Origin of the sequence: Streptomyces sp. GbtcB7 (assembly GCF_019091445.1) — a bacterium.
In the GTDB taxonomy this organism is placed as follows: Bacteria; Actinomycetota; Actinomycetes; order Streptomycetales; family Streptomycetaceae; genus Streptomyces; species Streptomyces mirabilis.
The window spans coordinates 56,080-113,750 of record NZ_JAGXJM010000019.1 but is presented as its reverse complement, the minus strand read 5'-3'; the positions used below and the strand labels follow the sequence as shown (position 1 = coordinate 113,750).

The window sequence follows — 57,671 nt, the reverse complement described above, 5'->3', positions numbered from 1 at the left end:
AGTGCGGACGCATATGCACGCGTTGACAGGCACGTTTCTGCATGATCAACGCGGCTCTACTCCCTTTGAAACCAAGTCAGTTAAACGATCCAATGGCAGTACGTGACGCGTCGGCGCGCATGGGCCTGCCAAGTGGGTCATGTTTCGAAGAGGTCTCAACTCACCTGCACGGGTGATGCGCGCTACGGCGTGAGCCACCAGCGCACAGCCTTGAAGGCAACGCGCCCCCCGATTCGTACGCCTTCGTACGAGGATGACCGCGGAGTCCGCACGGAGAGGGTCGCCGGGGAGTATGACGATGATCACCAGGGTGTACGCGGCGGGTCGTCGGCCCGGGCCAGGGGCGTCGCATGGTTGTCCCCGGCCCATTCGCAGCGGCGCCGAATCCTCATAAGGTGAGAAGCATTGGTAGCCGGTGGTGGTCATGAGCCAGCGGTGGTCGCGAGGAGGACTGCGGTGAGCGAGACGAGCCCCAAGCTGCGTGCCGAGCTGGAGGGTATCCCCACCTACAAGCCGGGCAAGCCCGCCGCGGCCGGCGCGGTGGCGTACAAGCTGTCCTCCAACGAGAACCCCTACCCGCCGCTGCCCGGGGTGATGGAGAGCGTGACCGCCGCGGCCGGTACGTTCAACCGCTACCCGGACATGGCGTGCACCGGACTGATGAGCGAGCTGTCCGACCGCTTCGGGGTCCCCCTCTCGCACCTGGCGACCGGCACCGGTTCGGTCGGGGTGGCCCAGCAGCTGCTGCAGGCGACCAGCGGACCGGGCGACGAGGTGATCTACGCCTGGCGGTCCTTCGAGGCGTACCCGATCATCACGCAGATCAGCGGGGCGACCTCGGTACGGGTGCCGCTGACCTCGGACGAGGTGCACGACCTGGACGCCATGGCCGACGCCATCACCGACAAAACGCGGCTGATTTTCGTCTGCAACCCGAACAACCCGACCGGCACCGTGGTGCGCCGGGCCGAGCTGGAGCGATTCCTCGACCGGGTGCCTGACGATGTCCTGGTGGTCCTGGACGAGGCGTACCGCGAGTTCATCCGCGACATCGAGGTGCCGGACGGCGTTTCGATCTACCGTGACCGTCCCAACGTCTGTGTGCTGCGCACCTTCTCCAAGGCCTACGGGCTCGCGGGCCTGAGGGTCGGTTTCGCGATCGCGCACGAGCCGGTGGCCGCGGCGCTGCGCAAGACGGCGGTGCCCTTCGGGGTGAGCCAGCTCGCGCAGGACGCGGCGGTCGCCTCGCTGCGCGCCGAGGACGAGCTGCTCGGCCGGGTCGGCGCTCTGGTGTGCGAGCGCAACCGCGTGGTCGAGGCGTTGCGCGGTCAGGGCTGGACGGTGCCCGAGACGCAGGCCAACTTCGTGTGGCTCAGGCTGGGGGAGCGCACGCTCGAATTCGCCGCCCACTGCGAGCAGGCCGGGGTCGTCGTGCGGCCCTTCGCCGGGGAAGGGGTGCGCGTGACGATCGGCGAGACCGAGGCGAACGACATCTTCCTCAAGGCGACCGAGGGGTTCCGCAAGGAGCTCTGACGTCACACCTCCGCTGACAACCCCGCTGCTCCGGTGCCTCGCGGCGCCGGAGCAGCGGGGTTGTCGTCGTCGGTCCGGAGGACACCGTGGTGTGGTCCGGAGGGCACCTTGGTGTGTTCGAGACCTTCCGAGGGGTTGACGCAAAGGGGGACCCCCCTTCGAGGGTCGAAAGCCGGTGCGTCATAATTGCTTGTGAATGTGAACGCGTTCACAAGCGTGTCCCGCTTGTCCCGTGATGTATGTAACAAAAGGGGCAAACTGCCGCTGTTAACCACGGCGGCGTAAGGAGACTGACGACGTGGAACTGGCTTTGGCACCGGAGACTCTGGCTCGGTGGCAGTTCGGCATCACCACCGTCTACCACTTCCTCTTCGTCCCTCTGACGATCTCGCTCGCCGCTCTCACGGCGATTCTGGAGACCGCCTGGGTGCGGACGGGCAAGGAGCACTACCTCAGGGCGACCAAGTTCTGGGGAAAGCTGTTCCTGATCAACATCGCCATGGGTGTCGTGACCGGCATCGTGCAGGAGTTCCAGTTCGGCATGAACTGGTCCGACTACTCGCGCTTCGTCGGTGACGTGTTCGGTGCCCCGCTTGCCTTCGAGGCCCTGATCGCCTTCTTCTTCGAGTCCACCTTCATCGGGCTGTGGATCTTCGGCTGGGACAAGCTGCCGAAGAAGGTGCACCTCGCCTGTATCTGGGTGGTCTCCATCGGCACGATCCTGTCGGCCTACTTCATCATGGCGGCCAACTCCTTCATGCAGCATCCGGTCGGCTACCGGCTGGTGAAGAAGGCGGACGGCACGATGCGCGCCGAGCTGACCGACTTCCCCAAGGTGCTCTTCCAGGAGACGGCGCTCGTCAACTTCTGGCATGTGATCAGCGCGTCCATCCTGGTCGGCGGCGCCTTCATGACCGGCATCGCCGTCTTCCACCTGCGCAAGAAGCGGCATGTCCGCACCATGCGGATGTCGCTGCGGCTCGGCCTGGTCACCGCGCTGGTCGGCACGCTCCTCACCGTCGTCAGCGCCGACACCCTCGGCAAGGTGATGTACGAGCAGCAGCCGATGAAGATGTCGGCCGCCGAAGCCCTGTGGGACTCGCAACAGCCCGCTCCCTTCTCGCTCTTCGCGTACGGCGATGTCGCCAAGGGCCACAACACCGTCGCCATCGAGATCCCGGGGATACTCTCCTTCCTCGCCAAGAACGACTTCAACGCCAAGATCCCCGGCATCAACGACATCAACAAGTCCGAACAGGAGAAGTTCGGGCCCGGTGACTACCGGCCCAACATCCCCACCGCCTACTGGGCGTACCGCTGGATGATCGGCTTCGGTGGCGTCTCGATGGCCCTGTGCACCGCCGGCCTCTGGCTGACCAGGCGGAAGTTCTATCTGGCGCCCGAACACCGCACCGGTGACGAGGACGTCCCGAAGCTCATGCTCACCAAGAACATGGAGCTGACGCCGAAGCTCGGCATCTGGTGGTGGCGGCTGTCCCAGTGGACGTTGATCTTCCCGCTCATCGGCATCTCCTGGGGCTGGATCTTCACCGAGACGGGGCGTCAGCCCTGGGTGGTGTACGGCCTGTTGAGGACCAGGGACGCGGTCTCGCCCGGGGTCTCCCAGGCGGAGGTGCTGACCTCGCTGATCGTGTTCACCCTCATCTACGCGATCCTCGCCGTCATCGAGGTGAAGCTGATGCTCAAGTACGTGAAGCAGGGTCCGCCGGAGCTCACCGAGGCCGACCTCAACCCGCCCACCAAGATCGGCGGCGACCCCCATGACGCCGACAAGCCGATGGCCTTCTCCTACTAGGCCCAGGGAGCTGCTGAGTCATGGAACTCCACGACGTCTGGTTCGTCATCATCGCGGTCCTGTGGACCGGCTACTTCTTCCTGGAGGGCTTCGACTTCGGGGTCGGCGTCCTCACCAAGCTGCTGGCCCGCGACCGCACCGAGAAGCGGGTCCTCATCAACACCATCGGACCCGTCTGGGACGGCAACGAGGTGTGGCTGCTCTCGGCGGGCGGCGCGACCTTCGCCGCCTTCCCGGAGTGGTACGCCACGCTCTTCTCCGGCTTCTATCTGCCGCTGCTGCTCATCCTGGTCTGCCTGATCGTGCGTGGAGTCGCCTTCGAGTACCGGGTGAAGCGGCCCGAGGAGAACTGGCAGCGCAACTGGGAGGCGGCGATCTTCTGGACCTCGCTCGTCCCCGCGTTCATGTGGGGCGTGGCCTTCGGCAACATCGTGCACGGAGTGAAGATCGACAAGAACTTCGAGTACGTGGGCAACTTCGGTGACCTGCTCAACCCGTACGCGCTCCTGGGCGGTCTGGTCACGCTGACGCTGTTCACCTTCCATGGGACCGTGTTCGTGGGGCTCAAGACCGTCGGGGACATCCGGGAGCGGGCGCGCAAGCTCTCGCTCGGGGTCGGGCTGGTGGCCGCCGTGGTGGCACTCGTCTTCCTGATCTGGACTCAGGCCGACAACGGCGACGCGAAGTCCCTGGCCGCGTTGATCGTTGCCGTGGTCGCCCTCGTCGCCGCGATCGCGGTGGCCCAGACGGGGCGCGAGGGCTGGGCGTTCGCGCTGTCGGGGCTCACCATCGTGGCGGCCGTCGCGATGCTCTTCCTGACGCTCTTCCCGAACGTCATGCCGTCCTCGCTCAACGCGGACTGGAGCCTGACGGTCAGCAACGCTTCGTCGTCTCCGTACACCCTGAGGATCATGACCTGGTGCGCGGGAATCGCCACACCGATGGTCCTGCTCTACCAGTCGTGGACGTACTGGGTGTTCCGCAAGAGGATCGGTACGCATCACATCGCCGCGGATGTTGCGCACTGAGCCCGGCCTTATGGGCTGAATCCGACCTCATGGACCAAGTCCGACCCAAGGGCATGTTTCACGTGAAACATGCCGGATGAGCCAAGGGTGTGTTTCACGTGAAACCAATCGATCCGCGTCTGCTGCGGTACGCCCGCGCCACTCGCTTCTTCCTCATGGCGGTCGTGGGGCTGGGCGCGGCCGGGGCGGCGCTGGTCATTGCCCAAGCGATGCTCATCGCCGAAGTGATCGTCGGCGCTTTCCAGCACGGTCACTCGGCTTCCGAACTCCGGACACCCCTGGTCCTGCTGGTCGCGGTCGCCATCGGGCGCGCGGTTGTCTCCTGGCTCACCGAACTCGCCGCGCACCGGGCGAGCGCGGCGGTCAAGTCGGAGTTGCGGGGACGGTTGCTGGAGCGGGCCGCCGCGCTCGGCCCCGGGTGGCTGAGCGGGCAGCGGACCGGGTCGCTGGTCGCCCTCGCCACGCGGGGAGTGGACGCGCTCGACGACTACTTCTCGCGCTATCTCCCCCAGTTGGGACTCGCGGTCGTGGTGCCCGTGGCGGTGCTCGCGCGGATCGTCACCGAGGACTGGGTGTCGGCGGCGATCATCGTCGTCACCCTGCCGCTCATCCCCGTCTTCATGGCGCTGATCGGCTGGGCCACCCGGTCCCAGATGGATCGTCAGTGGCGACTGCTGTCCCGGCTCTCGGGGCACTTCCTGGATGTGGTCGCAGGTCTGCCCACGCTCAAGGTCTTCGGGCGGGCCAAGGCGCAGGCCGAGTCGATCCGGCGGATCACCGGCGAGTACCGCCAGGCGACCATGCGGACGCTGCGGATCGCCTTCCTTTCGTCCTTCGCGCTGGAGCTGCTCGCCACGATCTCGGTCGCCCTGGTCGCGGTGACCATCGGGATGCGGCTCGTCCACGGCGACATGGATCTGTACGTCGGGCTCGTCATCCTCGTCCTCGCTCCCGAGGCGTATCTGCCACTGCGGCAGGTGGGGGCGCAGTACCACGCCGCCGCCGAGGGGCTCGCGGCGGCGGAGGAGATCTTCTCGGTGCTGGAGACCCCGGTGCCGGCCACCGGTTCGCTCGTCGCGCCGGAGGGGGAGATCGGCTTCGAAGGAGTGACGGTCCGGTATCCGGGGCGCTCCGGGGACGCGGTCTCCGATGTCTCCTTCGTGGTCGGACCCGGTGAGACGGTGGCCCTCGTCGGACCGAGCGGTGTGGGCAAGTCCACGCTGCTGAACGTGCTGCTGGGGTTCGTGGAGCCCGGCGCGGGGCGGGTACGGATCGGGGGAGTCGATCTCGCCGAGGCCGATGTGGAGGAATGGCGGTCCCGGGTGGCGTGGGTGCCTCAGCGGCCGCACCTCTACGCCGGCTCGATCGCCGAGAACGTACGGCTTGCCCGGCTGGACGCCGATGACGCGGCGGTGCGGCGGGCGCTGGCCGACGCGGGGGCGCTGGAGTTCGTGGACGCCCTGCCCGACGGGGTCGGGACGGTCCTCGGCGAGGACGGCAGCGGACTCTCCGCCGGGCAGCGTCAACGTCTCGCGCTGGCCCGGGCGTTTCTCGCGGACCGGCCCGTGCTGCTGCTCGACGAGCCGACGGCTTCGCTGGACGGGGCGACGGAGGCGGAGGTCGTGGCGGCGGTGCGCAGACTCGCCGTCGGCCGGACGGTGCTGCTGGTGGTGCACCGGCCCGCGCTGCTGGAGGTGGCCGACCGGGTGGTGCGGCTCGAGGCCGCGGCGTCGGTCGTCGCGACCGGTTCCGTCCACGACGAGGGCGCGAAGGAGCTCCCGACGGTCGAGCCGGAGGGCGTAGCCGCGGCAGCTACGGAAGAGGCCCACACGGCCCCTCCGCGACGCGGAGGCGTGCTCGCCCGGGTCCGCGCGACGGCCGGCCCCCGGAGCGGTCGTTTCGCGCTCGCCCTTCTCCTCGGGAGCCTTGCCCTCGGCAGTGCCGTCGGGCTGATGGCCACCTCCGGGTGGCTGATCTCGCGGGCGTCGCAGCAGCCGCCGGTGATGTATCTGATGCTGGCCGTGACCGCCACGCGGGCGTTCGGGATCGGCCGAGCCGTCTTCCGGTACGCGGAGCGGCTCGTGTCGCACGACGCGGTGCTGCGGATGCTGGCCGACACCCGTGTCGCCGTCTACCGACGCCTTGAGCGCCTGGCCCCCGCTGGACTGCGCACGGCCCGGCGGGGCGACCTGTTGTCGCGGCTCGTGGCCGACGTGGACGCCCTGCAGGACTACTGGCTGCGGTGGCTGCTGCCGGCCGGGGCGGCGCTCCTCGTGTCCGCCGCGTCCGTTGGCTTCACCGCCTGGCTGCTCCCCGAGGCCGGGGCCGCCCTCGCCGCCGGGCTGCTGGCGGCCGGGGTCGGTGTCCCGCTTCTGACCGGCGCCGTGGCGCGCCGCGCGGAGCACCGGCTGTCCCCCGCCCGCGGCGCCCTGGCGACCCGGGTGACCGACCTCCTCACCGGGACGGCCGAGTTGACGGTCGCGGGCGCGCTGCCCACCCGTACGGCCGAGGCGCGGCGGGCCGACACCGTGCTGACCCGCATCGCCTCCCGGGCCGCCACCGCGACCGCGCTCGGCGACGGGCTCACCGCGCTGGCGACCGGACTGACCGTCGCGGCGACCGCCCTCGTGGGCGCCCAGGCGGTGGCCGACGGGCGACTGAGCGGCGTGGCGATGGCCGTGGTCGTCCTCACCCCGCTGGCGGCGTTCGAGGCCGTCCTGGGGCTGCCGCTCGCCGTCCAGTACCGGCAGCGGGTGCGCAGGAGCGCGGAGCGTGTGTACGAGGTGCTGGACGCCCCCGATCCCGTACGCGAACCGGAGCTCCCGCAGCCGGCGCCCGCGTCACCGTTCCCACTGCGCGTACAGGGGCTCAGGGCACGCCATGCCGGACAGGACCGGGACGCGCTCGCCGGCCTCGACCTGACCCTCGAACAAGGCCGCAGGGTCGCCGTCGTCGGCCCCTCCGGCTCCGGCAAGACCACGCTCGCACAGGTGCTGCTGCGGTTCCTGGACGCGGAGGCGGGGACGTACACGCTGGGCGGCACGGACGCGTACGGGATGGACGGGGACGACGTGCGCCGACTGGTCGGGCTCTGCGCCCAGGACGCGCACCTCTTCGACAGCACGGTGCGCGAGAACCTCCTGCTGGCCCGGAAGAACGCCACCGAGGCCGAGCTGCGCGACGCGCTCGCGCGGGCCCGGCTCCTGGAGTGGGCGGACGGACTGCCCGACGGGCTCGACACGCTCATCGGCGAGCACGGGGCGCGGCTGTCCGGTGGTCAGCGCCAGCGGCTGGCGCTCGCTCGCGCGCTGCTGGCCGACTTCCCCGTGCTCGTCCTCGACGAGCCCGCGGAACACCTCGACCTGCCGACGGCCGACGCGCTCACCGCGGACCTGCTGGCCGCGACCGAGGGCCGTACGACGCTGCTGATCACGCATCGGCTGGCCGGTCTCGCGGCCGTGGACGAGGTGATCGTGCTGGCGGCGGGACGGGTGGCGCAGCGGGGCGCGTACGCGGAGCTGTCGGTGGTGGAGGGGCCGTTGCGGGAGATGCTGGAGCGGGAGGCGGCAGGGGATCTGCTGGTCGGGGCGGCGGCGCGCTAGCGACTCCCGGGCAAAGATCCGACTTTCCGCCCCAAAGGGGACTAACTACTCTCGAGGCATGTCAGTGGTCCCCGCCTCCCCTCGTCCGGACGGCGGCCCGGACGTGCCGCGGCTGCTGGAGGCGGTGCGGTCGATCGGGTCGGGGCTGGAGCTGCACTCGACGCTGGACCGGATCTGCGAGAAGGCGGCCGAGCTGGCGGACGCGCGCTACGCCGCCATCGGGGTCGTGGCGGAAGACGGTGAGGGACTCGCGGACTTCGTCTTCCACGGCGTCGACGAGGAGACCGCCCGGCGGATCGGGCACCTGCCCGACGGACACAAGGGGCTGCTCGGGGCGCTCATCCACGACCCGGCGCCGGTACGGCTCGCGCGGCTGGAGGAGGACACGCGCGCGTGCGGATTTCCCGAGCACCATCCGGCGATGCGCAGCTTCCTGGGGGTTCCGATCCGGGTGCAGGGGGAGATCTTCGGGAATCTGTACCTGGCCGAGAAACGCGGCGGTGGCCCGTTCACCGACGACGACCTCAACATGGTCCGCGTGCTGGCCGCGGAGGCGGGTATCGCGATCGGCAACGCCCGGCTGTACGAGGCCGCCCAGCAGCGCGAACGGTGGATCGACGGCTCGGTGGCCGTGACCCGGGCACTTCTGTCGGCCGAGGACGCCGAGGACGCGCTCCACGTCGTCGCGGAACAGGCCCGCAGGCTCTCCGGATCGGTGGCCGGGATCGTGCTGCTGCCCGCCGCGGAGGGCGGTCTGGAGATCAGCGCGGTCGCCAAGGACCGCCCGTCCAAGGCGCTGGGAGCCGTCGTCCCGCCGGAGAGCGAACTGGTCGCCGAACTCCTCGACGGAGAGGCCGTGTTCCTCGACGACGCGGCCACCGACCCGCGCATGGTCACCGACTTCGCCCGCGAGTACGGGCCGACGATGATGCTTCCCCTGCAGAGTGACGGTCGTTTCCTGGGAGCCCTCGTCACTCCCCGGGAACGGGACGGGCGACCTTTCACCGAGACCGAGCGCACCCTCGCCGCGCACTTCGCCTCGCAGGCCGCGCTCGCGCTGATGATGGCCGAGGCACAGCGCGACCGGGAGCGGCTCGCGGTCTACGAGGACCGTGACCGGATCGCCCGTGACCTGCACGACCTCGTCATCCAGCGGCTGTTCGCCACCGGGATGATGTTGGAGAGCGCACAGCGGAACTCGGCCGTGCCCGAGGTGCGGGAGGGCGTCGAAAAGGCGGTCGACGAACTCGACGTCACCATCCAGGAGATTCGCACCGCCGTCTTCGCGCTCCAACAGGGACCTGCCGAAGTGCCGTCCGGGCTGCGCACCCGGGTGCTGCGGGAGATCAACATGGCCGCCGTGCCGCTCGGTTTCAAGCCCACGCACCGTTTTGTCGGGCCCGTCGACACGGCGGTCGGTGAACTCACGGGCAAGAACCTCATCGCGGCCCTGCGCGAGGCGCTCTCCAACGCCTTCCGGCACGCCGGGGCCTCCCGCATCGACGTCGTCGTCGACGCGACCGTCGTCCTGCCGGACGGTCGGCAGGGTGTCCGGCTGACCGTCGAGGACAACGGCGTCGGCATCCCCGAGGGCGGCCGGCGCAGCGGCCTGCGCAACCTCGGGCGGCGCGCCGAGTCGCTGGGCGGCGACAGCTGGTACGGACCGGGGTCCGGAGCCGACGGCGGCGGTACGACGGTGGTGTGGCAGGCGCCGCACGTTCCGCAGGCGGAACCGCTTTAGAACCCCGGCCACGGAGCCGGTCTGGAACCCGGGCGCGGAACCGGTTCGGAACCCCGGGCCGCTGCGGAACCGCCGGTCCTGCCCAGCCGCTCCTACCTGCCCAGCCGCTCCTACAGCCGCTCGGCGAGGATCTTCTCGATGACGACCGCCACCCCGTCCTCGTTGTTGGCGACCGTGCGACCGGAGGCCGCGGCGATCACGGCGGGGTGCGCGTTGCCCATCGCGTACGACGTGCCCGCCCAGGTCAGCATCTCGACGTCGTTCGGCATGTCTCCGAAGGCGACGACCTCCTCGGGGGAGATACCGCGCTCGGCGCAGCACAGTTCGAGCGTGCTGGCCTTGGAGACGCCGGGGCCGCTGATCTCCAGCAGGGCGCTGGGGCTGGAGCGGGTGATGGTGGCGCGGTCGCCGACGGCGCGACGGGCCACGGTGAGGAAGGCGTCGGGGTCGAGCTCGTGGTGGAAGGCGAGGATCTTGAGCACCGGTTCACCGGCGCCGGGGGCGTCCGGGGCCAGGAGCCGCTCGGCGGGCGCGAGGTTGTCGGGGATCTCCATGTGCAGCTTGGGGTACGCCGGCTCCTGGTAGAAGCCGTACGTCTGCTCGACGGCGAACACGGTGCCCGGCGCGGCCTCCCGCAGCAGTCGTACGGCGTCGAGCGCGTTCTCCCGCGCCAGCTCCCGGACCTTGACGAACCGGTGGGCGCCGGGGCCGCCGTGCAGGTCGACCACGGCGGCGCCGTTGCCGCAGATCGCCAGGCCGTGGCCGTGGACGTGGTCGCTGACGACGTCCATCCAGCGGGCCGGGCGGCCGGTCACGAAGAAGACCTCGATGCCGGCCTCCTCGGCGGCGGCGAGGGCGGCGACCGTGCGCTCGGATACGGACTTGTCGTCGCGCAGGAGGGTGCCGTCGAGGTCCGTGGCGATCAGGCGCGGCGGAAGGGCGGCTGCCGGGGTCTCTGGCTGTCGGGTCGCTGAGGTCACCGGGCCATTCTCGCGCATATGCCCGCACGGCCGTGCGGGAGCCCGCACAGGTGAGTGGTTACCGCTCTCACCAGTACCGTTACACCCCGTTGTCGCCATCCGCCGTGGATCCGGCCGTCAGGCCAGCTGCGCCGGGGCCTCCATGGCGATGCGCTCGAAGACCTTCTCGTCCGCGGCGAAGTCCGAGTCGGGGATGGGCCAGTGGATCACGATGTCGGTGAAGCCCAGCTCCGCGTGCCGGCCCGCGAAGTCGACGAACGCGTCGAGGGACTCCAGCGGACGGCCACGGTCCGGGGTGAAGCCGGTGAGCAGGATCTTGTCGAGTTCGGACACGTCACGGCCGACCGCGGCGCAGGCGGCGGCCAGCTTCTCCACCTGTCCGTGAATGGCCTGAACCGACTGTTCAGGGGTGCCCGTTTCGTACAACTTGGGGTCGCCGGTCGTCACCCAGGCCTGCCCGTGGCGGGCGGCGAGCTTCATGCCGCGCGGACCGGTGGCGGCCACCGCGAAGGGCAGTCGGGGCCGCTGGACACAGCCCGGGATGTTGCGCGCCTCGTGTGCCGAGTAGAAGTCGCCGTCGTAGGAGACCGAGTCCTCGGTGAGGAGGCGGTCCAGCAGCGGCACGAACTCGCCGAAGCGGTCGGCGCGCTCGCGCGGGGTCCAGGGCTCCTGGCCGCTCTTCAGAAGCGTCGTGGCGTCGAATCCGTTGCCGCCCGCGCCGATGCCCAGGGTGATCCGGCCGTTCGAGATGTCGTCGAGGGAGATCAGTTCCTTGGCGAGGGTCACCGGGTGCCGGAAGTTCGGCGAGGTCACGAGGGTGCCCAGGCGGAGCCGGTCGGTGGCGGCGGCCGCGGCGGTGAGCGTGGGCACGGCACCGAACCAGGGGCCGTCCCGGAAGGTCCGCCACGACAGGTGGTCGTACGTGAACGCGGTGTGGAAGCCGAGCTGCTCCGCACGCTGCCAGGCGGCACGGCCGCCCTCGTGCCAGCGGAGGTACGGCAGGATCACAGTGCTCAGACGCAGACTCATGCATCGAGCGTAAGCGGAGCCGCGGGGTGGTCGTGGCCACCGCGTGATCGCTCCACCGGTGCCCCTCGGCCGGCCGGTCGGCGGACGATCAGTGCGGGCCGGGGAAGCGCAGGTACTTCGGCGGTACGGCCTCGGTGAGCCACACCCCGTTCGCGCTGACCCGGAAGACATGGCCGTCGCGGTGCATGGCGGCGGCGTCCACGCCGAGCACGACGGGCCGGCCGCGGCGGGCGCCGACGCGGGTGGCGGTCTCGCGGTCGGGCGAGAGATGCACGTCGTGCCGGTTCATGGGCCGCAGGCCCTCGGCCCGGATCGCGTCCAGATTGCGGGCCACGGTCCCGTGGTACAGGTACTCCGGCGGGGTCGCCGGGGGCAGTCCGAGGTCGACCTCGACGGAGTGGCCCTGGCTGGCGCGGATGCGGGTGCCCTCCACGGCGAAGCGCCGCTTGTCGTTCGTGGCCACCACATGGTCGAGCTCCTCGCGGGTGATCCGGAAGCCGTGCTCCGCCGCTGCCGCGATCAGCGTGTCGATCTCGACCCAGCCTCCCTCGCCGAGCGTGAGCCCGATCCGCTCGGGCTGATGCCGCAGATGCTTCGAGAGGTACTTCGACACCTTCACGGTGCGTCTTTCATCCATCGGTTCGTTCATCCTGCCAGCGTGCCTGGCGAGAGGCGGATCACGCATTTGATTTTGGTTCGGAGGTTTGATCCACAAGCAAGTCCGGTTATCCACAGGTGAATTGACGAATCTGTGGACAACGCGCAGAAGATTTAGGGCGTTTCGCCAACAGCGTTGTGATTGTTGTAATTTGAGGTGAGATGGTCCAACGTCCTGGCCTGGACCTCCCGTTCGACGGCCGCCACGACGAAGGCCGCCACCTGCCCGGAACCAACCAGGTTCTCCATGGCTCGCATTGTGGCGACCGGGAGCCGAACGGAACGCGTCTCGTCCGTAGGGTCTTGGGACGGCCCCGCCCCAAGACGCTCACGCAGGTGCCGGGTCGCGAACAGCCGCATGGCGCGGGCCAGTTCCGCGTCCACCGTCTGCTGCGCGAGCGGTCGCAACCGGCGTACCAGGGAGGCCGCCTCGGCCGCTTCCGCGTCGCTCGGCGGATGCTCACCGAGATAGCGCGCGAAGACGTGCTCGGTCGTGAACTCCAGGAAACGCGCGGCGATGTGCTCGACCTTGACCCTCAACTCCCGTAGATGGCCCGAGATCGCGGACAGCGGAACGCCCGCCGCGTACAACTCCACCGCCACGGCGAGCTCTTGGGGGCTCGGGACCAGGTACACCTCACCCTCGCCGGGGACGCGCTCCAGCACTCCGAGCTCCACCGCCTCCGCCACCGCCGCGTCGTCCGGACTGCCACCGAACCGCTCGTCCAGCTCGGCCCGCGACATGCGCACGGCCTCCTCGTCGGTCCACGGTCCGTCGACCTCCGCGACCAGCCCGAGGATCCCGCCCAGCCCCCGGCCCGCGTCCCAGGCCTCCAGGAGTTCCTTGATGGAGGCCAGGGTGTAGCCACGGTCCAGGAGGTCGGCGATCTGCCGCAGCCGGGCCAGATGCGCGTCCGCGTACACGTTGGCGCGACCGCGCCGCTCGGGGCGGGGGAGCAGCCCGCGGTCCTGGTAGGCGCGGATCGTCCGGACCGTGGCGCCGCTGTGATGCGACAGATCCTCGATGCGGTACGCGACCCGGACCGGCTCGTCGTTCACGCTGCCTGCCTCCCGACCCCCTGGGTACTACGCGACGGCCCCGCGCGGCGAGCCCTCCTGCGAGGGATGGTACGACCGCCGCGGACAGCGGGACATGGCCGTACCGAGCTCCTCCGGAGTGGGCAACAGGCCCTTGCCTACGACCCTGTTGCGGGCGGCCACGAACCTCACAGCGGTGGCTCCATCCGCGCGATCGCGCGGAGCGCCCTCGGCGCCAGCCGGGACATCAGGCGGCCACCGCGCGCCTCGGGGGTGACGGGCACGACCGCCTGGTTGCGGACGACCGCGCGCAGGATCGCGTCGGCCACCTTCTCCGGCGGGTAGTTGCGCAGCCCGTACAGCCGCGCCGACTTCTTCTGGCGGCGCTTCTCCTCGCTCGCGTCCACCCCGGCGAAGTGCGCGGTCGAGGTGATGTTCGTGTTCACGAAACCCGGGCAGATCGCCGAGACGCCGATGCCCTGCCCGGCCAACTCCGCGCGCAGGCACTCGCTGAGCATCAGCACGGCCGCCTTCGAGGTGCTGTAGGCGGGCAGCGCCTTCGAGGGCAGGTACGCCGCCGCCGACGCGGTGTTGACGATGTGGCCGCCCTGCCCGCGCTCGGCCATCTGCCTGCCGAAGAGCCGGCAGCCGTGGATCACGCCCCACAGGTTGACGTCGAGAACCTTCTTCCAGTCCTCCGGAGTCGTGTCGAAGAAGGACCCGGACAGTCCGATCCCGGCGTTGTTCACCAGCACGTCCACCACGCCGTACTCGCCGGCGACCCTCTCGGCGAGCTTCTCCATGGCCTGCTCGTCGGAGACGTCGACCGTCTCGGCCCACGCTTCGGGGGAGCCGATCAGCCGGGACATCTCCGCCGTACGCGCCGCGCCCTCCGCGTCCCGGTCGACGGCCACCACGCGCGCGCCGGCCTCGGCGAACGCCAGGGCGGTGGCCCGCCCGATGCCGCTGCCCGCGCCGGTGACCAGCACGAGCTGCCCGCCGAACCGGTCGGCGTGCCTGCCCGAGGCGATGATGTCCCGCACCGGCACGCCGTCCTCGTTGGCGTGCACGAAATCCGTGATCCAGGACGCCAGTTGGTCGGGCCGCGTACGCGGGATCCAGTGCTTGTCCGGGAGGGTGCGACGCACCAGCTGCGGGGCCCACTCCTCCAGGTCGTCGTAGAGCCGCTCGGAGAGGAACCCGTCTCCCAGGGGCGTGACGAGCTGCACGGGCGCGTGCGCGTAGGCGTCCGTGCGTGGCCTGCTCAGCCGGGCCCGTACGTTGTCGCGGTACAGCCATGCGCCGTGCGCCGCGTCCGTCGGCAGCGAGGAGGTCGGATAGTCGCCCGCGGGCACCTTCTCGAACCGCCGCAGGATCTTCGGCCACTGCTTGCCGAGGGGGCCGCGCCAGGCGAGCTCCGGCAGCACGGGCGTGTGCAGCAGATACACGTACCAGGACTTGGCGCCCTGGCCGAGGAGCTGACCGACCCGGCGCGGGGTGGGCCGCCGCACACGCCGCTTGATCCAGTGGCCGAAGTGGTCGAGGGACGGCCCGGACATGGAGGTGAAGGAGGCGATCCGGCCCTGGGTGCGCGCGACCGTGACGAACTCCCAGGACTGCACCGAACCCCAGTCGTGCCCCACCAGGTGCACCGGGCGGTCGGGGCTCACCGCGTCGACGACGGCCAGGAAGTCGTCCGTCAGCTTCTCCAGGGTGAACCCGCCCCGCAGTGGCTGCGGGGCCGTCGATCCGCCGTGGCCACGGACGTCGTACAGCACCACGTGGAAACGCTCCGCCAGGCGGGTCGCGACCTCGGACCACACCTCCTTGGAGTCCGGATAGCCGTGCACGAGCACCACCGTGGGCCTCGCCCGATCGCCCAGCTCGGCGACGCACAGCTCGATTCCACCCGTCCGCACCCGGCGCTCGCGCGCGCCCTCGAGAGTCACGAGAGTCACTTCTCCTTCTCTGCCCTTCGCCCAGCGCCGCACAGTACGTGTCCGTAACGTGACACTGGCGAATGTGACAGTTGTTAGAGGCTGCGTCAATAGGCCTGCGCGGCACCTGTGGACAACCGGTCCGATGTGGATAAACCCCCGCCGGTTGTTCGACTTCAGGGGGACCCCTACGGGCCCGTACGACTCGAGGCTGACGCGGATACAGCTCCGTGGGTTGACGACCGCTGTGGTGTGCGCCACTACCTTCGACAACGTGACTGTGATCGCGACCGAAAGCCTGAGCAAGCGGTACCCACGGGTGACCGCTCTTGACCGGCTCTCCGTGGACGTCGGGCCCGGTGTGACCGGACTCGTCGGAGCCAACGGAGCCGGCAAGTCCACACTGATCAAGATCCTGCTGGGTCTCTCCCCCGCCACCGAGGGCCGTGCCGAAGTGCTCGGACTCGATGTCGCCACCCAAGGCGGCGCCATCCGCGAGCGGGTCGGGTACATGCCCGAGCACGACTGCCTGCCCCCCGACGTCTCGGCCACCGAGTTCGTCGTCCACATGGCGCGCATGTCCGGGCTCCCGCCGGCCGCGGCCCGCGAGCGCACCGCGGACACCCTGCGCCACGTCGGACTGTACGAGGAGCGCTACCGCCCCATCGGTGGCTACTCGACGGGCATGAAGCAGCGCGTCAAGCTCGCGCAGGCCCTCGTCCACGACCCCCAGCTGGTCTTCCTCGACGAGCCGACCAACGGCCTCGACCCGGTCGGCCGCGACGAGATGCTCGGCCTGATCCGTCGTATCCACACCGAGTTCGGGATCTCGGTCCTGGTCACCTCGCACCTGCTGGGCGAGCTGGAGCGCACCTGCGACCACGTCGTGGTCGTCGACGGCGGCAAGCTGCTGCGGTCCAGCTCCACCACGGACTTCACCCAGACCACGACGACCCTCGCCATCGAGGTCACCGACACCGACGAGCACCCGGACGGCACCAGCGCGGTCCGCGAGGCGCTCCACGCGCGCGGGGTCGAGACCCACGACGGCAGTGGGCTGCCGGGCGCCGGCCACATCCTGCTGCTGACCGCCGAGGGCGAGGAGACCTACGACCTCGTCCGTGACGTCGTCGCCGACCTCGGCCTCGGCCTGATCCGGATGGAACAGCGCCGCCACCACATCGCGGAGGTCTTCCGCGAGGAACAGACGGACGGGACGGACGTGCAGGGCGTACGGAAGGAGGCAGTGGGCCATGGCAGTTGAGCAGTCCCTCACCCCCCGCGGTGAGCAGACCCGGATCCACGACATCGGCTACCGCCACTACGACGGCCCGCGCCTGGGCCGCGCCTACGCCCGCCGCTCGCTGTACTCGCAGTCCCTGCGCGGCTCCTACGGCCTGGGTCGCTCGGTCAAGTCCAAGGTGCTGCCGATGCTGCTCTTCGTGGTGATGTGCATCCCCGCACTCATCATGGTGGCCGTCGCGGTCGCCACCAAGGCGAAGGCCCTGCCGGTCGACTACACGCGCTACGCGGTCATCATGCAGGCCGTCATCGGCCTGTACGTCGCCTCCCAGGGACCGCAGTCCGTCTCGCGCGACCTGCGCTTCAAGACCGTGCCGCTGTACTTCTCACGCCCCATCGAGACCGTCGACTACGTACGCGCCAAGTACGCGGCGCTGGCCTCGGCGCTGTTCGTCCTGACGGCCGCGCCGCTGATCGTGCTCTACGTAGGGGCGCTTCTGGCGAAGCTCGACTTCGCCGACCAGACGAAGGGTTTCGGACAGGGGCTGGTCTCCGTGGCGCTGCTGTCGCTTCTCTTCGCCGGGATCGGCCTGGTCATCTCGTCGGTCACCCCGCGCCGCGGCTTCGGCATCGCGGCCGTCATCGCGGCGCTGACCATCTCCTACGGAGCCGTGTCGACCGTCCAGGCCATCGCCTTCGAGCAGTCCAGCTCCTCGGCCGTGCCCTGGCTCGGCCTCTTCTCTCCCATCACGCTCATCGACGGGGTGCAGACGGCCTTCCTCGGCGCCACCTCCGCCTTCCCTGGAGGGGAGGGCCCCTCGTCCGGGCAGGGAGTCGTCTACCTCGTCGTCGTCCTGGGGCTCATCGCGGGCTCCTACGGCCTCCTGATGCGCCGCTACCGAAAGGTCGGGCTGTGACCACGCTCAACATCGACCATGTCTCGCGCTGGTTCGGCAACGTGGTGGCGGTCAACGACATCACGATGACGATCGGCCCCGGCGTCACCGGCCTGCTCGGCCCGAACGGCGCCGGGAAGTCCACCCTCATCAACATGATGGGCGGCTTCCTCGCCCCCTCCACCGGCACCGTCACCCTCGACGGCCGACAGGTCTGGCGCAACGAACAGATCTACAAGCACATCGGCATCGTCCCGGAGCGCGAGGCGATGTACGACTTCCTCACGGGCCAGGAATTCGTCGTCGCCAACGCCGAGTTGCATGGCCTCGGAGCGAAGGCCGCCCAGCGGGCGCTCGCCACGGTCGAGATGGAGTACGCGCAGGACCGCAAGATCTCGACGTACTCCAAGGGCATGCGGCAGCGCGTGAAGATGGCCTCCGCGCTCGTCCACGACCCCTCCCTGCTCCTGCTCGACGAGCCCTTCAACGGCATGGACCCGCGCCAGCGCATGCAACTCATGGACCTGCTGCGCCGCATGGGCGACGAGGGCCGCACGGTGCTCTTCTCGTCCCACATCCTCGAAGAGGTCGAACAGCTCGCCGCCCACATCGAGGTGATCGTCGCCGGACGGCACGCGGCCAGCGGCGACTTCCGCCGCATCCGGCGCCTGATGACCGACCGCCCGCACCGCTACCTGGTGCGCTCCAGCGACGACCGGGTACTGGCCGCCGCGCTGATCGCCGATCCGTCGACGTCCGGCATCGAAGTGGACCTGGCCGAGGGCGCGTTGCGCATCCAGGCGGTCGACTTCGGCCGGTTCACGGCGCTGCTGCCGCGCGTCGCGCGCGAGCACGGCATCCGGCTGCTCACGGTCTCGCCGTCCGACGAGTCCCTCGAGTCCGTCTTCTCGTATCTCGTCGCGGCGTAGGAGGCCAAGATGTACGACCCCACAGTCGCCCGGCTCACCTATCGAGCCCTGCTCGGCCGCCGCCGGGCCCTCATCCTCTGTGCGCTGCCCGTCCTGCTCATCGTGATCTCCGCGGCCGTACGCAGCTTCGCCGGAGCCGACGACCAGGTGGCATCGGACCTGCTCGGCGGCTTCGCGCTCGCCACGATGGTGCCGATCATCGGCGTCATCGCCGGCACTGGCGCGATCGGCCCCGAGATCGACGACGGCTCGGTGGTGTATCTGCTGGCCAAGCCCCTGAAGCGGCCGACGATCATCTTCACCAAGCTGATCGTCGCGATCGCCGTCACCATGGCGTTCTCCGCCCTGCCGACGTTCATCGCGGGCATGATCCTGAACGGCAACGGCCAGCAGGTCGCCGTCGCCTACACCGTGGCGGCGCTGGTCGCCTCGATCGCGTACGCCGCGCTGTTCCTGCTGCTCGGGACGGTCACCCGGCACGCGGTGGTGTTCGGGCTCGTCTACGCGCTGGTCTGGGAGGCCCTGTTCGGGTCGCTGGTGTCCGGCGCGCGCACGCTCAGCGTCCAGCAGTGGGCGCTCGCCGTGGGCCACAAGGTCACCGGCGGCGACCTCGTCACCTCGGACGTGGGCCTGCCCACCGCGACGGTGCTCCTGGTCGTGGTCACCGTGCTCGCCACCTGGTACGCCGGGCAGCGGCTGAGGTCGCTGACGCTGGCCGGCGAGGAGTGAGCCGGGGGTTCCACGCGCGTGTGCCGGTTGTCGCCACGCACGCGCGCGTGGCGCCCCCTTTTTTCTTGACAGTGGCTTCACCTCTGTCCCGGCACACTGGGCGGAGGGGACGCGCGGCTAGGAGGAACGGGGATGGCGGAACCGCAAGGTGAGGGACAGAGGGAGACCGAGGACGTCTGGGACGGCCTCGTACTTGACGAGAGTTTCATACGGTCGGCGGAGACGACCGAGCCGTCCGCCCGCGCCCGTATGCTCGCCGCCCGCTGGCGCGAGGGGGGACCCGACCCGCAGCCCTGGCGCTCCGACGAGCCGCCCGCGGGGTGGTTCTTCAGTAAGGCACGTCGGCGCAGGTGGCGCCGCCGGTAATCCTCTTTGGGCCATCGGTAACCCCCTTTGAGGGGCGGCTTTATTCAGTGGCGCCCAAGTCGGCGTACGGGCACAGTAGTTATGTCCACGTCGCCGCATCGAGTCGGCGCCACGTTCTGGGAGAGGAGCGCGACGATGCCCATGAGTAGCAGTCCGTCGAGCTCCCTACAGGGCAGCCCGCGGCAGGCTCAGGAGTAGTTACCCCTCCGTGGAGCCCGCCCGCACGGGGGGCTGCCCGGGGCGGCCGCTTCGAGCGCGCGTACGCCGCGCGGGCCGCCCACCCGGAGGATTGGCCGAGAGGTAAGGCACCGGCTTGCTAAGCCGTGGTCGGGGTCAACCCCGCGCGCGTTCGATCCGCGCATCCTCCGCGAGACGTTGTCACAGGGACTCGGCAGGATTGGCTTGCCTGACAGGGCATACGGCGCCGCAGGCCGTGTCCTGACCCGCTAACCCAGCAACCGCTCCAGCACCACCGCGATGCCGTCCTCCTCGTTCGAGGACGTCACCTCGTCCGCGACAGCCTTGAGCTCGTCGTGGGCGTTCGCCATGGCCACGCTGTGAGCCGCCCAGGCGAACATCGGGATGTCGTTGGGCATGTCACCGAAGGCGATCGTGTCCGCGGCCTTCACACCGAGCCGACGGGCGGCGAGGGACAGCCCCGTGGCCTTGGAGAGGCCGAGGGGGAGGATCTCCACTATCCCCGCGCCCGCCATGGTGACGCCGACCAGGCCGCCCGCGACCTTGGCGGCCACCGCGGCCAGTTCGTCGTCGGAGAGCGTGGGGTGCTGCACGTACACCTTGTTCAGAGGGGCCGACCAGAGGTCCGTCGCGTCCCTGATCGGGACGACCGGGAGCGAGCCGTCCTGCCTGCGGTAGCCGGGGCCGACCAGCACCTCGCCGTCGAGCCCGTCGCGGCTCGCGGCCAGCAGCAGCGGGCCGACCTCCGCCTCGATCTTGGCGAGCGCGAGTCCGGCCAGCTGCCGGTCCAGCGTCACCGAGGTGAGCAGCCGGTGCTCCCCCGCGTCGTACACCTGCGCGCCCTGGCCGCACACCGCGAGACCCTCGTAGCCGAGGTCGTCGAGGATGTGCCGGGTCCAGGGCACCGCGCGCCCGGTGACGACGATGTGCGCGGCGCCCGCCGCGGTCACCGCGGCGAGTGCCTCACGCGTGCGCTCCGAGACCGTCTCGTCGGAACGCAGCAGCGTGCCGTCGAGATCGGTCGCGACGAGCTTGTAGGGGAACGATCCGGTCGGACCCGTGGATCCGACCGGATCGGTCGCCCCGGCGGCGGCGGTCACTTGGAGATCGGCTCCAGAACCTCACGGCCGCCCAGGTACGGACGCAGCACCTCCGGCACCCGCACGGAGCCGTCGGCCAGCTGGTGGTTCTCCAGGATCGCCACGATCGTGCGCGGGACGGCGCACAGCGTGCCGTTCAGCGTGGCGAGCGGCTGGACCTTCTTGCCGTCGCGCATGCGCACGGACAGGCGGCGGGCCTGGAAGCCGTCACAGTTCGAGGCCGAGGTCAGCTCGCGGTACTTGCCCTGGGTCGGGATCCACGCCTCGCAGTCGAACTTGCGGGACGCGGAGGCACCGAGGTCGCCCGAGGCCACGTCGATGACCTGGAAGGGCAGCTCGAGGCCGGTCAGCCACTGCTTCTCCCAGTCCAGGAGCCGCTTGTGCTCGTTCTCCGCGTCCGCGGGGTCGACGTACGAGAACATCTCGACCTTGTCGAACTGGTGCACACGGAAGATGCCGCGGGTGTCCTTGCCGTAGGTGCCGGCCTCGCGGCGGAAGCACGGCGAGAAGCCGGCGTAGCGCAGCGGCAGCTGGTCGGCGTCGAGGATCTCGTCCATGTGGTAGGCCGCGAGGGGGACCTCGGAGGTGCCGACCAGGTAGTAGTCGTCCTTCTCCAGGTGGTACACGTTCTCCGCGGCCTGGCCGAGGAAGCCGGTGCCCTCCATGGCGCGCGGGCGGACCAGGGCCGGGGTCAGCATCGGGGTGAAGCCGGCCTCGGTGGCCTGCGCGATCGCCGCGTTGACGAGGGCGAGCTCCAGGAGCGCGCCGACACCCGTCAGGTAGTAGAAGCGCGAGCCGGAGACCTTGGCGCCCCGCTCGACGTCGATGGCGCCGAGCGCCTCGCCGAGCTCCAGGTGGTCCTTGGGCTCGAAGCCCTCGGCGCCGAAGTCGCGGATCGTGCCGTGCGTCTCCAGGACGACGAAGTCCTCCTCGCCGCCGACCGGGACGTCCGGGTGGATCAGGTTGCCGAGCTGGAGGAGCAGACGCTTGGTCTCCTCGTCCGCCTCGTGCTGTTCGGCGTCGGCGGTCTTGACGGCGGCGGCGAGCTCCCCGGCCTTCTTCAGCAGCTCGGCCTTCTCGTCGCCGGACGCCTTGGGGATCAGCTTTCCGAGCGACTTCTGCTCGGATCGGAGCTCGTCGAAGCGGACGCCGGACGACCTGCGCCGCTCGTCGGCGGAGAGGAGGGAGTCGACGAGGGCGACGTCCTCTCCACGGGCGCGCTGGGAGGCGCGAACACGGTCGGGGTCCTCACGGAGCAGGCGAAGGTCAATCACCCCTCAAGGCTACCGGTGCGCGCTTCCGGCCATCGACTCGATATTCCGCTCCGTCACTTCTGTGACGTTATGAGTGAAATGCCGTATCGATATTCCTTGATCGCCAATGATCGCCCATGAGTGCCGGTCCGCGTCAATAAAAGGGACGGTACTCCCTGAAACGGGGCAGACGGCAATCAGGGGGTTGACTGGATTCGCTTGTGGAGAGCGGTACTTGAGAAGGGGTTGTCCACAGGGATCCACACCCCCGCAGAGTTATCCACAGGCTGTGCGGAAGATCTGTGGACTTCGGAGGTGATCGTTCCGAAAGCCGCATGTGGGGCGAAGAATTCCCGGGTCAAACCATCCGTACACCCACGTTCGAGTGGAAATGCTTCGCTCCAAAGGATTGATCAAGGGAAAAGAGTGGACGAGGAGTGACGTGCGGGGCTGTGGACGAACTTGGGCCCTGTAGGCCGATTTGTCGACGATGTAGTGCTTCCTTGTCGACTTGTCCCCAGGTCGAGAAGCACACCTGTGGATAACATCTGTGGATGACGAAAATCGGCAGGTAGGACTGGTGGAATGCGGAGAAGGGCGATGGAAAAGCCCGCGCCGACGAGCCGCCGACGCGGGAACCCGAACGGGCCTGGAGCCGGCCTGGAACGGGCCTGGATCCGGCTCTGGCCTGGAACCGGCCTAGAACCGTCCGTCCTGGCAGCGCGCCAGCCAGTCCGACGCCGCCGAGAACGCACTGTCCGACGTCCCGGGCCGCAGCGCCCGTACGTCCTCCAGGGCGACCCCGGCCCGCGGATAGGACCCGAGGAAGCGCACCTGGGGGCTGATGCGCTTGAGGCCCATCAGCGCCTCGCCCACACGGCGGTCGGTGATGTGGCCCTCGGCGTCCACGGAGAAGCAGTAGTTGCCGATGCCCTGGCCGGTCGGCCGTGATTCGATCCGCATCAGGTTGACGCCGCGCACGGCGAACTCCTGGAGCAGTTCGAGCAGCGCACCCGGGTGGTCGTCGCCGAGCCAGATGACCACGGACGTCTTGTCGGCGCCGGTCGGGGCCGCGGGCCGGGCCGGACGGCCGACCAGCACGAAGCGGGTCTCGGCGTTCGCCGCGTCGTGGATCTCGGTGACCAGCGGCTCGAGCCCGTAGGTCGCCGCCGCGAACTCGCCCGCGAAGGCCGCGTCGTACCGGCCCTCCTGGACCAGCCGGGCACCGTCCGCGTTCGAGGCCGCCGACTCCCACACGGTGTTCGGCAGGTGGGTGCCGAGCCAGTTGCGTACCTGCGGCTGGGCGACCGGGTGGCCGGTGACCGTCTTGATGTCCTTCAGGGCCGTGCCGGGCCTGACCAGCAGGGCGAAGGCGATCGGCAGGACGACCTCGCGGTAGATCATCAGCGGCTCGCCCTTGGCGAGTTCGTCGAGGGTGGCGGTGACACCGCCCTCGACCGAGTTCTCGATCGGGACGAGGGCGCCCGCGGCCTCGCTCGCGCGCACCGCGTCGAGCGCGGCCGGCACGGACACCATGGGCACCAGCTCCCGTGTCGCGGCTTCCGGGAGCGTGCGGAGGGCGGCCTCGGTGAACGTTCCCTCGGGGCCGAGATAGGTGTAGCGCGTCGCCGACATACCCGTCACCCTAATGGGGCCCGTCCCGCACGGATCACCCTTCCAGCAGCCGCTGCCCCACGTACTCCCCCTCCGCCGCCCCGCCCGGCACCGCGAACAGCCCGCTCGCCTCGTGGCGGATGAAGGTCGACAGGGCGTCGCCGCGGTCCAGCTTGCGCTGCACCGGGACGAAGCCGCGCAGCGGATCCGCCTGCCAGCAGACGAAGAGCAGGCCCGCGTCGGGCACCCCGTCCGTGTCGAAGCCGTCGTGGAAGGAGAACGGGCGGCGCAGCATCGCGGCGCCGCCGTTCTGGTCGGGCCGGGTGATCCGGGCGTGCGCGTTGAGGGGGACGACCAGGTTGCCGTCGGCGTCGGTCTTGTCGAGGTTCATCGCGGTCGTCTCGGTGCCACCGGTCAGCGGCGCCCCGGTGGATTTCCTCCGCCCTACGACGTCCTCCTGGGCCTTGACCGACAGCTTCTCCCAGTCGTCGAGGAGCATCCGGATCCGGCGTACGACGGCGTAGGAGCCGTTCGCCATCCAGGCCGGTTCGCCGGCGGCCGGCACGAAGATGCGCCGGTCGAAGTCGGACTCGGACGGCTTCGGATTGCGGGTGCCGTCGATCTGGCCCATCAGGTTGCGGGCCGTCATCGGCTGGGCCGTGGCGCCGGGCGAGCGGTTGAAGCCGTTCATCTGCCAGCGCACCCGGGCCGCGCTGCCCGCGTCCTTCTGGAGCGTGCGCAGGGCGTGGAAGGCGACCAGGGCGTCGTCGGCGCCGATCTGCACCCACAGGTCGCCGTTGCTGCGCGTCTTGTCGAGGTGGTCGGAGGAGAAGTCGGGCAGTGGGTCGAGGGCGACCGGGCGCTGCTTCTCCAGACCCGTCCGGGCGAAGAAGCTGTTTCCGAAGCCGAAGGTGACCGTCAGGGACGACGGTCCGGCGTCACGGGCGACGTCCGTGTCGTCCTGCGCGGCAGCCTCGCCCGCCATGAGCCGCTGGGCCGTCGTCGACCAGCGGCGCAGCAGGGCGGCGGCCTCCTTGCGGCCCGCGCCCGCGGCCAGGTCGAATGCGACGAGGTGGCCACGGGCCTGGAGCGCGGTGGTGATGCCGGGCTGATGTTTCCCGTGAAACATCACCGTGTCCGCGCCGAGCGAGGTCAGGGGCGCGGCCTTGTCGGCGGCGGGCGCTGCCGCGTACCCGGCGGCACCTCCGGCCGCGCCCAGGGCGAGACCGGTGGCACCGGCGGTGCCGAGCAGCCGGCGCCGGGAAAAGACCCCGCCAGAAGAGGGCTTCTGGGAAACGGCCTCTCCTGGAGGGGTCTTTTCCGTGGTGGCTTCCGGAGTGGGCTGGTCAGCCATGGTGAGGTTCAGCCGATCTTCGCGTTCTTGGTGACGGTCGTCTGGTCGATGTCGGAGGTGCGCACGGTCACCGCGATCTCCCAGTCGCCCGCCATGGGGATCTGCACCCCGATCGCCGACCAGTGGCCGGTGGCGATGCGGTCGGGGGTCACGGGCAGCGGCCCGATCTTCTTGGCCTCCAGGGTGAAGGCGACCTTCACCTCGGGGACGTCGAAGGCCTTGCCGTTCGGTCGTTCCACGAAGACGTGCATCTCGTTGCCGCCGACGCGGGCCGGGTCGAGGGTGACCTCTGCGGTGCCCTTGCCGTCCTGGCCGCCGGTGTCGAACGGGAGCTTCAGGGAGAGCGGCCCGGACCGCTGCGAGGAGGACGAGGTGGCCTGCTGGGCCGCTTCCTCCGTGCGCCCCGGCTCGGTGGACGTCAGCACGGTGGTCACGGCCAGCAGGACGACGGCGACGCCGGCCTCGGCGAGCACCGAGCGGCGCAGGCCGGCCCGGGCCGGGTCGGCGTCGCGGAGGCGCTTTTGACGCGTGGTGTCCACGGCGGCCTGCTGCCGGGCGAGTTGAGCGGCGCGCCGGGAGTCTCCGGACTTCGAGTCCCTGGAGTTGGAGTCCCTGGAATCCATGTCCCTGGAATCCGAGCCCCCAGAGCTGGAGTCCCTGGAATTCGCGGGCACCTTCGTCGGCTGCTTCGTCCGCAGTTCGGCGCGAGCCGTCGCCAGGGCCTTCGCCTGCGGCGCCTCGGACAGCTGCGCCGTCCAGCGCCGCGAGATCCACGCGATGCCGACGAGGACCGCCACCAGGCCGATCTTGATGAGCAGCAACTGCCCGTACCACGTTCCGGTCAGCGCCGACCAGGAGCCGACCTGGCGCCAGGACTGGTAGATCCCGGTCGTGGCCAGCACGGTCACGCTGCCGAACGCGAGGCGAGAGAAGCGCCGTACGGCCACCGCGTCGATCTGTGTCTCGGCGGGCGCCCGGAACAGTGCCACGAGCAGCGCCGACAGGCCGCCCAGCCAGACGGCGACCGCCAGCAGGTGCAGCACGTCGACGGGCATCGCGAGGCCCGCCTGGATACCGGTGGAGGCGTGCTCGGCCATCGCCCAGCTCGCCGCCAAACCCGCCGCGACGACGGCGCCGCCGATCGCGAGCCCGAAGGTGAGGTCCCTCTTCTCGGCATCGACATCGACACGGCCCTTGTCGGACCCGTCACCCTTGTCGGACGCGTCACTCCTGCCGGACGCGTCGGTCACGTCGGCCTCGTCCCGCCGCGCGTACGCCCCGAAGAGCACCGCGATGAACAGCGCGCCCGCGGCGAGCAGCAGCAGCCGTGAGACCAGTGCCGCGCCCGCCTTGGTCTGCAGCACCTGCCCGAGCAGCGTCAGGTCGAAGATGTCGCCGACCTTGCCGGAGCCGACGTAGGAACCGCGCAGGAGCAGCAGCGCGAGGGTGGCGCCGGTCAGCGCGAGCCACCCGGAGACCACGAGCCGTTGCACCGGACGGACCCCGGCGCCGCGCTGCCAGCAGGCCAGTACGAAGGCCGCGCCACCCACCAGAAGGATGAATCCGGCGTACGAGACATACCGCCCGACGCCGTAGAGCGCGCCGACGACTCCGCCGCCCACGGCCGGGTCGGAGAGCGCGACGGAGGTCTGCGAGGGTGCGCCGATGGAGAAGGTGAAGGCGCCCGAGACGGGATGGCTGTCCGCCGACACCACCTGGTAGGTGACGGTGAACGTGCCGTCGGGCAGCCCCGAGTGGAGCTTCACGCCGTAGGTGGTGCCGCCCAGGTCGGTCGCCTTGCCGGTGTCGACGCGCTTGCCCTTGGGGTCGAGCACGCGCACCGAGTTGTCGGACATCGCGACCTTCTCGGAGAACGTCAGCGAGACCTGGGTGGGTGCCCGGCCGACCACCGCTCCCTGCTGGGGGTCGCTGCCGGTCAGCGCGGCGTGCGCGGAGGCGGGCGCCGCGCCGGCCAGGACCGCGCCGATCACGGCGAGGAGCAGCAACAGCAGTGCCCGTACCCGAAAAGCGACCCCTCCAGTGGTGGTGGCAGCCGCACGGGGAGCGATGGCCTGTGTCACGGTGATCCCTCCCTCAGTGTCCGGTCTTGGGGTTGTACGTCGCGGACTTCACCGGCATGGAGACCTTCACCGCGCCCGCCTTGGTGAAGTGCAGCGTCACCGACACCTTCTCGCCCTCCAGGGGCTTGTGGGTGAGCTTTTCGAACATGAGGTGGTTGCCGCCGCTCGCGAAGTCGAGTGACCCGTCGGCGGGCACGGCGAACGACTTCTGTTCCTCCATCGCGCCGCCCTTGGTGGAGTGCAGCGTGACGTCGGGGGCGAGGTCGCTGGTGACGGAGGTCAGGGTGTCGGCGCCGCCGGAGTTGGTGACGGTGAAGAAGCCGGCCGCCATGGTGTCCATGACGGGGGCGGGCATGTAGGCGCCGGTGATCTTCAGTTCGGGCTTGCCCGCGTTCGAGGGGGAGTTGTCGGAGCCGCAGCCCGCCAGCGCCAGCGCCGTGGCCGTCAGCGCCACGCATCCCGCGAGACGCCTCGAAGGGGCTCCGGGTCGGCTCACGGATTCTCTCCCTTGATGAGCTTGGGGAGGTCCTTGGTGTAGTCGTCGACGGTGGCGTCCTCGCCGTAGATCACATAGCCCCCGTCGGTCTTCGGCGAGAACGCGATGACCTGGGTGCCGTGCACGGAGACGAGCTTGCCGTTCTTGTCCTTCGCCGTCGGCTCGATGGAGATGCCCAGGGTGCGGGCGCCCGCCTGGATGGTGGGGAAGTCGCCGGTGAGGCCGACGAAGGCGGGGTCGATCCCCTTGAGCCACTTGCCGAGCGCGGCGGGGGTGTCGCGGGCCGGGTCGGTGGTGACGAACACGACCTTGAGCTTGTCCTGTTCGGCCCTGGGCAACTGCTTCTTGGCGACGGCGAGGTTGCTCATCGTCGTCGGGCAGACGTCGGGGCAGTGGGTGTAGCCGAAGTAGATCAGCGTCGGGACGCCCTTGGTCTCGGCCCGGAAGTCGTACTTCTTGCCGTTCGTGTCGGTGAGGACGAGGTCGGGCTTCTCGAACGCCTTGTCGAGGACCGTGGCGGCCTTGCCCGTGCCGGCCTCGGCGGACACGTCGGCGATCGGCTTGTTGCTGTCGTCGCCGCTGCCGCAGGCGGAAAGGGTCAGTGCGGCGGCGGCGAACAGGGCGGCCGCGGCATACGTCTTCTTGCGCATAGAAAAATGTCCCAGATGTGAGGGCTCCGGTGTGCACCGGGGTCGTACGACCTCTTTGACGAGGGCGTACGACCTACCGGTGCACAAAGGAGGGGTGCGATGGGCCTCAGGCCTCGGTGCGCCGACGGCCGGCCAGAACGCCGTACGCCACGCCCGCCGCGCCGACGACGATGCCGACGACACCGAGGACGCGCGCGGTGGTGTCACTGCTGTCCGCGGAGGAGGCGGAGGTGGACGAGGCGGGGGCCGCCGTGGAGGTGTCGGAGGCATCCTTGGCGGTGCCGGAGGACCTGTGGTGGCCGTCCGCGGACGCTTCGGAGAGTGTGAGCACCGGAGCCGGGTTCTCGGGCTCCTCCTGGCCCTCCTGCTGCGGCTCGATCCAGCGCACGACCTCCTTGTTGTCGTACGTCTGGATCGCCTTGAAGACGAGTTCGTCGGTGTCCTCGGGGAGCGCGCCGACGGAGAGCGGGAACTTCTGGAAGAAGCCCGGCTCGATGCCCTTGCCGGTGGCGGTCCAGGTGACCTTGCTGACCGCCTCGGAGATCTTCTCGCCGTGCATCGTGAGCGGCTTGGCCAGCTTGGTCTTGGTGACCTTCACGGACCAGCCGTCGAGGGGCTGCGGCATGACGGAGGCGAGCGGGTGGTCGGTCGGGAAGTTCACCTCGACCTTGTTGGTCGAGGCGTCGTCGCGCTCGTTGGGGACCTTGAAGTCGACGACGGCGTAACCGCCCTTGGCGGCCTCGCCCTCCGGCTGCACGCTGACGTGCGCGAAGGCGGGGGCGGAGACGGCGAGGACGGCCGAGGCGGCGACGGCACCGGCGGCGGCGATACGGGAAGCCTTCATGGAAGAGAGCACTCCACTTTCAGTCCGATGAGAAGAGAAGGGGGTGCGCGTGCGAAAGGTGCGATGGGCCCCTGGGGGTGTTTTCGCGTGCACGCGCGCGTGCCGCACGACGGCATCCCCTTCGGATCCTTCGGATCGGTCCGGACGGATCCTTCGGATCGGTCCGCGGAGTGGCGCGTCGTGTCAGGCGGCGAGGACGAGAGCGGTGGAGTGGGGCGGTCCACGGCGGACGACGCTGTGCTGGAGCTCGGCGGTACGGGGCTTGGGCGGCGTCAGAAGCGCGGTGCGCCGGGCGCGCGGTGTCGCGTCGGGCGTACCCGGCAGTCCGGCCCGCAGGGCGCGTACGAGCGCGAGCGCCCCGCGCAGGGACCGTACGAGCGCCCCTTCCGCGACTCCGTGCGCGGACAGCCGCATCAGCCGCAGCAGCGCCAGATCACCGTGGCGCAGCACCCAGCCGGCGGCGACGGCCGCGAGGACGTGGCCGAGCAGCATCGGCAGGGACGGCCACACGGACATCGAGTACCCCGTGGCGGCCGACATCGCGTCCGAGGAGTGGGGCATGGGCATGGACATGGACGGGGTCGTGCCCGTGTCGAGCCGTGCGTCGGCGAGGATCTTCATGGCCTGAGCCGGGCTGATCGCCGCCGCGGTCGTGCCGCACACGAGGCGTGCGGCACGTTCCACGAGTGAGGTGTCGGCCATCGACATGGAGCCCGAGCCCGCCGTAGCGGTCCCGGCGAGCCCGAAGAGCGTGTGCAGGGCGGTCTGACCGCCCGCGAGCAGCGCGGCGATGCCCGGCAGCGAACGCTCCCGTCCCGCGAGCGCGGCGGCGACGGCGAAGACCGCGAGGAATCCGGCGCCGAGCGTCCACAGCGGAACGGTGGCGCAGGAGGCGAGCCCATGACCGGCCGCGGCCAGCACGACACAGACCGCGGCGAACACCGCGGCCCGCAGAATCCGGAGCTCGTGTCCGGAGCGCGCCCTGCGCTGGTGGGGGGCAGTCATGGCGGGCTCATCATCGCACTCGACCCACCCGCTTCCTACGGCAGGTCCGCAAGATGACGGTCCGCGAACCGTGGTCCGGAAGATCACGATCCGGGCCGAACCACCCGCACATACACCGATCGTTGTCGCGTGCGCATCCGCCATATGGGCGGCATCACGTCATGCAGGCGATTGCGCACAGGTGCTTGCGGCAATACGTAACGGTATGTCGAGCCGCGGCCGGGAGGCTGGAGCATGAGCATCTGGTGGTCACTCCATTTGCGGCGTGAGGCTGCGAGCGTTCCGCTCGCCAGACGTCTGCTGCTCGGCACGATGGAGACGGCGGGTGTCGATCCGGACGTCTCGTACGACCTCTCCGTGGCCCTCACCGAGGCCTGCGCCAACGCCGTGGAGCACGGCGGCGACGCCGCTCCCGGTACGGCGTCCGAGGCCTATCGGGTCACCGCCTACCTCGACGGCGAGAAGTGCCGCATCGAGGTCTCCGACTCCGGCCCGGGCTTCGCCCCGGGCCGTGCGCGTCCCGCGCTCCGCCCGGTCCGCGGCGACGCGGAGCACGGCCGGGGGCTCTGCCTGATCCGGGAACTCGCCGATCACGTCCAGATCGGCAACGAGCCGGGGCGGGGCGGCGCGGTGGTCAGTTTCGACAAGATCCTCAAGTGGAAGAAGGACGCGCCGCTGATGGCGGTTTAGCGCCCGGGCAGGAGCGGATCGCCAAGGCGGTCTCGCGGATCGTCAAGGCGGCCTCGCCCAGCGGGAGTTCGGCGCTGACCTCGAAGCCGCCTCCGGGCCGGGGCCCGGCCCGGAGGCGGCCGCCCACGGACTGGGCGCGTTCGCGCATGCCGACGAGACCGAAGCCGCCGCCCGGGACCGGCGGTGTGGGCGGGGCGGATCGGAGGGTGCCTCCGTCGTCGGCGACCGTGAGGGTCAACCGGTCGTGGGAGTAGGCGAGCCGGACCCGGGCGGTCTTGGCGGCCGCGTGTTTGGTGACGTTGGTGAGCGCTTCCTGCACGATCCGGAACGCGGTGAGATCCGCCGCCGGGGTGAGCTGCCGGGGTTCCCCCTCGGTGCTGACGGTGACGTCGAGACCGGCGGACCGGAAGGAGGCGGTCAGGCCGGCCAGGCGGGCGAGTCCGGGAGCGGTCGGCGAGGATGCGCCCTCGGTGTCCTCGTGCCTGTCCTCAGTGCCCTCGTGCCGCAGCAGGCCGACGGTGGCCTTGAGTTCGCGCAGCGCCGCGGAGGTGGTGGTGGCGAGGTCGGCGAGGATCTTGTGGACCTGGTCGGGCTGACCGCGCAGAAGGTGCGCGAGGGTGCCGGCCTGGGCGTTGGCCAGGGCGAGGTGCTGGGCGGTGACGTCGTGCAGCTCGCGGGCGATGCGCAGCCGCTCCTCGGCGACCCGGCGCCGGGCCTCCTCCTCGCGGGTGCGCTCGGCGTGCTCGGCGCGGGCCCGGACGGCGTCGAGGTAGGCGCGCCGGAGCCGGACCGCGCTGCCCAGAGCCGTCGGCATCAGCACCCAGGCGGCGGGGCCGACCGTCTTGAGGTCCAACGGGCGGTCGGCGGGTCCGGCGATGACCTCCGTGGTCATCAGGAGCGCGGCGACACCGAAGACGTAGCTCCTGCGCAGGGCGTTGTGCTCGGTGCGGAGGGCGAACGAGTAGAGCGCCACCATGAGCGGTCCCAGCGACAGCACGGTGAGCAGCCGGCCCTGCGCGGCCGAGGTCACGGCGGCGGCGGTGGTCAGGGTCAGTGCGGCGCGCGGGTGGTCGCGGTGGAAGAGCAGGGCGGTGCAGGAGGCACAGGACAGGAGGGCGGCCGTCCACCACGGGGCGGCCGGCTCGGGGGAGCCGGTGGCGACGTACAGGCTGCCGGGGAAGGAGACGGCGAACAGCAGCAGGGCCGTTGTCGTGTCCTGGGCGCGGGGACTGCTTCGTACGTGTCGCTGCCAGTTGGCGATCATCACCGGTTCCTGTCGGGGGTACGGGGCGAGGGCCGCCCGTGTTCGGCACGGGCAGCCCTCCGGCAGACGGGGACGGTCAGACGCGGGCCGGTTCCCGTGCGGCCGGGTCGTCGTGCGCCGGGGGCGCCGGGGCGCCAAGGTCTGTGTTCGGGGCAGCGAGCGGTGGGGTGCTGCGAGTGGTGCGGTGCTGCGAGGGCGAGGGCGAGGGCATGGGAAGGCCGGGGTGTCCCGTGGCCCGGAGGCGGCGTCGTCGGCGCCGGGGTCAGAGGCTTGAGCCGGGTCAGCGGCTGAGGGGGATGAGCGTCGGGCCGCAGTCGGAGCGGCAGGCGCGTCAAGCCGGGGTCGGCGTCCTGCGGCCCTGCGTTTCGAGGGCCTGTGTCCCGCGGTTCTCCGTTCCGCGGCTCCGCGTCCCGTGGTTCTCTGTCCCGCGGCTCCGCATCCCGTGGCTCTGGAGGAGTCCGAAGCCCGCGCCGAGCGAGACGAGGCCCATACCGGCGGCGGCCGTGATCCCCTGCACGCCGTCGAGGGCGAAGCCGGCGGCCGCGGCGACGACTCCGTTGAAGAGGAACAGGAACCAGAGCACCGGACGGGAGGAGAGGAACGACTTGATCGGGTCCTTCTTGGCGATGCGGGAGCCGGCCACGAGGGAGAGGGCGATCCCGCCGTAGGTGGCCACGTCCTTCTGCGAGCCGTCGAGTACGGCACCGGAGGCCACGGTGGCGGAGAGGCCGACCAGGAACAGCGACCAGAGCACGATCGAGGAGAGCAGCGACTTCATGAACCTTTTCCTTCGGCGGGGAGTCTGTAGAGGCGTGAGCTTCCGGATTCAACGATCCCGTCGGAAGCTCGCCGCCACGAGTGAGTGCTCTCCCGAACCTGTGGTGTAGCGGGCTACACCATCTATCTGGAGCCTGCTCTCCCGCGCAGCCGCACCAGGCGTTCCTAGCCTGGACGGCATGGGAACGACAGTGCGGCAGGCAACGCGAGCCACGGTCCGATTGGGACGGGCCGCCGTACTGGCGTTCGGCTCGATCATCTTCATCACGGTGCTGCTGATCACGGCCGTCGCCACCCTCGGGGTGGTCGGTGCCGGACTGCTGCCCGAGACGGTGCTCCTGGTGCGCCGCTTCGCCGGCGCCAAGCGGCGCCAGGTCGCCGAGTGGACGGGCCGGGAGATCCCCGAGGCGTACCAGCGCGTCGAGGGCCCGCTCCGCCGGCGGCTGCGGACGGCGGTCCGTGACCCGGGCACCCTCAACGACCTGCGCTGGATGGTCGCCCACTACGCCTACGGCTTCCTGGGCGTCCTCGCGCTGCCGCTGTGGCCGGCCGGCCTGCTCGTCGACGGCGTACGACAGGGTGTGCTGGGCCGTTCACCGCTGGTCCTGCCGCTGATCAGCCGTCTCGCGGACCTCGACGCCGCCTGGTCCACCGCCCTGCTCAAGCCCTCACCCAAGGCCCTGCTCGCGGAGCGGGTCGAGGAACTGACCGAGACCCGGGCCGGCGCGGTCGCCGCGCACGAGGCCGAACTGCGCCGCATCGAGCGGGACCTGCAGGAGGGTACGCAGGCGCGGCTGGTGTCGCTCTCCCTGCGGATCGGCATCGCCAAACGGGCGTACGAACGCGACCCGGGCGCCGCCCGCAAACTCCTCGACGACGCTCAGGACCAGGCCGAAGAGGCGCTGACCGAACTGCGCCACGTCGTCCGTGGCATCCACCCGCCGATCCTCACCGACCGTGGGCTCGTCGGGGCGGCGCGGGCGCTCGCGGCGAGCAGCGGGCTCGACGTGACGATGGACGTGGACGGTCTGGAGGACGGGGCGCGGAGTGGGGTCCGGGCCCCCGCGGCGATCGAGGCGGCCGCGTACTTCGTGCTGGCCGAGGCGTTGACGAACGCGGGCAAGCACAGCGCGTCGGAGCGGGCGGCGGTCCGGCTCGCCCGTACGCCGACGGGGCTGAGCGTGGTCGTCCGCGACGAGGGCCGCGGCGGCGCCGACGAGGCGGCCGGTTCGGGACTGCTCGGTATGCGACGGCGGGTCGCCGCGCTCGACGGGGCCGTGCGACTGACCAGCCCTGTCGGGGGGCCGACGGTGATCGAGGTGGACCTGCCGTACGCGTGGTGACACCCTCGGCGTTTTCGGGCTCCCTGTAGAGGGCGATTTTCTGTCGACTTCAGCTTTCTCAGAATTCTTACCCTCCTCACAGCCTCACCCCATGCCCCTGACGGTTGCCCTTCCTAGGTTTCCGATCATGACGAGAAGCCACAAAGACACTTCGGTCACCCGGCGCCGTGCGCTCGCGGTGACGGGCGGCACGGTCGCCGCGGGCGGCCTCGCGGTCGCCGGCTACCAATCGGCGTTCGCCGACGAGACGACCACCGCCACCGACGCCGAGGCGACCGCCTCGGCGACCTCGACCTCCACCAGCAGCGGCCAGTGCGTGCTGATGTCCAGCGTCACGGAGGGGCCGTACTACCTGGACGGCGCTCTGGTGCGCAAGGACATCACCGAGGGCAAGGGCGGCGTCCCGCTGACGCTGCGCATCACGGTGCAGGACACCACCGACTCCTGCGACCCGGTCGCGGGCGCGGCCGTGGAGATCTGGCACTGCGACGCCTGGGGCTACTACTCCGGCTACACCACCGCCAACCCCGGCGGCTCCGCCCCCGCCGAGAGCGAGGACGGCTCGACCGCGAACGACCAGACCTACCTGCGCGGCTACCAGGTCGCCAACGCCAACGGGGTCGTCAAGTTCGAGACGATCTTCCCCGGCTGGTACACGCCCCGCACCACGCACATCCACGTCAAGGTGCACACCGGCGGCGAGAAGGCGGACGGCACCTACGAGGGCGGCAAGGTCAACTTCACCGGCCAGCTCTTCTTCGACGACGACATCGCCGCCGAGGTCCAGGCCCTGGAGCCGTACTCCAAGCACACCGGCAGCTACACCAAGCTCACCGACGACATGGTGTACGACGGCGGCGGCACCTCCAGCGGGCTGCTCACCCTGACGCCGGTCCACAAGAAGGACCCGTCCAAGGGCTTCAAGGGGTCCATCATCCTGGGCATCGACCCCGACGCCGAGAGCACCGGCGCGGGCAGCGGTGGCGGTGGTACGCCCCCGAGCGGCGCTCCGACCGGTACGCCGCCGAGCGGTGCCCCGAGCGACGCCCCGAGCGACAGTGCCAGTCCGTCCGCCTCGGCGTCCTCGTAGGGCTCGCGCGTGAGCGGCCGCGAGGACGAGACGCTGGCGCGGGCCGCCGTGGCCGCGCTGACAGGGCAACTGGAGCTCACCCCCAAGCCCGGCCTGCCCGATCCGCGCGATCTCGGCGCCCGGGCCACCCGCCGGGACCTGTGTTCCCTGCGCTGGTCGGCCAAGGCGCTGATGCCCGGCCTCGCGGCCATGGCGGCCGCCGCCCGCCGCATCGGCCGGCCCACGCCCGAACTCCGCACGGAACTGGGCGCGATCGGCCGGTCCACCGAACACTCGGTGACGCTGGCGGGCGGTGGCCACCGCGGGGCGCTGTGGGTCCTGGGCTTCCTGGTCGCGGCGGCGGCCCTGGACCCAGGAGCCAAGGGTTCCGAGGTCGCCGCGACCGCCAAGCTGATCGCGGCGCACCCCGACCGGCGGGCGCCGCGGCGGCCCTCCCGGGGGTCGTCCATGTCCGCGAAGTACGGCGCGGCCGGGGCGCGGGGCGAGGCACGCGCCGGATTCCCGCACGTACGGCGGGCGTTGGACGCGCTCGCCGCCTCCCGCTCCGCCGGCGCGTCCGAGCCGTACGCCCGGCTCGACGCCCTCCTCACCGTCATGTCCACCCTCCAGGACACCGAGTTGCTGTACACGGCGGGCCCGCACGGGCTCCGGCACGTCCAGGCGGGTGCCCGGGGCGTGCTGGAGGCGGGCGGTACGGCGACGGAGGCCGGCCTCGCGGCTCTGGCCGCCTTTGACGACGACCTCCACACGCGCGCGTGGAGCCCCCGTGGCACGGGGGGACTGCTCGCGGGCGCCCTGTTCGTGGACTCGCTTCCGGTGGTGGTCAGTTCACCGGTACGGGTCGCTGCTTGACCCGGTCCTGGTCCTGGTTCTGATTCCCGTCCCGGTCCTGGTTCCGGTCCTGATCCCGGTCCCGGTACCGGCGGTGGGCTGTCACCTCGCGCGTGGCGGCCCACCGCACGGCCGGGCCCATCCCGTACGACGCCCCCAGCATCAGTCCCCCCAGCAGCAGCCATCCCGGGGTACCCCAGCCCACCAGCAGCGCGGTCAGGACCAGGGGGCCCGCGGTGCGCGCCACCGTGACGCCCGTGCCGAAGAAGCCCTGGTACTCGCCCATGCGGTCGGCCGGGGCGAGGTCGAAGCCCACCTGCCAGGAACCCGCCGACTGCTGCATCTCGGCGACGACCTGGAGCACCGCGCCCGCCACCAGGGCCCCGGCCGCGACCCACGGCGAGGCACCGGCCGACAGCGCGAAGACCGCGCAGGACACCAGCATCACGAGCCCGGAACGGCGTATCGCGCGCGTGGCCGAGGCGAGGCCCGTGACACCGCGCGCCATCCGCACCTGGAAGACCATCACCGCACCGGTGTTGAGGACGAACAGCGCGGAGACCAGCCAGGCGGGCGCCTGGGTGCGCTCGGTGATCCACAGCGGGATGCCCAGGCTGAGCAGCGGCATCCGCAGCAGCAGCACGGTGTTGAGGAACGTGACGAGCACGTACGGGCGGTCGCGCAGGACACCGGCCCCGTGACCGCGCCGTACGGTCACGCGCGGCACGGACGGCAGCCGCAGCAGCACACCCGCGCAGAGCAGGAAGCTCACCGCGTCCAGCGCGAACACCCCGAGATACGCGTCCCGTGTTCCGGCGTGCAGTGCGAGCCCGCCGAGGCCCGCCCCCACCGCCAGACCGGCGTTGAGGGTCGACTGAAGATGGGCGAGCAGCCCGGTCCGCTCCCCGGCCGGTATCAGCCCGGCGAGCAGCGCCTGCCGAGCCGCCCCGAGCCCCGACTGTGCGGAGGCGTACGCGCAGGCCGCGAGGACGAAGGGCAGGAAGCCGCGGACGACCAGGAAGGACGCCACCGCCGCTCCGGTCGCGAGGGCCAGCAGCACCGCCGTGCCACGCGGCCCGCGCCGGTCGGCGAGCCGCCCCAGCGGTACGCCCACAAGAGAGCCGACCGCCCAGGCGACGGTCAGCCCGAGCCCCACGCGCGCGGGGGCCAGCCCCACGACATGCGTGAAGTACAGCGCGGAGGTCACGTAATAGGCGCCGTCCCCCACGGAGTTGGTCAGCTGGGCGAGGGCCAGGACGCGTTGCGGTCCCGCGGGCGGGACGAGGCGGCTCGACTGCGCGGATGCTGCCGGATTCGTCATGACTTCGACGTTACGGGCCCGGTGGACCTGTCAACAGGCCCAATCCTCACGCCTTTTTGCGATCCAATTGGCTCCCGTCCGACACCCGCCGACAACCGCCCGACACCCCCTGGCTCCCGTCCAGCACCCGCCCCAACGCCTCCAGTGCTTCCGGATAGATCCGCTCCCGGGGAGTCCCGTAGCCCACGACCAAGCCCTGAGGACGCCCCTCGCCGCGCTCGTGCCAGTGCTCGCCGAGATGCCCGACCGCGAGCCCCTCCTCCTCCGCCCGCGCCAGCACCTCCGCCTCGTCCGCCACGTCCACCAGTGCGTGCAGCCCGGCCGCGATACCGCGTACGCTCCTGCGCGCCCCCAGCCGGTCGAGCAGCTGGTCCCGGCGTCGCCGGTACCGCAGTCGGCAGGCGCGCACGTGACGGTCGTACGCGTGGCTGGTGATCATCTCGGCCAGCGCCAACTGGCCGATGGACTCGGTGTGATGGTCGCTGTGCAGCTTCACGTCGGCCACCGCGTCGACCAGGTGCGGCGGCAGCACCATCCAGCCGAGCCGCAGCGCGGGCCCGAGCGTCTTGGACGCCGTACCCAGGTAGGCGACCTGCCCCGGTGCCATGCCCTGGAGGGCGCCGACGGGTTGCCGGTCGTAGCGGAACTCGCCGTCGTAGTCGTCCTCGACGATCAGCCCGCCGCGCGCGCGTGCCCAGTCGGTGAGCGCCCGCCGCCGCTCGGGGTGCAGGGTCACCCCGGTCGGGTACTGATGGGCGGGCGTGACGACGACCGCGTCCGCCGGTGAGGAAGCCAACTCCCCCGCACAGGCGCCTCGTTCGTCCACCTTCAGCGGCACCACCGTGCCTCCGCCCCGCCGCACCACGTCCCGGTGGAACGGCAGCCCGGGGTCCTCCATCGCGACCACCCCGCCGTCCAGCACACGCGTGAGGAGCGCGAGCCCCTGCACGTATCCCGAGGTGATCACGATCCGCTCGGGCGGCGCGATCACGCCCCGGGCCCGTCCCAGGTAGCCCGAGAGCGCCGTCCGCAGTTCGATCCGGCCGCGCGGGTCCCCGTAGTCGTACGCCAGGGAGGGCGCCGTCGCGATCGCGCGGCGCAGCGCCCGCAGCCACGCCGCCGCCGGGAACGTACCGACGTCCGGGCTGCCCGGCCGCAGATCGAAACGGGGCGCACGCGCGCGGGGAGCCCCGACGGCCTCCGACACGGCGTCCGCGGGAAGTACCGCGACCTCGGTGCCCGACCCCTGCCGGGCCGTCAGATACCCCTCGGCGACCAGTTGGTCGTACGCCCCCTTGGCCGTCCCGCGCGAGATGCCGAGTTCGGCCGCGAGCCGCCGGGTCGGGGGCAACCGTGTGCCCGGAGCGAGCCGGCCGTCGCGCACCGCGTCCCGCAGAGCCCGTTCGAGCCCGGTCCTGCGTCCCGCGGCCACGTCCGGCTCCAGATGCAGATCCACCCCGACACCGGACCAGAAGTCGTCGCCCACTCATCCCCCCGTGAGTTCCCGCGCCCAAAGGGGCGCGGGGCCGTGACACCATGCGGCTCCGCCGCGTGGGCGCGACCAGCCACGACCTACCCGCAGACGAATGGCCGGGCACTTCTCGTACCCGGCCATCAGCCCTACGTCGTCAGTCCTACGTCAGCCCTTCAGAGCCGCCATCCACGCCTCGACCTCGTCGGAGCGACGCGGCAGCCCCGCCGACAGGTTCCGGTTGCCGTCCTCGGTCACCAGGATGTCGTCCTCGATGCGCACGCCGATACCCCGGTACTCCTCGGGGACGGTCAGGTCGTCCGCCTGGAAGTACAGGCCCGGCTCGACCGTCAGGCACATGCCCGGCTCCAGCGTGCTGTCCACGTACGTTTCGGTCCGCGCCGCGGCGCAGTCGTGGACGTCCATGCCGAGCATGTGGCCGGTGCCGTGCAGGGTCCAGCGGCGCTGCAGACCCAGCTCCAGGACACGCTCGACCGGGCCCTCGACCAGACCCCACTCGACGAGCTTCTCGGCCAGCACGCGCTGCGCGGCGTCGTGGAAGTCGCGGTACTTGGCACCGGGCTGCACGGCCGCGATACCGGCCTCCTGGGCCTCGTACACGGCGTCGTAGATCTTCTTCTGAATCTCGCTGTAGCGGCCGTTGACCGGCAGCGTGCGCGTGACGTCGGCGGTGTAGAGCGTGTGTGTCTCCACGCCCGCGTCGAGCAACAGCAGGTCTCCGGAGCGCACGGGCCCGTCGTTGCGCACCCAGTGCAGCGTGCAGGCGTGCGGGCCGGCGGCACAGATCGAGCCGTAGCCGATGTCGTTGCCCTCGACCCGGGCGCGCAGGAAGAAGGTGCCCTCGATGTAGCGCTCGCTGGTCGCCTCGGCCTTGTCCAGGACCTTCACGACGTCCTCGAAGCCGCGCACCGTCGAGTCGACGGCCTTCTGCAGCTCGCCGGCCTCGAAGTCGTCCTTGATCAGCCGCGCCTCGGAGAGGAAGACCCGCAGCTCCTCGTCGCGCTCGGCGGTGACCTTGTCGGTCAGGGCCGCCTCGATGCCGGCGTCGTAGCCGCGCACGACCCGGACCGGGCCGGTGGCCTCACGCAGCTTGCCGGCCAGCTCCCGCACGTCGGAGGCGGGGATGCCGTACAGCTGTTCGGCCTCGGTGAGGGAGTGACGACGGCCGACCCACAGCTCGCCCTGCCCGGACAGCCAGAACTCGCCGTTCTCGCGGTCGGAGCGCGGCAGCAGGTAGATCGTCGCCTTGTGGCCGCCGTTCCCGTTCGGGGAGACGGTGGGCTCCAGGACCAGGACGCCGTCCTCGGTCAGGTTGCCGGTGAGGTACGCGTACTCGACCGAGGCGCGGAAGGGGTACTCCGTGTCGTTCGAGCGCGTCTTCAGGTTGCCCGCCGGGATCACCAGCCGCTCGCCCGGGAAGCGCGCGGAGAGCGCGGCGCGGCGGGTGGCGGTGTACTCGGCCTGCGTGATCGGCGTGAGGCCGCGCAGCTCGGTGTCGGCCCATCCGGACTTCATGTTCTCGGCGAGCTCGTCGGACACGCCCGGGTACAGGCCGTTCTTGCGCTGCTTGATCGGCTCTTCTTCGCCCGCTTCGTCAGCGGCATCGTCGAGCACGGCTTCCGGGGTCTCCGGGTTGAGCGCCTCCGACACGGTCTGCCTCCTAGATACGACTCTGGACCTTCCCCCCAGCTCTCCGCTGTGCTCGAGCAGGGGGACACCCATCATCGTACGGTCGTACAGGAGCGGGCCCAGGGCCGGAAGTCCTGTTACGCGCAGAGCTCAGCGCGGCGGCCCCACAGGACCGCACTCGAAGTACGGACCGCACTCGAAGTGTGGACCGACCGACTCGAAGTGCGGACCTCACTCGAAGCGCGCCGCCAGGAGTACGACGTCCTCCGCGCTGTCCGCCTCGTCCAGCCCGTCCGGCAGCACGGACCGCAGAACATGGTCGGCGAGCGCGCCGGGATCCTCACGCAGCGTCCTGGGGACGCTGGCGGCCGCCGCGTGCAGCCGGGCGAAGGCGCGGTCCATGGGGTCGCCGGTGCGGTGCAGCAGGCCGTCGGTGTAGAGCAGCACGGTCTCGCCGCGCTCGGCTGTCAGTTCGACACTGGGCGCCTCCCAGCAGGCGAGCATGCCCAGGGGCGCGGACAGCGAGGTCTCCACGAACTCGGTGCGCCGTGCGCCGATCACCAGCGGCGGGCTGTGTCCGGCACCGGCGAGCGTGATCTTGCGCAGGGCGGGCTCGCAGTACGCGAAGAGGGCGGTCGCGGAGCGGGCGGGTTCGGTCAGGCGCAGCAGCAGCTCGAGGTCGGACAGGACGGCGACGGGGTCCTCGCCCTCCATCACGGCGTACGCCCGCAGGGAGGCCCTCAGCCGGCCCATGGCGGCGACCGCGCTGGGCCCGGCCCCGGTGACGGAGCCGACCGCGAGGCCGAGCGCGGCGTCGGGCAGCGGCAGCGCGTCGTACCAGTCGCCGCCTCCGCGCGGGCCCGTGCGGTGCCGGGCGGCGAGCTGGACACCGGAGACCCGGGGCAGCCGCGGCGGCAGCAGCTCCTGGGAGATCGTCTTCATGCACGCGCGTGTGCGGTCCAGTTCCAGCAGCCGTGCCAGGTGTTCGGTCGCGTAGCGGGCGTAGAGGCCGACGAGGTGGCGCTGGCGCTCCACCGGTTCGGCGGGTTCGTCGTAGAGCCATACGGCGGCGCCCAGCCGGCCCGCCGCCTTGGTGGACAGGGGCAGCGCGTAGCTCGCGGCGTAGCCGAGCCGGGCGGCCACCTCGCGGTGGCGGGGGTCGAGCCCGTCCTCGGAGAGGAGGTCGGGCTGGGAGATCTCGCCCTCGCCGCCGGGCAGTCCGTCCAGGATCCTGCCGTACGACATGGCGCTGCGCGGGACGGTCTCGATGTGGCCGAGGTCGGCGCGGGCGAGGCCCAGGCCGATGGTGGTGTCCGGGCCGAGTCCGTCGCCCGGTTCCATGACGACGAGACCGCGCCGGGCACCCACGAGGGCGGCTCCGGCGCGCAGCAGCTCCTGCAGCGCGTCGTTCAGTGTCGCGGTGCGCACCAGGCGCTCGGTGAGTTCGTGGAGGGTGGTGAGGTCGGACACCCAGCCGGCGAGCCGATCTTGGAGAACGGCTCCGGGGCCGGTGGACGAGGTGGCCGAAGAGGAGCCCGTCGCGGAACCCGTGACGGAGGTCGTCGGCGCGACAGTGTGTGCGGGCGCGGGAACCGTTGAATCGATTCCGGCCACTTTCGGAACGTGAGGGGCGTTCATGGTGTCCGGCTTTCCGACCGGTGCGTATTGCTCGATAGCATCGCAAACCCCCATGTCGTTCTGCGCCGCTAGCAGTGTCTCCACATGTACACGCACTCGTGAGGGGATGTCCAGCATTGTCCTGCTGGGATTCCTGGTGTCCATGAGACCCTCGGTAACCCTTGCGGGAAAGCAAAGTTGGCTTAAAACTGACTCGGGTAACGGGTTATTGAGGTCGACTGGCCTCGTTCGACGGAGCGTCACAGCGGTCGTGATGGGTACGTACTCGGTGAAGGCCAGGGGTGGTTGGGATCCGCCCGGAACCTGGCGACGGACCCGGGCGTCTTAACCACCGACGACCGTGCCCCATCCTCCCGTGGCGGAGGCGGCAAGAAACAGCGGGACGGCAAAACGCCAGGCGCCGCCACCCCACGCCATGCCCATGCTTCAGACAGACGCAGTATGGACGCGGACGCAGCCAATGCTCGGCCCAGATGGGTTCCCCTTGCCGTGCGCAGGGGTGTGATGCGCCAGCAGGTACGCACAGTGAAGTGATCGACACATGACGTGATGTGATCCACGGTGTTGCCAGGCGTGCAACGGAAAGGAACGAGCGCTCATGCGCGAGATCCTCGGAAGGCGACGCAGGCTCCTGTCCAGGCGAAACAACGGGAGGCCTGAGATGCTCAGCGCGGCCCTGACCTTCGCGACCGATTGGCAGTGGCCCGTACTCCCGGGTGTGGCACCGGACCCGCAGGGGCGTGCCCGCTGCGGGTGCCCGGACCCGGAGTGCACGGTGCCCGGTGCCCACCCCTTCGACCCCGGCCTCCTCGCGGCCACCACCGACGAGCGCATGGTGCGCTGGTGGTGGACCAACCGGCCGTCCGCACCCATCGTGCTGGCCACCGGAGGCAGGGCCCCCTGCGCGGTGAGCCTGCCCGCCCTCGCGGCGGCCCGCGCACTCGACGCGCTCGACCGCACGGGCATGCGCCTCGGCCCGGTCGTCGCGGCGCCCACGCGCTGGGCGATCCTCGTCGCGCCCTACTCCATGGAGCAGCTCGGCGAGCTCCTCTACGCCAAGGACTTCGTGCCGGGATCCTTGCGCTTCCACGGCGAGGGCGGCTACATCGCGCTGCCCCCGTCCGAGACCGGCCAGGGCCAGATCCGCTGGGAGCGCGCACCGCTGCCCGGCTCGGCCGCGCCCTGGGTGCCCGATGTGGAGGCCGTGGTGGACGCGGTGGTGGAGGCGCTCACTCGTACGGGTGTGAGCGCGCCCGAGTTGTAGGGTGCCCGGCGCGCGGTGAGCCGCGCGCCCACCCACGCTCGTTATGTTCCGCACTATGCAGCGTCATTCCGGGGGACACAGAGCCCCATCGTCTCTACGTGCCGGGCCGGACTTCCACAGGGTTCGCCTGGTGGCGCTGGCGGGCCTCGTGGTGTTCACGGTCGCCCTGCCACTGACCGTAGCCTCCGCAGGACCCGTCGGTGACGGGAGCTCCGAGGCCCTACGCGCGTCCCGGACGATCGACGACAAGGGAACGGCAGCCCCCGCCGCGCCCCGTTCCGCTTCCGCGACCCCTCCCGCTTCCGCGCCCGTGCCCCGGCTTCTGGGCCTCGGCCGGGCCACCGCCGCCCGGTGCGGCCCCGAGCTCTCCTCCCCCGACGGCGTCGAGGCACAGACCTGTGTCATGACCCAGGGGGAGGACACCTGGGCGCGCACCTACTACCGCAACGCGACCGGTGACGAGCTGAGCTCCGCACTGAGCCTCATGGGCCCCGCCGGCCGCACCGTGGAGATGAACTGCGTGGTGGGCGCCGAGGACGACCCGGGGGTGTGCGAGACGCCCAGAGGGCGTACGGCGGGGGGTGTGGGGGCGTACACGGCGGTCGCCGAGTTCGCGAGGAGCGCCGGGAGCGGGCCGATGCTGCTGCGGTCGGGAAGCGAGGCGGAGAGCGCCTCGGGGAGCGACTCCGAGAGCACCTCGGGAAGGGGACCGGACAGCGGCCCGTAGCGCGCCTCGGGGAGCAACTCGGCCCCGTAGCAAGGCGGTTGACGCCGCAGGAAAATCCGTACATGGAAAGACCCGGTTGCTGGCGACGGGGGATGCACCAGCAACCGGGCTACTCGAACGGTAACAAGAGATCGGCGGTTCGCAAATTCGATCTCGGCTATTCGGACACGGATTTACCTGTCACCGCCGGGAGTTGTGACAGGAGTCACCTGCTCCCTGAAGCGCCGACCAGCTGACCGGTCGGTCAGTGCCCCAGCTGTGTGTCAGCTGAGCGTGACCTGTCGGTTCGTGAGGCCGCCGCGTGCCCGCCGCTCGTCCGGGGTGAGCGGTGCGTCCGAGGCCAGGGCGGTCGCGAGGCGCTCGGCGAACTCGGCCGCCGGCTTTTCCACATCGTCGGCCGTGACGCCCGTCGGCAGGTCCCAGACCGGCACCATGAGCCCGTGCGCACGGAAGGAACCGACCAGCCGCGTGCCCTCGCCGAGGCTCGAGCGACCGGCCGCGTGCAGCCGCGCGAGCGCGTCCAGAAGCTGCTCCTCTGGGTACGGCATCACCCAGCGCAGGTGGTTCTTGTCGGGGGTCTCGCACCAGTACGCCGCGTCCACGCCGGAGAGCTTCACGGTCGGGATCGCCGCCGCGTTGGCCCGCTCCAGGGAGGCGGTGACCTCCGGCGTCGAGTGCTCCGCGTCCGGGACCCAGAACTCGAAGCCCGAGTGCACAACTGGCTCGAACGCGCCTTCGGGGTCGAGCAGTTCCTGCAGTCGCGGGCCGTCGGCCGGGGCGCGGCGGCCCTGGATCGGGGTGCCGGGCTGGGCCGTGAGCGCGCGCTGGAGGGTGTCGGCGAGGTCGCGGCTGATGTCGCCGGACGCCGTGTCGTTCTGCAGGCCGATCAGGACCGAGCCGTCGTCGCGGCGCAGCGCGGGCCAGGCCATCGGCAGGACGGTGGCGAGCGTCACCGAGGGAACTCCCTCGGGCAGGCTCTCCTTGAGCTTCAGCTCGACCGTGGCGGCGGGCACCAGCTCGCGCAGCGCGACCCAGTCGCCCTCGCTCGGCAGGCCCTCGAAGGGGCGCTGGACCAGCTCCGTCACCGCGTGTGCGGCCGCCCGGCCGTGGCAGGCCTTGTAGCGGCGGCCGCTGCCGCAGGGGCAGGGCTCGCGAGCGCCGACTACCGGGATCTCCCCGTCCTTGAGCTGAGGCTGCTTGGCCTTCGTCTGGGGTCGCTTCTTGGCCATCGTGGGTGTCTCCCGATCACGGCTCGTCTCGTACTGGCGCGAGCCTAGCCGCTCGTACGTCAGCCGACGGGACCCTGTGGACAACGCACCGAGTCGTCACGGAACCGGACCTTCCGTCCGGGGCTTCCGCCCGCGGTTTCCGCCCCGTCCCGTCGCGCCCCGCTCCGCCGCGTCCCGTCCCGTCCTGGTCAGTCCAAGTCGTCGAAGGCGTCCGTGAAGTCCAGCCCGGGCAGTCCCGTCACACCCGGTGACGCGACGCGCGTAGCGAAGTCGTCACGCCGACGCGCGGCGGCCGTGTCCGTCACGTCGTCCTGGACGACGACCCACACGGTGACCTCTCCGCGGGTGTCGTCCCGTACGCCCCAGTCCTTGGCCAGCGCCGTGATGATGTTCAGCCCGCGGCCGCCGTGTGCGGTGACCGAGGGCGTGGCGGGAACCGGGCGGGTCGGACCACCGCCGTCCGTCACCTCGACGGTGAGCCTCCCGGAAGCGTCGACGCGCCACGCGGCCCGGACGTCGCCGTCCCCGACGAGGGCGTCGCCGAGGGGCCTGCCGTGCCGGCACGCATTGCTCAAAAGTTCGGAAAGGATCAGTACGGCGTCGTCGATGACCGATTCCGTCACTCCACCGGTGCGCAGTTGATCGCGCATCCGATGTCTTGCTTTCCCCACGCCCGCAGGGCCATGGGGAACGGCCATGCTCGACGACGTGGGCACCTCCTGTGCCACCACCAACGCCACCCCCGAGACCTCCTTTGCCCCACGCCACGGTGTGGATGCCCCTCTGGACTGAACCGGAAACCGGCCAATCCACGTCTGCTGACGCACTCGTAACGATCGAATACGGAACGAACGCGCCGGTGCACTCCCTGTAACCGAGTGGCTGGATTTCGGCGGTGGTTGACGTGGTTCGACGGCCGTCGTCGGCACCTCGAGCGGTGGTTTCCGGACGATGGGCCGCGAGGTCAGCGGCCGAGTTGGTGCAGCACCGCGCGTGGGCGGTTGGTGATGATGGCGTCGATGCCCAGTTCAACGCAGAGATCGACGTCCTCGGGTTCGTTCACCGTCCAGACGTGGACCTGATGACCGGCTCTTTTCAGCCGTTCGATGTATCCGGGGTGACTGCGTACGATCCGCATCGAGGGGCCTGCGATCCGGACACCGACCGGCAGTCGTCCGTCGCGCAGCCGGGGCGAGATGAACTGCAGAAGATAGACCGTCGGCAGCGTCGGGGACGCGGACCGGACGCGGTGCAGGGAGCGCGCCGAGAAGCTCATGACGCGCACCGGGGAGGTGGCGGCGCTCGCCGGGGCGTCCAGGCCGAAGCGCTTCAGGAGGAGCAGCAGCCGGTCCTCGACCTGGCCCGCCCAACGCGTGGGGTGCTTGGTCTCGATGGCCAGCTCCACGCGGCGGCCCGCGTCGGCGACGAGTTCGAGCAGTCGCTCCAGGGTGAGCACGGAGGTGTCCTGCGGGTCCCCGGGGCCGTACTCCCAGTCGGGGGACTCGTCGCGGTTCTTCCAGGAGCCGAAGTCCAGGGCGGCGAGCTCGGCGAGCTCCAGGGCGGAGACGGCTCCGCGGCCGTTGGACGTACGGTTGACGCGGCGGTCGTGTACACAGACGAGATGTCCGTCCGCGGTCAGCCGTACATCGCACTCGAGGGCGTCCGCACCGTCCTCGATCGCCTTCTTGTACGCGGCCAGGGTGTGCTCGGGAGCCTCTTCGGAGGCCCCGCGGTGGGCGACGACCTGAATCGGGTGCTGTCGTGCGTGGGTCACCGCGTCATGGTGCCACCGTCGCAGGGCCGACGTGGGGGCTGAGACACCAGGAATGTTTCTTTTTAGTATAAAAAGCCCGATATAAAGGATGGTCCTGGACCCACAGCCACCGCTTATGGTGCTCTGACGTCCCGTGGGAAAAGCTGACGGCGTACAAAAAGCACATGCACACCAGCACAGCTGCATCGCGCCGGACCGTCTGACAAGCGTGAGTGAGCGTGACCGAGTGCGACCGAGAACAACAGCCGTGGACCGAGGAGAAGAGCTGTGAGCACCGAGAACGAGGGCACTGCAGTACCCCCGGCCCCGTCCGCACCTCCTGTGCCGGTGGAAACTCCCGCTGCTTCCGCGCAGAGCGCTGCGCCCGAAGGGGGCGCGCCGACCGCCCAGCTCCCGGCGGTGCCTCCGAGCGCCCCCGGCGCACCGGAGCAGACACCGGCGTACGCGTCGATGGGCGCCGGGGCTCCTGAGGCGCACGGGCACGCCCCCGGAGCGCCGGTCTCCGCCGCCGAGGCGGGCTGGCCGCCCCCGCCGCCCGCCGTTCCCTCGTACGCGGACGGTGGCGGCTCGGGAGCGGGCGGCTGGGGCTCCTCCTACGAGCAGCCCGCGCCGAAGCCCAAGAACGGGCGCGGCGGCCTGGTCGCGGCGATCCTGGTGGCCGCGCTGGTCGCGGGCGGCGTCGGCGGCGGCATCGGCTACTCGCTGGCCAAGAACAACGACAACTCCACCGACTCGACGACCGTCTCCGCGCCGAGCGGCAGTGGTGACGTGAAGCGGGCCTCGGGCACGGTCGCGAACGTGGCCGCCAAGGCGCTGCCGAGCACCGTCACCATCGAGGCCGAGAGCAGCAGCGGTTCGGGCGGCACCGGCACCGGGTTCGTCTTCGACACCCAGGGCCACATCCTCACCAACAACCACGTCGTGGCGGACGCGGTCGACGGCGGCAAGCTCACCGCGACCTTCCCCAACGGCAAGAAGTACGACGCCGAGGTCGTCGGCCACGCGCAGGGCTACGACGTCGCGGTCATCAAGCTCAAGAACGCGCCGTCGGACCTGAAGCCGCTCACCCTGGGTGACTCCGACGCGGTGGCGGTCGGCGACTCCACGATCGCGATCGGCGCGCCCTTCGGCCTCTCGAACACGGTGACCACGGGCATCATCAGCGCCAAGAACCGCCCCGTGGCCTCCAGCGACGGCAGTGCCAGCAGCAAGGCCTCCTACATGAGCGCCCTGCAGACGGACGCCTCGATCAACCCGGGCAACTCCGGTGGCCCTCTCCTGGACGCCCAGGGCGCGGTCATCGGCATCAACTCGGCGATCCAGTCCTCGAGCAGCGGCGGTCTGGGCGGCACCAGCCAGTCCGGCTCCATCGGCCTCGGCTTCGCGATCCCGATCAACCAGGCCAAGCACGTCGCCCAGCAGCTGATCAAGACCGGCAAGCCGGTCTACCCGGTGATCGGCGCCTCGGTCTCCCTCGAGGACGGCACCGGCGGCGCGAAGATCACCGAGCAGGGCGCGAGCGGCTCCGCGGCGGTCACCTCCGGCGGCCCCGCCGACAAGGCCGGTCTGAAGCCCGGCGACGTCATCACCAAGCTCGACGACCAGGTGATCGACAGCGGCCCGACCCTCATCGGCGAGATCTGGACCCACCAGCCCGGCGACGTCGTGAAGCTCACGTACACGCGCGACGGAAAGACCCACACGGCCGAGGTCACCCTCGGACAGCGCGACGGCGACAGCTGACCGGTTAGTCTTGTCCCCGCGCCACCGACGATCGCCGGTGGCGCGGGGTGGGTTGCCCGAGCGGCCTAAGGGAACGGTCTTGAAAACCGTCGTGGCAGCGATGTCACCGTGGGTTCAAATCCCACACCCACCGCAGGTGAACGGCCCCTGACCGGTAAATCGGTCGGGGGCCGTTCTCATGGGCGTTGTCCGCCAACCACCGTGGTTCCCCGTCCACCGTGGTTCCCCGTCAGTTACCGGTGGATCGGGCACGGCAGGGGCACGGCATCTTCTGATCCGTAGCTCTGTGTGGATCGGTCGCTGATGGTCATGCGGTTGCGCCGAGGTCCTACACGCACGCCGCCGACCGGGGTGGTTGCTGTGGTTGCTGTATTTCGCTGCTGTGCCGCAGCCGGCTATCCGCTGAGAGCGTTCACGAGAGCCACGAAGACGCCCACGCCGAAGACAGCGAGGACGACGAACCCGACCGCCACCAACGAGCAACACGAGGCGACCGCCACCACGACCCACGCCCGCCCCACGGCCCGGTGGTACGCGGTGTCATCGCCCCAGTTCTGATCAACCATGTCGCCCCTCTCCCCGCGCACTGTACGGAGTGGTCGACGGAGTGCATCAGGGGCGGGCACCTTCGGCGGCAAGGCCACCCGGCGGAGCGGAGTGCACCCGGGTGCCTGCAGAGCCTCAGGGCACCCCCTTCGGCAGGCCCGCGACGGCTCACAGTTCGAAGTCCTGGGCGGCTTCCTCCCAGGGGATGGCGCGCAGGGCCGGATCTGCGGTGTGGCCGGACGGGATGTCGGGGGTGGCCTGGAACCACGCGACCGCGAGGGCCGAGCGGTGCAGGACGGGGTCGACGGCGGGGTCGACCGCGCTGGAAAGGAAGAGGCCGACGCAGGTCACGGCGGGGAGCAGTTCGACCGGGCCGAAGCCGCGGGCGGGCAGGTCCGGATGGTCTCGGTGGGGTGTGACGAGGTGCGTCGGGGTGTTGGGGAACGCCGCCGCGGTACGCCGGGCCAGGCGGTCGACGATGCCGTCGTTCCAGCGCTTGAAGGGGTAGCCCTCGAGCATTCCGCCGTAGGTCGAGGTGAGACGCAGGTCGGATATCTCGACGGTTCTGCCCGAGGTGAGGGTGACGCGGGTCAGTGCCATGGCGCGCAGCCTAGGGACGGGCGGTTCGTGGTGTCGTTCAGTTTTCCGGTGGTCCGGGGCGTGGGAACGTCATCCGGGACGCCGAGGCGATCGTCGAGCGGGCCTCGCGTTCGGTGAGGCCGGTGCGGACGGCGGCTTCGACGAGTGCGGTGGTCAGCTCCGGGCCGATGCCGTTCTCGTAGGCGCGGCAGGCGGCCCAGAAGAGGCGGGTGTTGCGCTGGCCCTCGTGGGCGGCGAGCACGAACTGGACCAGCCCCTGGCCGTGTTGGCCGGTCGCAGGGGGCGCGCGGTGGTGTGCGCGGGGCGGGGGCGTGAGCAGGCGCAGGAGTTCGTGCGGACAGGGCGCGGGCGCCAACTGGGCGGTGCCCGGGGCCGTTCCGTACACGCCGTGCTCGGTGCGGGAGCCGGGGCCGACCAGGTAGCCGCCGGCGCCGCGGATGTCGATGCCCGGGGCCAGTCGGCTCGCCGAGTTGGGGACGACCACGTCGGGCGGTCCGGTCAGCCAGAGGTGGCGGCCGCCGCTCGGGGTCAGCACGACCACAGTCTCCGGGATCGTGAACAGGTGGCGCAGGGCCAGTTCGCGCAGGGCGGCCGAGGAGTCCGTACCGGATTTGGTGTCGAGGTCGATGCCGATGAGGCGGTGCGGGTCGAGGCCGCAGGCGATGCCGTAGCCGGTCGCCCAGGGCGCGGCGGCGAAGAGCGCGCGGATGCGGCGGGGGTCGGTGGAGGCGTCGTACACGCCGTGTCCGAAGCGGCCGCATTCGCCGTGGCAGGGAGGGGACGTCGGGTCGGGATCGGGGTCGTCGCGGTGGGGGGAGCGCAGGGCCGGGAGCTTCGTGCGGGACAGCGGGATCACCGCGAGGCCGCGTTCGGCGGCGGACAGGGCGTGGGCCAGGGCCAGGGTCGTGGCCTGCCGGTCGATGGTGGCCATGCATCCATGTTCGTACGAGTGTTCGAAAAAGGGAAGGGCTTGCCGGACGTGGGGGCGCCGGGAAGGCGATTTAGGAGGGATTGGCCAAAAAGCGGCGGAACGGTTCCCCTCTTGGGGCGCCCGGGGTCGAGCTGTCCGATCCGGTCTGAGCTGGGGTTTCTTGTCATGAAGAGGGTTTATCGACATGTACTCACGCTTGAGGGCGAATCACGGCTTCCGGGGTGGTTCGCCAGGGATTCGGTGGGCAACTCTGGAGTCGCGACGTCGTGATCAGCGCCGGGGCGGTCGGCCAACCGCCTTGGAACGAGCAGTACTTCCCGGTTCGCGCCGGTCCGTACATCCGGTTCTTGGAGGAATTCACATGGCAAGCATCCGTACCGCCCGCGTTCTCGCCGCCGTCTCGGCCCTGCCCCTCGCCGCCGCCCTCTTCACGGGTGTCGCCGCCGCGGACAACGGCGCCTTCGCGGACGACGGATCGAACGCGGGCGTGGCAACCGTCAGCGGCAGCGGGGTCGGACACAACAACAGCGGCAACTCCTCCACCACGCAACAGCAGGCGATCGGCTCCGGGGCCTCGAACCGGAACAACACGGCCCAGGTCAACGACTCCGCGTTCACGGCCATCGACCAGTCGACCGCCGTCGTCAACTTCACCAACCTCTGGTGAGTCGGGGCCGATTCGCCCGCTCTCGACGGGCTCATCGGCCTTGAAGCACCGTGTGGGGAGCTCTGCGGGGTGGAAACGCGTCTGCGCGACGGCACTTCGGTGCCGTCGCGCAGACGTTTTCGCGTGTCCGTCCTCGGCGGTCCCCTCCCGCCGTGACCTTGACAGCTCTCATTATCTGACGGACAGTCAGAAAACCTTGTTCGTACGAGGTCCGGGAGGGCCGCCGCCGTGCACCTCGCCCCCACCGAGCGCCAGCAACGGCTGCGCGCCGAACTGCGTACGTACTTCCGGGACCTGATGCCCGACGGTCCCCCGCCCGCCGACGACCCCGGCAGGCAGCGCGCGCTGCTGCGTCGCATCGGCGCCGACGGACTGCTCGGGATCGGCTGGCCCGTCGCGTACGGGGGCCAAGGGCGCGGAGCCGACGAGCAGTTCGTGTTCTTCGACGAGGCGTACCGGGCCGGAGCGCCGGTGTCGATGGTCACGCTGAACACCGTCGGACCGACCCTCATGAAGTACGGGAGCGAGGCGCAGAAGGAGTACTTCCTGCCGCGCGTCCTCAGGGGCGACCTCGTCTTCGCGATCGGGTACTCGGAGCCCTCGGCGGGCACGGACCTGGCCTCGCTGCGCACCCGCGCCGTGCGGGAGGGCGAGTCCTGGCTGATCGACGGGCAGAAGATCTTCACCTCCAACGCCCAGCACGCCGACTGGATCTGGCTCGCCTGCCGCACCGACCCCGACGCGCCCAAGCACCGGGGCATCTCGATCGTTCTCGTGCCCACAGACGCGCCGGGCTTCTCGTGGACACCGATCGAGACGGTGGGCGGGCTGACCACCACGGCCACGTACTACGACGGCATCCGCGTCCCCTCCTCGAACCTCGTCGGCGAGGAGAACGGCGGCTGGGAGCTCATCACCAACCAGCTCAACCACGAGCGGGTCGCCCTCGCCGCGATCGGCATGCAGGCCGAGGACTTCTACGCGGCCGCGCTGCGGGCGGCGCGCACCCCCGATCCGGTGACGGGGCGGCGCCGGGTTGACGAGCCCTGGGTGCGTTTTCGGCTGGCCGAGGTGCATGCCCGGCTGGCGGCATCACGCCTGCTCAACTGGCGTTTGGTGGGGGATGTCGGGGCTGGCCGACTGGCCCCGGGCGACGCGAGCGGCGTGAAGGTCGCGGGAACGGAATCGGCGGTCGCTTCGTACCGAATGTGTCAGGAAGTCGTGGGTGCGCAGGCGCTGGTGCGCTCCGGTTCGCCGGGTGTGTTCGGGGACGGCGAGCTGGAGCGGATGAACAGGGCGGCGCAGATCAACACGTTCGGGGGCGGGGTGAGCGAGGTGCAGCGGGAGATCGTGGCGACCATGCGGCTCGGGATGACGAGGGGGCGGCGGTGAGCGACGAGGCGGCCGAGCTGGAGGCGCGGCTCAAGGCGTACGAAGGGCGTGCGGCCGCCGTCGCGGGCGTGGGCAAGGACCCGGTCAACGAGCCGATGATCCGGCACTGGTGCGAGGCGATGGGCGACACCAACGCGGCGTACACGGGTCCGGGCGCCGTGGCGCCGCCCACCATGCTCCAGGCGTGGACGATGGGCGGCCTGTCCGGGCACGAGGGCCGCTCGGACGCGTACGACGAGCTGCTCGGCCTGCTCGACGAGGCCGGCTGCACCTCCGTGGTCGCCACCGACTGCGAGCAGGAGTATCTGCGCCCGCTGCGGCCCGGCGACGAGATCACCTTCGACGCCGTGATCGAGTCGGTCTCCGAGCGCAAGACCACCAAGCTGGGCACCGGGCACTTCGTCACGACACGGATGGACGTACGGGCGAACGGGGAGCCGGCGGGGACGCACCGGTTCCGGATCCTCAAGTACGCCCCGGCGCGCACCAGGTCCAAGGCGGCCCGGCCACGACCGGTCGTCAACCGGGACAACGCCGGGTTCTGGGAGGGCGTAGGCCGGCACCAGCTGCTGATCCAGCGGTGCGGCGGCTGCGGGACGCTGCGGTTTCCCTGGCTGCCGGGGTGCGGCGCGTGCGGCTCCCCGGAGTGGGACACGGTCGAGGCGAGCGGAGACGGGACGGTCTACTCGTACGTCGTCATGCACCACCCGCCGTTCCCCGCCTTCGACCCTCCGTACGCCGTCGGCCTGATCGAGCTCGCCGAGGGCGTCCGGATCGTCAGCAACGTCATCGGGGTGCCGTACGACAAGGTGCGGATCGGGGTGCCCGTGCGGCTCCGGTTCGAGCGGTACGACGAGGAGCTGGTGCTGCCGGTCTTCCGCGCCGGTGCGGAGGGGGGACGCTGACATGGACTTCACGCCCACCGAGGAACAGGCGGCCGCCCGCGATCTGGCCGCGCGGATCTTCGGCGACCTCTCCACCCCGGAGCGGCTCGCTGCGGCCGGCACCGGCAGCGACGCCGAGACATGGAAGGCGCTGTGCGCGGCCGGGCTGGTGGCGGCCGTCGCGGACACGGGGCTCGTCGGCCTGGTGCTGCTCCTGGAGGAGCAGGGGCGGACCACGGCCCAGGTGCCGTTCGCGGCGAGCTGTGTGTACGGGCTGCTGGCGGTGTCCGCCCACGGATCACCGGAGCAGTGGGAGCGGCTGCTGCCGGGGATCGGGGACGGGACGGCGGTGGTCTGCGGGGCGGTCTTCGAGCCGGGAGGCGTTCGGGCGGACGCGGCGGGGCGGTTGAGCGGAGTCGTCCCCGTGGTGCCGTGGCTGCGGGACGCCACCCATGTGCTCGTCGCGGACGACCGGCGCCGGTTGTGGCTCGCGCGGACCGCTGACGCGCGGTGCGCGCCGGTCGAGCTGACGGCGCCCTGGGCGGCGGGGCGGCTGACACTCGACGGGACGCCGGGGGAGCCGGTGGGCGGGACGGACGCGTACGACGACGTGCTCGCCACCGCCCGGACGGCCTTCGCGGGGCTGCAGGCCGGGGTGTGCGCCGGGTCGCTGGCACGAGCCGTGGAGCACACCAACACACGCGAGCAGTTCGGACGCCCGCTCGCCGCCAAGCAGGGTGTCCAACTCCGGGCCGCGGACGCGTACATGGACACCGAGGCGATACGGGTGACGGCGTACGAGGCGGCGTGGCGGCGCGACGAGGGGCTCGCGTACGCGACGCACGCGCTGACCGCGGCCTGGTGGGCGTCCGAGGCGGGTCAGCGGGTCGTTCACGCGGGCCAGCATCTGCACGGAGGGACGGGCGCCGACCTGGAGCACCCGGTGCACCGGCACTTCCTGTGGGGGAGGCAGCTGGACGCGTACCTGGGGTGCGGGAGCGAAGTCCTCCAGGAACTGGGGGAGCTGATCGCGAGCGGGGAGGAGGAGACATGAGGGTCGGGGATTGGGAGCGCGTGCGGGGCGTAGAGGGACAGCGTGTGCGGGCTGGGAAGGGCGAGCGCGTCCGGGCCGGAGCGGGCGAGTGCGTGCGGGCCGGTGACGAGCTGCCGCCGCTGGAGATCGAGATCACGCGCACGCTGATCGTGGCCGGGGCGATCGCGTCCCGGGACTACCAGGACGTGCACCACGACGCCGAGCTGGCACGGCACAGGGGCTCTCCCGACGTCTTCATGAACATCCTGACCACCAACGGCCTCGTCGGGCGGTACATCACGGACCACTTCGGACCGGACGCCGTCCTCCGCAAGGTGTCCATACGGCTGGGAGCGCCCAACTACCCCGGCGACACGATGGTGTTGACCGGCAGGGTCGAAGAGGTCGAGGGCGACACCGCGACCGTGCGCGTCGCCGGGGCGAACGGCATCGGCAGACATGTGACCGGGACCGTGACGGTCACCCTGCCGCCCGGAGGCGCCTCGTGAGCGTACGCACGAAGGACCGGCTCGGCGGCCGGGCGGCGATCGTCGGGATCGGGGCCACCGAGTTCTCCAAGGACTCCGGGCGCAGCGAGCTGACGCTCGCCGCGGAGGCGGTGCGGGCGGCGCTCGACGACGCGGGGCTGACACCGGCCGAGGTGGACGGGATGGTCACGTTCACCATGGACACCAGCCCGGAGATCACCGTCGCCCAGGCGGCCGGGATCGGCGAGCTGTCCTTCTTCTCCCGGGTGCACTACGGAGGCGGTGCGGCCTGCGCGACCGTCCAGCAGGCGGCGCTCGCGGTGGCGACCGGGGTGGCCGAGGTCGTCGTCTGCTACCGGGCGTTCAACGAGAGGTCGGGGCGGAGATTCGGAGCGGGGGTGCAGCAGCGGGAGCCGTCGGCCGAGGGTGTCGCGCTGGGCTGGGCCCTGCCGTTCGGGCTGCTCACCCCGGCGTCCTGGGTGGCGATGGCGGCCCAGCGGTATCTGCACACCTACGGACTGACGCCCGAGGCGTTCGGCCACGTCGCCGTGGTGGACCGCAAGTACGCGGCGACGAACCCGGCGGCGTACTTCCACGGCAGACCGATCACCCTCGCCGAACACGCGGCCTCGCGGTGGATCGTGGAGCCGCTGCGGCTGCTGGACTGCTGCCAGGAGACGGACGGTGGCCAGGCGTTGGTCGTCACCTCCGTGGAGCGTGCCCGGGACCTGCCGCATCCGCCCGCGGTGATCACGGCGGCGGCCCAGGGCGCGGGCCGGGCGCAGGAGCAGATGACGAGTTTCTACCGGGACGAGTTGACCGGGCTGCCGGAGATGGGGGTCGTGGCGCGCCAGCTGTGGCGGACCTCGGGGCTGACCCCTACGGACATCGACGTGGGCATCCTGTACGACCACTTCACGCCGTTCGTGCTGATGCAGTTGGAGGAGTTCGGGTTCTGCAAGCCGGGGGAGGCCGCGGACTTCGTCGCCGAGGAGCGGCTGCCGCTGAACACCCATGGGGGGCAACTCGGGGAGGCGTATCTGCACGGGATGAACGGGGTGGCGGAGGCCGTACGCCAACTGCGCGGCACGTCCGTGAACCAGATACCGGGCGCCGGTCGCACCCTGGTCACCGCGGGCACCGGGGTCCCCACGTCGGGGTTGATCCTGGGGGCGGACGGGGGATGAGTACGCTGTCGGGCTCTCCCCGCTCTCCCCGCTCGCCCCGCGTCACGGAGCCTTCGGGGCCCCTCGGGGACATCCCGGGTAGTACGGCGGCAGCCGCCGTACTACGGCCGTACGGGTCTCTCAGGGGTGAACCCTCAGGGTGCAGGCGCCGCTCGTCCACCCTCAGGAGGTGGGGCCAGCCCCCCTCCTACAACCTGAGGGGGACACCTCTTCGGGACCTGCGGCCGATCCGAAAAGGTAGGGGTCACTCCTAGCGTGGAGCCATGACCTCACTCGTCTGCACCAGCGGTTCGAACGGCGGGACGCGGACCCTTCCGTATCCGTCGTTCTCGTCGTACATGAAGGCCCGCCAGCCGGTGCTGCTGCGTACCGCCCGCTCGCTGACCGCGAACCCGAGCGACGCCGAGGACCTGCTGCAGACCGCGCTGACCAAGACCTACGTCGCGTGGGAGCGGATCGAGGACCACCGCGCGCTCGACGGCTATGTACGGCGTGCGCTGCTGAACACCCGGACCTCGCAGTGGCGCAAGCGCAAGGTGGACGAGTTCGTGTGCGACGAGCTCCCGGAGCCGGAGGACGTCCCCGCCGGGGACCCGGCCGAGCAGCAGGCGCTGCACGACGCGATGTGGCGCGCGATCATGAAGCTTCCAGCGCGGCAGCGGGCCATGGTCGTCCTGCGGTATTACGAGGACCTGAGCGAGGCACAGACCGCGGAGGTGCTCGGTGTCTCCGTCGGCACGGTCAAGTCGGCGGTGTCACGGGCGCTGGGCAAGCTGCGCGAGGACCCGGAGCTGGAACCCGTGCGCTGACCCTCGGCAGATCCGGGCCGAACGGCCCCTGCGGAAAAGTTCCCGTCCGAGCCGAACGACCCCTGTGACCTGATCGATCGTCCGGAGCTAGTGACATACCGCGTGGTATGTGCGCAGAATCAGCGCATCCCTTACCACCTCGTAGGCAATGTCGCCCCGGGAGGACGCCGTGCTGAGCACGATGCAGGACGTACCGCTGCTGAT

At 70.8% G+C, this 57,671-nt stretch carries 51 protein-coding genes and 2 tRNA genes (1 of these 53 running past the window's edge); 27 read left to right on the top strand and 26 right to left on the bottom strand.

The annotated features are described in order from the left end of the window. Positions 1-456 precede the first annotated feature (456 nt). The 5 genes from hisC (at position 457) to KVT44_RS29045 (ending at position 9,720) form a co-directional block, all read left to right on the top strand. Positions 457-1,533: a histidinol-phosphate transaminase gene (hisC, locus tag KVT44_RS29065; protein WP_217569799.1), complete on the top strand. Its 1,077-nt coding sequence runs from the start codon at positions 457-459 to the stop codon at positions 1,531-1,533. 298 nt (positions 1,534-1,831) lie between these two features. Then, positions 1,832-3,349, top strand: coding sequence for a cytochrome ubiquinol oxidase subunit I (locus KVT44_RS29060; RefSeq protein WP_217569797.1), 1,518 nt, complete (start codon positions 1,832-1,834; stop codon positions 3,347-3,349). 20 nt (positions 3,350-3,369) lie between these two features. Next, positions 3,370-4,377: a cytochrome d ubiquinol oxidase subunit II gene (gene cydB / locus KVT44_RS29055; protein ID WP_217569795.1), complete on the top strand. Its 1,008-nt coding sequence runs from the start codon at positions 3,370-3,372 to the stop codon at positions 4,375-4,377. Positions 4,378-4,475: 98 nt separating this feature from the next. Continuing rightward, positions 4,476-7,979 (top strand): thiol reductant ABC exporter subunit CydD, encoded by a 3,504-nt coding sequence (gene cydD, locus KVT44_RS29050; RefSeq protein ID WP_217569793.1) that lies wholly within the window; start codon positions 4,476-4,478, stop codon positions 7,977-7,979. Between the two features lie 58 nt (positions 7,980-8,037). After that, a complete protein-coding gene (locus KVT44_RS29045; protein ID WP_217569791.1) occupies positions 8,038-9,720 on the top strand; it encodes a GAF domain-containing sensor histidine kinase in 1,683 nt (560 codons plus the stop codon). Positions 9,721-9,830: 110 nt separating this feature from the next. Here KVT44_RS29045 and KVT44_RS29040 read toward each other — a convergent pair whose 3' ends face one another. The 5 genes from KVT44_RS29040 to KVT44_RS29020 form a co-directional block, all read right to left on the bottom strand. Further along, on the bottom strand, positions 9,831-10,718 hold the full coding sequence (locus KVT44_RS29040; RefSeq protein WP_179858219.1) for a Cof-type HAD-IIB family hydrolase: 888 nt from the start codon (positions 10,716-10,718) through the stop codon (positions 9,831-9,833). Positions 10,719-10,817: 99 nt separating this feature from the next. After that, complete coding sequence (locus KVT44_RS29035) at positions 10,818-11,729, bottom strand: LLM class flavin-dependent oxidoreductase (RefSeq protein ID WP_190174476.1); 912 nt, start codon at positions 11,727-11,729, stop codon at positions 10,818-10,820. A gap of 88 nt (positions 11,730-11,817) precedes the next feature. Then, on the bottom strand, positions 11,818-12,366 hold the full coding sequence (locus tag KVT44_RS29030) for an RNA 2'-phosphotransferase (RefSeq protein ID WP_060901684.1): 549 nt from the start codon (positions 12,364-12,366) through the stop codon (positions 11,818-11,820). 134 nt (positions 12,367-12,500) lie between these two features. Next, entirely contained in the window at positions 12,501-13,445 is a 945-nt protein-coding gene (locus KVT44_RS29025) for a MerR family transcriptional regulator (protein ID WP_217569789.1), read from the bottom strand. Between the two features lie 167 nt (positions 13,446-13,612). Then, positions 13,613-15,373, bottom strand: a complete 1,761-nt coding sequence (locus KVT44_RS29020; RefSeq protein ID WP_217569787.1) for an SDR family oxidoreductase — start codon at positions 15,371-15,373, stop codon at positions 13,613-13,615. A gap of 268 nt (positions 15,374-15,641) precedes the next feature. On the opposite strand from KVT44_RS29020, the gene KVT44_RS29015 reads away from it, so the two are divergent. The 6 genes from KVT44_RS29015 to KVT44_RS28990 all read left to right on the top strand — a co-directional run bounded on the left by KVT44_RS29015 (position 15,642) and on the right by KVT44_RS28990 (position 19,891). Then, complete coding sequence (locus KVT44_RS29015; protein ID WP_067377206.1) at positions 15,642-16,625, top strand: ABC transporter ATP-binding protein; 984 nt, start codon at positions 15,642-15,644, stop codon at positions 16,623-16,625. Further along, positions 16,615-17,520 (top strand): hypothetical protein, encoded by a 906-nt coding sequence (locus tag KVT44_RS29010; RefSeq protein ID WP_099921752.1) that lies wholly within the window; start codon positions 16,615-16,617, stop codon positions 17,518-17,520. Before KVT44_RS29015 ends, KVT44_RS29010 begins: the two co-directional genes overlap by 11 nt. Next, positions 17,517-18,428 carry an ABC transporter ATP-binding protein gene (locus KVT44_RS29005; RefSeq protein ID WP_054236923.1) on the top strand — a complete coding sequence of 304 codons (912 nt, stop codon included), beginning with the start codon at positions 17,517-17,519 and terminating at the stop codon, positions 18,426-18,428. Before KVT44_RS29010 ends, KVT44_RS29005 begins: the two co-directional genes overlap by 4 nt. 9 nt (positions 18,429-18,437) lie before the next feature. Next, positions 18,438-19,157 (top strand): ABC transporter permease, encoded by a 720-nt coding sequence (locus tag KVT44_RS29000; RefSeq protein ID WP_054236936.1) that lies wholly within the window; start codon positions 18,438-18,440, stop codon positions 19,155-19,157. Between the two features lie 132 nt (positions 19,158-19,289). Beyond that, a complete protein-coding gene (locus tag KVT44_RS28995; RefSeq protein ID WP_054236924.1) occupies positions 19,290-19,523 on the top strand; it encodes a hypothetical protein in 234 nt (77 codons plus the stop codon). Between the two features lie 283 nt (positions 19,524-19,806). Beyond that, a tRNA-Ser gene (locus KVT44_RS28990) sits at positions 19,807-19,891 on the top strand. Positions 19,892-19,969: 78 nt separating this feature from the next. On the opposite strand, the gene KVT44_RS28985 is transcribed toward KVT44_RS28990, so the two are convergent. The 9 genes from KVT44_RS28985 to KVT44_RS28945 all read right to left on the bottom strand — a co-directional run bounded on the left by KVT44_RS28985 (position 19,970) and on the right by KVT44_RS28945 (position 30,118). Next, positions 19,970-20,821, bottom strand: a complete 852-nt coding sequence (locus KVT44_RS28985; RefSeq protein WP_217569785.1) for an HAD family hydrolase — start codon at positions 20,819-20,821, stop codon at positions 19,970-19,972. Next, a complete protein-coding gene (serS, locus tag KVT44_RS28980) occupies positions 20,818-22,095 on the bottom strand; it encodes a serine--tRNA ligase (RefSeq protein ID WP_099921754.1) in 1,278 nt (425 codons plus the stop codon). Before serS ends, KVT44_RS28985 begins: the two co-directional genes overlap by 4 nt. A 678-nt stretch (positions 22,096-22,773) precedes the next feature. Further along, positions 22,774-23,709 carry a prephenate dehydratase gene (gene pheA, locus KVT44_RS28975; protein ID WP_217569783.1) on the bottom strand — a complete coding sequence of 312 codons (936 nt, stop codon included), beginning with the start codon at positions 23,707-23,709 and terminating at the stop codon, positions 22,774-22,776. A 34-nt stretch (positions 23,710-23,743) separates the two neighbouring features. Beyond that, a complete protein-coding gene (gene efeB, locus KVT44_RS28970) occupies positions 23,744-25,042 on the bottom strand; it encodes an iron uptake transporter deferrochelatase/peroxidase subunit (RefSeq protein WP_217569781.1) in 1,299 nt (432 codons plus the stop codon). A gap of 8 nt (positions 25,043-25,050) precedes the next feature. Beyond that, the gene (locus KVT44_RS28965; protein WP_308314143.1) at positions 25,051-27,111 is read right to left on the bottom strand and encodes a copper resistance protein CopC; all 2,061 of its coding nucleotides are present in this window, start codon (positions 27,109-27,111) and stop codon (positions 25,051-25,053) included. A gap of 25 nt (positions 27,112-27,136) precedes the next feature. Beyond that, positions 27,137-27,619, bottom strand: a complete 483-nt coding sequence (locus KVT44_RS28960) for a copper chaperone PCu(A)C (protein WP_217569779.1) — start codon at positions 27,617-27,619, stop codon at positions 27,137-27,139. Then, entirely contained in the window at positions 27,616-28,269 is a 654-nt protein-coding gene (locus tag KVT44_RS28955; protein WP_217569777.1) for an SCO family protein, read from the bottom strand. Before KVT44_RS28955 ends, KVT44_RS28960 begins: the two co-directional genes overlap by 4 nt. Before the next feature lie 106 nt (positions 28,270-28,375). After that, a complete protein-coding gene (locus KVT44_RS28950) occupies positions 28,376-29,113 on the bottom strand; it encodes a YcnI family protein (RefSeq protein ID WP_217569775.1) in 738 nt (245 codons plus the stop codon). 183 nt (positions 29,114-29,296) lie between these two features. After that, positions 29,297-30,118 (bottom strand): hypothetical protein, encoded by an 822-nt coding sequence (locus KVT44_RS28945; RefSeq protein WP_217569772.1) that lies wholly within the window; start codon positions 30,116-30,118, stop codon positions 29,297-29,299. A 234-nt stretch (positions 30,119-30,352) separates the two neighbouring features. Between KVT44_RS28945 and KVT44_RS28940 the strand changes: the two genes are divergently transcribed. Beyond that, on the top strand, positions 30,353-30,808 hold the full coding sequence (locus tag KVT44_RS28940) for an ATP-binding protein (protein ID WP_054236932.1): 456 nt from the start codon (positions 30,353-30,355) through the stop codon (positions 30,806-30,808). On the opposite strand, the gene KVT44_RS28935 is transcribed toward KVT44_RS28940, so the two are convergent. Together KVT44_RS28935 and KVT44_RS28930 are read right to left on the bottom strand one after the other, a co-directional pair. Further along, positions 30,771-32,072 carry a sensor histidine kinase gene (locus KVT44_RS28935; protein WP_217569770.1) on the bottom strand — a complete coding sequence of 434 codons (1,302 nt, stop codon included), beginning with the start codon at positions 32,070-32,072 and terminating at the stop codon, positions 30,771-30,773. The two genes, KVT44_RS28940 and KVT44_RS28935, sit on opposite strands and share 38 nt — an antisense overlap. Positions 32,073-32,403: 331 nt before the next feature. Next, entirely contained in the window at positions 32,404-32,850 is a 447-nt protein-coding gene (locus KVT44_RS28930) for a hypothetical protein (protein ID WP_217569887.1), read from the bottom strand. Positions 32,851-33,028: 178 nt separating this feature from the next. Here KVT44_RS28930 and KVT44_RS28925 point away from each other — a divergent pair, with 178 nt between their 5' ends. The 3 genes from KVT44_RS28925 (at position 33,029) to KVT44_RS28915 (ending at position 36,134) form a co-directional block, all read left to right on the top strand. Beyond that, positions 33,029-34,192, top strand: a complete 1,164-nt coding sequence (locus KVT44_RS28925; protein ID WP_217569768.1) for a sensor domain-containing protein — start codon at positions 33,029-33,031, stop codon at positions 34,190-34,192. 127 nt (positions 34,193-34,319) lie between these two features. Continuing rightward, complete coding sequence (locus tag KVT44_RS28920) at positions 34,320-35,282, top strand: intradiol ring-cleavage dioxygenase (RefSeq protein WP_254650008.1); 963 nt, start codon at positions 34,320-34,322, stop codon at positions 35,280-35,282. Positions 35,283-35,291: 9 nt separating this feature from the next. Beyond that, entirely contained in the window at positions 35,292-36,134 is an 843-nt protein-coding gene (locus KVT44_RS28915; RefSeq protein ID WP_217569764.1) for a triphosphoribosyl-dephospho-CoA synthase, read from the top strand. On the opposite strand, the gene KVT44_RS28910 is transcribed toward KVT44_RS28915, so the two are convergent. From KVT44_RS28910 to KVT44_RS28895, 4 genes are all read right to left on the bottom strand, one after another. Beyond that, positions 36,106-37,434 (bottom strand): MFS transporter, encoded by a 1,329-nt coding sequence (locus KVT44_RS28910; protein WP_217569762.1) that lies wholly within the window; start codon positions 37,432-37,434, stop codon positions 36,106-36,108. The two genes, KVT44_RS28915 and KVT44_RS28910, sit on opposite strands and share 29 nt — an antisense overlap. Positions 37,435-37,480: 46 nt before the next feature. Then, positions 37,481-38,920 carry a PLP-dependent aminotransferase family protein gene (locus tag KVT44_RS28905; protein WP_217569760.1) on the bottom strand — a complete coding sequence of 480 codons (1,440 nt, stop codon included), beginning with the start codon at positions 38,918-38,920 and terminating at the stop codon, positions 37,481-37,483. 153 nt (positions 38,921-39,073) lie between these two features. Further along, entirely contained in the window at positions 39,074-40,540 is a 1,467-nt protein-coding gene (locus tag KVT44_RS28900; RefSeq protein ID WP_217569878.1) for an aminopeptidase P family protein, read from the bottom strand. A 246-nt stretch (positions 40,541-40,786) separates the two neighbouring features. Beyond that, positions 40,787-42,310, bottom strand: a complete 1,524-nt coding sequence (locus tag KVT44_RS28895) for a PP2C family protein-serine/threonine phosphatase (protein WP_217569876.1) — start codon at positions 42,308-42,310, stop codon at positions 40,787-40,789. A gap of 481 nt (positions 42,311-42,791) precedes the next feature. Here KVT44_RS28895 and KVT44_RS28890 point away from each other — a divergent pair, with 481 nt between their 5' ends. Together KVT44_RS28890 and KVT44_RS28885 are read left to right on the top strand one after the other, a co-directional pair. Beyond that, complete coding sequence (locus KVT44_RS28890) at positions 42,792-43,457, top strand: bifunctional DNA primase/polymerase (RefSeq protein WP_075031436.1); 666 nt, start codon at positions 42,792-42,794, stop codon at positions 43,455-43,457. A gap of 130 nt (positions 43,458-43,587) precedes the next feature. Further along, positions 43,588-44,184 carry a hypothetical protein gene (locus tag KVT44_RS28885; RefSeq protein WP_308314139.1) on the top strand — a complete coding sequence of 199 codons (597 nt, stop codon included), beginning with the start codon at positions 43,588-43,590 and terminating at the stop codon, positions 44,182-44,184. 263 nt (positions 44,185-44,447) lie between these two features. On the opposite strand, the gene KVT44_RS28880 is transcribed toward KVT44_RS28885, so the two are convergent. The 3 genes from KVT44_RS28880 to KVT44_RS28870 all read right to left on the bottom strand — a co-directional run bounded on the left by KVT44_RS28880 (position 44,448) and on the right by KVT44_RS28870 (position 47,187). Next, on the bottom strand, positions 44,448-45,413 hold the full coding sequence (locus KVT44_RS28880; RefSeq protein ID WP_217569758.1) for a DUF5926 family protein: 966 nt from the start codon (positions 45,411-45,413) through the stop codon (positions 44,448-44,450). Positions 45,414-45,601: 188 nt separating this feature from the next. Beyond that, complete coding sequence (locus KVT44_RS28875; RefSeq protein ID WP_190174491.1) at positions 45,602-46,240, bottom strand: ATP-binding protein; 639 nt, start codon at positions 46,238-46,240, stop codon at positions 45,602-45,604. 137 nt (positions 46,241-46,377) lie between these two features. Continuing rightward, positions 46,378-47,187: a glycerophosphodiester phosphodiesterase gene (locus tag KVT44_RS28870; protein WP_190174492.1), complete on the bottom strand. Its 810-nt coding sequence runs from the start codon at positions 47,185-47,187 to the stop codon at positions 46,378-46,380. Positions 47,188-47,454: 267 nt separating this feature from the next. Here KVT44_RS28870 and KVT44_RS28865 point away from each other — a divergent pair, with 267 nt between their 5' ends. Next, positions 47,455-48,930, top strand: coding sequence for a S1C family serine protease (locus KVT44_RS28865; protein WP_099921770.1), 1,476 nt, complete (start codon positions 47,455-47,457; stop codon positions 48,928-48,930). 46 nt (positions 48,931-48,976) lie between these two features. Beyond that, a tRNA-Ser gene (locus KVT44_RS28860) sits at positions 48,977-49,063 on the top strand. A 262-nt stretch (positions 49,064-49,325) separates the two neighbouring features. Here the strand turns inward: KVT44_RS28860 and KVT44_RS28855 are convergent. The 3 genes from KVT44_RS28855 to KVT44_RS28845 all read right to left on the bottom strand — a co-directional run bounded on the left by KVT44_RS28855 (position 49,326) and on the right by KVT44_RS28845 (position 51,007). Then, positions 49,326-49,496: a hypothetical protein gene (locus KVT44_RS28855; protein WP_217569756.1), complete on the bottom strand. Its 171-nt coding sequence runs from the start codon at positions 49,494-49,496 to the stop codon at positions 49,326-49,328. 148 nt (positions 49,497-49,644) lie between these two features. Then, positions 49,645-50,076, bottom strand: coding sequence for a hypothetical protein (locus KVT44_RS28850; RefSeq protein ID WP_075031426.1), 432 nt, complete (start codon positions 50,074-50,076; stop codon positions 49,645-49,647). 37 nt (positions 50,077-50,113) lie between these two features. Beyond that, the gene (locus KVT44_RS28845) at positions 50,114-51,007 is read right to left on the bottom strand and encodes a bifunctional DNA primase/polymerase (protein WP_217569754.1); all 894 of its coding nucleotides are present in this window, start codon (positions 51,005-51,007) and stop codon (positions 50,114-50,116) included. 361 nt (positions 51,008-51,368) lie between these two features. On the opposite strand from KVT44_RS28845, the gene KVT44_RS28840 reads away from it, so the two are divergent. From KVT44_RS28840 to KVT44_RS28805, 8 genes are all read left to right on the top strand, one after another. Continuing rightward, on the top strand, positions 51,369-51,674 hold the full coding sequence (locus KVT44_RS28840; protein WP_217569752.1) for a hypothetical protein: 306 nt from the start codon (positions 51,369-51,371) through the stop codon (positions 51,672-51,674). A gap of 228 nt (positions 51,675-51,902) precedes the next feature. Further along, positions 51,903-53,066, top strand: coding sequence for an acyl-CoA dehydrogenase family protein (locus KVT44_RS28835; protein ID WP_099942242.1), 1,164 nt, complete (start codon positions 51,903-51,905; stop codon positions 53,064-53,066). Further along, positions 53,063-53,971, top strand: a complete 909-nt coding sequence (locus KVT44_RS28830) for a bifunctional MaoC family dehydratase N-terminal/OB-fold nucleic acid binding domain-containing protein (protein WP_217569750.1) — start codon at positions 53,063-53,065, stop codon at positions 53,969-53,971. The genes KVT44_RS28835 and KVT44_RS28830 overlap by 4 nt, the downstream gene beginning before the upstream one ends. Position 53,972: 1 nt before the next feature. Then, the gene (locus tag KVT44_RS28825) at positions 53,973-55,004 is read left to right on the top strand and encodes an acyl-CoA dehydrogenase family protein (protein ID WP_217569748.1); all 1,032 of its coding nucleotides are present in this window, start codon (positions 53,973-53,975) and stop codon (positions 55,002-55,004) included. A 92-nt stretch (positions 55,005-55,096) separates the two neighbouring features. Beyond that, positions 55,097-55,492, top strand: a complete 396-nt coding sequence (locus KVT44_RS28820) for a MaoC family dehydratase (RefSeq protein ID WP_217569872.1) — start codon at positions 55,097-55,099, stop codon at positions 55,490-55,492. After that, positions 55,489-56,658, top strand: coding sequence for a lipid-transfer protein (locus tag KVT44_RS28815; protein WP_217569746.1), 1,170 nt, complete (start codon positions 55,489-55,491; stop codon positions 56,656-56,658). The genes KVT44_RS28820 and KVT44_RS28815 overlap by 4 nt, the downstream gene beginning before the upstream one ends. Before the next feature lie 263 nt (positions 56,659-56,921). Further along, positions 56,922-57,467 carry a SigE family RNA polymerase sigma factor gene (locus KVT44_RS28810; protein ID WP_095853762.1) on the top strand — a complete coding sequence of 182 codons (546 nt, stop codon included), beginning with the start codon at positions 56,922-56,924 and terminating at the stop codon, positions 57,465-57,467. A gap of 148 nt (positions 57,468-57,615) precedes the next feature. After that, positions 57,616-57,671, top strand: the beginning of a protein-coding gene (locus KVT44_RS28805; protein WP_217569744.1) for a long-chain fatty acid--CoA ligase. It continues 1,621 nt past the right edge of the window; only the first 56 of its 1,677 coding nucleotides appear in the window; the start codon lies at positions 57,616-57,618; its stop codon lies beyond the right edge, outside the window.

Bases quoted from the DNA above. Each gene is read 5' to 3' on its own strand.
- cydB (WP_217569795.1), top strand. From the start codon at position 3,370: ATGGAACTCCACGACGTCTGGTTCGTCATCATCGCGGTCCTGTGGACC.
- KVT44_RS29045 (WP_217569791.1), top strand. From the start codon at position 8,038: ATGTCAGTGGTCCCCGCCTCCCCTCGTCCGGACGGCGGCCCGGACGTG.
- KVT44_RS29040 (WP_179858219.1), bottom strand. From the start codon at position 10,718: ATGCGCGAGAATGGCCCGGTGACCTCAGCGACCCGACAGCCAGAGACC.
- KVT44_RS29035 (WP_190174476.1), bottom strand. From the start codon at position 11,729: ATGAGTCTGCGTCTGAGCACTGTGATCCTGCCGTACCTCCGCTGGCAC.
- KVT44_RS29030 (WP_060901684.1), bottom strand. From the start codon at position 12,366: ATGGATGAAAGACGCACCGTGAAGGTGTCGAAGTACCTCTCGAAGCAT.
- KVT44_RS29010 (WP_099921752.1), top strand. From the start codon at position 16,615: ATGGCAGTTGAGCAGTCCCTCACCCCCCGCGGTGAGCAGACCCGGATC.
- KVT44_RS29000 (WP_054236936.1), top strand. From the start codon at position 18,438: ATGTACGACCCCACAGTCGCCCGGCTCACCTATCGAGCCCTGCTCGGC.
- KVT44_RS28995 (WP_054236924.1), top strand. From the start codon at position 19,290: ATGGCGGAACCGCAAGGTGAGGGACAGAGGGAGACCGAGGACGTCTGG.
- pheA (WP_217569783.1), bottom strand. From the start codon at position 23,709: ATGTCGGCGACGCGCTACACCTATCTCGGCCCCGAGGGAACGTTCACC.
- efeB (WP_217569781.1), bottom strand. From the start codon at position 25,042: ATGGCTGACCAGCCCACTCCGGAAGCCACCACGGAAAAGACCCCTCCA.
- KVT44_RS28955 (WP_217569777.1), bottom strand. From the start codon at position 28,269: ATGCGCAAGAAGACGTATGCCGCGGCCGCCCTGTTCGCCGCCGCCGCA.
- KVT44_RS28950 (WP_217569775.1), bottom strand. From the start codon at position 29,113: ATGAAGGCTTCCCGTATCGCCGCCGCCGGTGCCGTCGCCGCCTCGGCC.
- KVT44_RS28945 (WP_217569772.1), bottom strand. From the start codon at position 30,118: ATGACTGCCCCCCACCAGCGCAGGGCGCGCTCCGGACACGAGCTCCGG.
- KVT44_RS28940 (WP_054236932.1), top strand. From the start codon at position 30,353: ATGAGCATCTGGTGGTCACTCCATTTGCGGCGTGAGGCTGCGAGCGTT.
- KVT44_RS28935 (WP_217569770.1), bottom strand. From the start codon at position 32,072: ATGATCGCCAACTGGCAGCGACACGTACGAAGCAGTCCCCGCGCCCAG.
- KVT44_RS28930 (WP_217569887.1), bottom strand. From the start codon at position 32,850: ATGAAGTCGCTGCTCTCCTCGATCGTGCTCTGGTCGCTGTTCCTGGTC.
- KVT44_RS28925 (WP_217569768.1), top strand. From the start codon at position 33,029: ATGGGAACGACAGTGCGGCAGGCAACGCGAGCCACGGTCCGATTGGGA.
- KVT44_RS28920 (WP_254650008.1), top strand. From the start codon at position 34,320: ATGACGAGAAGCCACAAAGACACTTCGGTCACCCGGCGCCGTGCGCTC.
- KVT44_RS28910 (WP_217569762.1), bottom strand. From the start codon at position 37,434: ATGACGAATCCGGCAGCATCCGCGCAGTCGAGCCGCCTCGTCCCGCCC.
- KVT44_RS28895 (WP_217569876.1), bottom strand. From the start codon at position 42,310: ATGCTGGACATCCCCTCACGAGTGCGTGTACATGTGGAGACACTGCTA.
- KVT44_RS28890 (WP_075031436.1), top strand. From the start codon at position 42,792: ATGCGCGAGATCCTCGGAAGGCGACGCAGGCTCCTGTCCAGGCGAAAC.
- KVT44_RS28880 (WP_217569758.1), bottom strand. From the start codon at position 45,413: ATGGCCAAGAAGCGACCCCAGACGAAGGCCAAGCAGCCTCAGCTCAAG.
- KVT44_RS28855 (WP_217569756.1), bottom strand. From the start codon at position 49,496: ATGGTTGATCAGAACTGGGGCGATGACACCGCGTACCACCGGGCCGTG.
- KVT44_RS28850 (WP_075031426.1), bottom strand. From the start codon at position 50,076: ATGGCACTGACCCGCGTCACCCTCACCTCGGGCAGAACCGTCGAGATA.
- KVT44_RS28845 (WP_217569754.1), bottom strand. From the start codon at position 51,007: ATGGCCACCATCGACCGGCAGGCCACGACCCTGGCCCTGGCCCACGCC.
- KVT44_RS28840 (WP_217569752.1), top strand. From the start codon at position 51,369: ATGGCAAGCATCCGTACCGCCCGCGTTCTCGCCGCCGTCTCGGCCCTG.
- KVT44_RS28825 (WP_217569748.1), top strand. From the start codon at position 53,973: ATGGACTTCACGCCCACCGAGGAACAGGCGGCCGCCCGCGATCTGGCC.
- KVT44_RS28810 (WP_095853762.1), top strand. From the start codon at position 56,922: ATGACCTCACTCGTCTGCACCAGCGGTTCGAACGGCGGGACGCGGACC.